This window comes from Dongshaea marina (genome assembly GCF_003072645.1).
In the GTDB taxonomy this organism is placed as follows: domain Bacteria; phylum Pseudomonadota; class Gammaproteobacteria; order Enterobacterales; family Aeromonadaceae; genus Dongshaea; species Dongshaea marina.
The window spans coordinates 2,261,228-2,318,898 of record NZ_CP028897.1; the positions used below are offsets into that span (position 1 = coordinate 2,261,228).

At 49.2% G+C, this 57,671-nt stretch carries 49 protein-coding genes and 2 pseudogenes (2 of these 51 running past the window's edge); 33 read left to right on the plus strand and 18 right to left on the minus strand.

The annotated features are described in order from the left end of the window. Positions 1-1,159 carry the 3' portion of a protein adenylyltransferase SelO gene (locus tag DB847_RS10850; RefSeq protein WP_108652956.1) on the plus strand. The gene continues 458 nt to the left of window position 1, outside the view, so 1,159 of the gene's 1,617 nt are visible here — the last part of the coding sequence; its start codon lies beyond the left edge, outside the window; the stop codon is at positions 1,157-1,159. A 65-nt stretch (positions 1,160-1,224) separates the two neighbouring features. Here the strand turns inward: DB847_RS10850 and DB847_RS10855 are convergent, their stop codons facing one another. Next, positions 1,225-2,091, minus strand: a complete 867-nt coding sequence (locus DB847_RS10855) for a LysR family transcriptional regulator (RefSeq protein WP_108650695.1) — start codon at positions 2,089-2,091, stop codon at positions 1,225-1,227. A gap of 352 nt (positions 2,092-2,443) precedes the next feature. On the opposite strand from DB847_RS10855, the gene DB847_RS10860 reads away from it, so the two are divergent. The 4 genes from DB847_RS10860 (at position 2,444) to DB847_RS10875 (ending at position 7,236) form a co-directional block, all read left to right on the plus strand. Beyond that, positions 2,444-3,604, plus strand: a complete 1,161-nt coding sequence (locus DB847_RS10860; RefSeq protein WP_159084534.1) for an LbtU family siderophore porin — start codon at positions 2,444-2,446, stop codon at positions 3,602-3,604. 198 nt (positions 3,605-3,802) lie between these two features. Further along, on the plus strand, positions 3,803-5,059 hold the full coding sequence (locus DB847_RS10865; protein WP_159084535.1) for an MFS transporter: 1,257 nt from the start codon (positions 3,803-3,805) through the stop codon (positions 5,057-5,059). Next, positions 5,031-6,236, plus strand: a complete 1,206-nt coding sequence (locus DB847_RS10870) for an MFS transporter (RefSeq protein WP_159084536.1) — start codon at positions 5,031-5,033, stop codon at positions 6,234-6,236. The genes DB847_RS10865 and DB847_RS10870 overlap by 29 nt, the downstream gene beginning before the upstream one ends. 124 nt (positions 6,237-6,360) lie before the next feature. Beyond that, the gene (locus tag DB847_RS10875) at positions 6,361-7,236 is read left to right on the plus strand and encodes an NlpC/P60 family protein (RefSeq protein WP_159084537.1); all 876 of its coding nucleotides are present in this window, start codon (positions 6,361-6,363) and stop codon (positions 7,234-7,236) included. Between the two features lie 42 nt (positions 7,237-7,278). Here DB847_RS10875 and DB847_RS10880 read toward each other — a convergent pair whose 3' ends face one another. Beyond that, positions 7,279-8,001: an alpha/beta hydrolase gene (locus DB847_RS10880; RefSeq protein ID WP_108650700.1), complete on the minus strand. Its 723-nt coding sequence runs from the start codon at positions 7,999-8,001 to the stop codon at positions 7,279-7,281. Between the two features lie 580 nt (positions 8,002-8,581). On the opposite strand from DB847_RS10880, the gene DB847_RS10885 reads away from it, so the two are divergent. After that, on the plus strand, positions 8,582-9,013 hold the full coding sequence (locus DB847_RS10885; protein WP_108650701.1) for a hypothetical protein: 432 nt from the start codon (positions 8,582-8,584) through the stop codon (positions 9,011-9,013). Positions 9,014-9,074: 61 nt separating this feature from the next. On the opposite strand, the gene asnB is transcribed toward DB847_RS10885, so the two are convergent. Both asnB and DB847_RS10895 read right to left on the minus strand, forming a co-directional pair. Then, positions 9,075-10,745 carry an asparagine synthase B gene (gene asnB, locus DB847_RS10890; protein ID WP_108650702.1) on the minus strand — a complete coding sequence of 557 codons (1,671 nt, stop codon included), beginning with the start codon at positions 10,743-10,745 and terminating at the stop codon, positions 9,075-9,077. Between the two features lie 165 nt (positions 10,746-10,910). Next, a complete protein-coding gene (locus DB847_RS10895) occupies positions 10,911-11,660 on the minus strand; it encodes an HAD-IIA family hydrolase (protein ID WP_108652957.1) in 750 nt (249 codons plus the stop codon). A gap of 260 nt (positions 11,661-11,920) precedes the next feature. On the opposite strand from DB847_RS10895, the gene DB847_RS10900 reads away from it, so the two are divergent. After that, complete coding sequence (locus DB847_RS10900) at positions 11,921-12,478, plus strand: SH3 domain-containing protein (protein WP_108650703.1); 558 nt, start codon at positions 11,921-11,923, stop codon at positions 12,476-12,478. A 211-nt stretch (positions 12,479-12,689) separates the two neighbouring features. On the opposite strand, the gene DB847_RS10905 is transcribed toward DB847_RS10900, so the two are convergent. After that, positions 12,690-13,097 (minus strand): hypothetical protein, encoded by a 408-nt coding sequence (locus tag DB847_RS10905; protein WP_159084538.1) that lies wholly within the window; start codon positions 13,095-13,097, stop codon positions 12,690-12,692. A 292-nt stretch (positions 13,098-13,389) separates the two neighbouring features. Here DB847_RS10905 and DB847_RS10910 point away from each other — a divergent pair, with 292 nt between their 5' ends. The 7 genes from DB847_RS10910 to DB847_RS10940 all read left to right on the plus strand — a co-directional run bounded on the left by DB847_RS10910 (position 13,390) and on the right by DB847_RS10940 (position 18,595). Further along, complete coding sequence (locus DB847_RS10910) at positions 13,390-13,800, plus strand: hypothetical protein (protein WP_159084539.1); 411 nt, start codon at positions 13,390-13,392, stop codon at positions 13,798-13,800. Continuing rightward, entirely contained in the window at positions 13,793-14,167 is a 375-nt protein-coding gene (locus DB847_RS10915; protein WP_108650706.1) for a hypothetical protein, read from the plus strand. The genes DB847_RS10910 and DB847_RS10915 overlap by 8 nt, the downstream gene beginning before the upstream one ends. 231 nt (positions 14,168-14,398) lie before the next feature. Further along, positions 14,399-14,995, plus strand: a complete 597-nt coding sequence (locus DB847_RS10920; RefSeq protein ID WP_108650707.1) for a DNA-3-methyladenine glycosylase I — start codon at positions 14,399-14,401, stop codon at positions 14,993-14,995. Positions 14,996-15,187: 192 nt separating this feature from the next. Then, complete coding sequence (locus DB847_RS10925) at positions 15,188-15,406, plus strand: hypothetical protein (RefSeq protein WP_108650708.1); 219 nt, start codon at positions 15,188-15,190, stop codon at positions 15,404-15,406. A 58-nt stretch (positions 15,407-15,464) separates the two neighbouring features. Further along, the gene (locus DB847_RS10930) at positions 15,465-17,399 is read left to right on the plus strand and encodes an ATP-dependent DNA helicase (RefSeq protein ID WP_234418556.1); all 1,935 of its coding nucleotides are present in this window, start codon (positions 15,465-15,467) and stop codon (positions 17,397-17,399) included. Further along, positions 17,386-18,093, plus strand: a complete 708-nt coding sequence (tsaB, locus tag DB847_RS10935; RefSeq protein WP_199911805.1) for a tRNA (adenosine(37)-N6)-threonylcarbamoyltransferase complex dimerization subunit type 1 TsaB — start codon at positions 17,386-17,388, stop codon at positions 18,091-18,093. Before DB847_RS10930 ends, tsaB begins: the two co-directional genes overlap by 14 nt. A 61-nt stretch (positions 18,094-18,154) precedes the next feature. Continuing rightward, entirely contained in the window at positions 18,155-18,595 is a 441-nt protein-coding gene (locus tag DB847_RS10940) for a lysozyme inhibitor LprI family protein (protein WP_108650711.1), read from the plus strand. A gap of 11 nt (positions 18,596-18,606) precedes the next feature. Here the strand turns inward: DB847_RS10940 and DB847_RS10945 are convergent, their stop codons facing one another. From DB847_RS10945 to DB847_RS10955, 3 genes are all read right to left on the minus strand, one after another. Then, the gene (locus DB847_RS10945) at positions 18,607-19,095 is read right to left on the minus strand and encodes an NYN domain-containing protein (RefSeq protein ID WP_108650712.1); all 489 of its coding nucleotides are present in this window, start codon (positions 19,093-19,095) and stop codon (positions 18,607-18,609) included. 151 nt (positions 19,096-19,246) lie between these two features. After that, complete coding sequence (locus tag DB847_RS10950; RefSeq protein ID WP_108650713.1) at positions 19,247-20,038, minus strand: MBL fold metallo-hydrolase; 792 nt, start codon at positions 20,036-20,038, stop codon at positions 19,247-19,249. Between the two features lie 96 nt (positions 20,039-20,134). Continuing rightward, on the minus strand, positions 20,135-21,157 hold the full coding sequence (locus DB847_RS10955; protein WP_108650714.1) for a bile acid:sodium symporter family protein: 1,023 nt from the start codon (positions 21,155-21,157) through the stop codon (positions 20,135-20,137). Between the two features lie 80 nt (positions 21,158-21,237). On the opposite strand from DB847_RS10955, the gene DB847_RS10960 reads away from it, so the two are divergent. Then, entirely contained in the window at positions 21,238-22,020 is a 783-nt protein-coding gene (locus DB847_RS10960; RefSeq protein WP_108650715.1) for an AraC family transcriptional regulator, read from the plus strand. Positions 22,021-22,065: 45 nt separating this feature from the next. Here DB847_RS10960 and metB read toward each other — a convergent pair whose 3' ends face one another. Both metB and DB847_RS10970 read right to left on the minus strand, forming a co-directional pair. Continuing rightward, positions 22,066-23,280: a cystathionine gamma-synthase gene (metB, locus tag DB847_RS10965; protein WP_108650716.1), complete on the minus strand. Its 1,215-nt coding sequence runs from the start codon at positions 23,278-23,280 to the stop codon at positions 22,066-22,068. 95 nt (positions 23,281-23,375) lie between these two features. After that, on the minus strand, positions 23,376-24,368 hold the full coding sequence (locus DB847_RS10970; protein ID WP_108650717.1) for a LysR family transcriptional regulator: 993 nt from the start codon (positions 24,366-24,368) through the stop codon (positions 23,376-23,378). Between the two features lie 153 nt (positions 24,369-24,521). Between DB847_RS10970 and DB847_RS10975 the strand changes: the two genes are divergently transcribed. The 7 genes from DB847_RS10975 to DB847_RS11005 all read left to right on the plus strand — a co-directional run bounded on the left by DB847_RS10975 (position 24,522) and on the right by DB847_RS11005 (position 37,585). Beyond that, positions 24,522-25,031 (plus strand): cupin domain-containing protein, encoded by a 510-nt coding sequence (locus tag DB847_RS10975; protein WP_108650718.1) that lies wholly within the window; start codon positions 24,522-24,524, stop codon positions 25,029-25,031. A gap of 989 nt (positions 25,032-26,020) precedes the next feature. Beyond that, positions 26,021-26,521, plus strand: coding sequence for a carbohydrate-binding protein (locus DB847_RS10980; protein WP_159084540.1), 501 nt, complete (start codon positions 26,021-26,023; stop codon positions 26,519-26,521). Positions 26,522-26,560: 39 nt separating this feature from the next. Then, complete coding sequence (locus DB847_RS10985; protein ID WP_108650532.1) at positions 26,561-27,985, plus strand: IS4 family transposase; 1,425 nt, start codon at positions 26,561-26,563, stop codon at positions 27,983-27,985. A 99-nt stretch (positions 27,986-28,084) separates the two neighbouring features. Further along, positions 28,085-30,070: a PKD domain-containing protein gene (locus DB847_RS10990; RefSeq protein WP_108650720.1), complete on the plus strand. Its 1,986-nt coding sequence runs from the start codon at positions 28,085-28,087 to the stop codon at positions 30,068-30,070. Positions 30,071-30,706: 636 nt separating this feature from the next. Then, positions 30,707-33,205 carry a PKD domain-containing protein gene (locus DB847_RS10995; protein WP_108650721.1) on the plus strand — a complete coding sequence of 833 codons (2,499 nt, stop codon included), beginning with the start codon at positions 30,707-30,709 and terminating at the stop codon, positions 33,203-33,205. Between the two features lie 456 nt (positions 33,206-33,661). Beyond that, positions 33,662-36,211, plus strand: coding sequence for a hypothetical protein (locus DB847_RS11000; protein WP_108650722.1), 2,550 nt, complete (start codon positions 33,662-33,664; stop codon positions 36,209-36,211). 423 nt (positions 36,212-36,634) lie between these two features. Further along, positions 36,635-37,585, plus strand: coding sequence for a glycoside hydrolase family 18 protein (locus DB847_RS11005; protein WP_159084541.1), 951 nt, complete (start codon positions 36,635-36,637; stop codon positions 37,583-37,585). Positions 37,586-37,662: 77 nt separating this feature from the next. On the opposite strand, the gene DB847_RS11010 is transcribed toward DB847_RS11005, so the two are convergent. Further along, a complete protein-coding gene (locus tag DB847_RS11010) occupies positions 37,663-38,319 on the minus strand; it encodes a thiopurine S-methyltransferase (protein WP_108650724.1) in 657 nt (218 codons plus the stop codon). A 270-nt stretch (positions 38,320-38,589) separates the two neighbouring features. Between DB847_RS11010 and pflB the strand changes: the two genes are divergently transcribed. Beyond that, complete coding sequence (pflB, locus tag DB847_RS11015) at positions 38,590-40,875, plus strand: formate C-acetyltransferase (protein ID WP_108652958.1); 2,286 nt, start codon at positions 38,590-38,592, stop codon at positions 40,873-40,875. 134 nt (positions 40,876-41,009) lie between these two features. On the opposite strand, the gene DB847_RS11020 is transcribed toward pflB, so the two are convergent. Beyond that, positions 41,010-42,404, minus strand: a complete 1,395-nt coding sequence (locus DB847_RS11020; RefSeq protein ID WP_108650725.1) for a KAP family P-loop NTPase fold protein — start codon at positions 42,402-42,404, stop codon at positions 41,010-41,012. Positions 42,405-43,222: 818 nt separating this feature from the next. Here DB847_RS11020 and DB847_RS11025 point away from each other — a divergent pair. Then, a pseudogene (locus DB847_RS11025) lies at positions 43,223-43,366 on the plus strand (glycine radical domain-containing protein); the annotation flags it as partial. Positions 43,367-43,430: 64 nt separating this feature from the next. On the opposite strand, the gene DB847_RS11030 reads toward DB847_RS11025, so the two are convergent. The 4 genes from DB847_RS11030 to DB847_RS11045 all read right to left on the minus strand — a co-directional run bounded on the left by DB847_RS11030 (position 43,431) and on the right by DB847_RS11045 (position 47,221). Next, positions 43,431-43,976, minus strand: coding sequence for a hypothetical protein (locus DB847_RS11030; protein ID WP_108650726.1), 546 nt, complete (start codon positions 43,974-43,976; stop codon positions 43,431-43,433). A 196-nt stretch (positions 43,977-44,172) separates the two neighbouring features. Beyond that, the gene (gene fur, locus DB847_RS11035; protein WP_456073087.1) at positions 44,173-44,631 is read right to left on the minus strand and encodes a ferric iron uptake transcriptional regulator; all 459 of its coding nucleotides are present in this window, start codon (positions 44,629-44,631) and stop codon (positions 44,173-44,175) included. 126 nt (positions 44,632-44,757) lie between these two features. Continuing rightward, on the minus strand, positions 44,758-46,197 hold the full coding sequence (gene pyk / locus DB847_RS11040; protein WP_108650728.1) for a pyruvate kinase: 1,440 nt from the start codon (positions 46,195-46,197) through the stop codon (positions 44,758-44,760). Positions 46,198-46,369: 172 nt separating this feature from the next. After that, a complete protein-coding gene (locus DB847_RS11045; protein ID WP_108650729.1) occupies positions 46,370-47,221 on the minus strand; it encodes a MurR/RpiR family transcriptional regulator in 852 nt (283 codons plus the stop codon). Positions 47,222-47,588: 367 nt separating this feature from the next. Between DB847_RS11045 and DB847_RS11050 the strand changes: the two are divergent. Then, positions 47,589-48,556: pseudogene (locus DB847_RS11050) on the plus strand (glucokinase). A 62-nt stretch (positions 48,557-48,618) separates the two neighbouring features. Here DB847_RS11050 and DB847_RS11055 read toward each other — a convergent pair. Continuing rightward, a complete protein-coding gene (locus tag DB847_RS11055) occupies positions 48,619-49,110 on the minus strand; it encodes a MarR family winged helix-turn-helix transcriptional regulator (RefSeq protein WP_234418557.1) in 492 nt (163 codons plus the stop codon). 281 nt (positions 49,111-49,391) lie between these two features. Between DB847_RS11055 and DB847_RS11060 the strand changes: the two genes are divergently transcribed. From DB847_RS11060 to cadA, 5 genes are all read left to right on the plus strand, one after another. Next, on the plus strand, positions 49,392-50,645 hold the full coding sequence (locus DB847_RS11060) for an amidohydrolase (RefSeq protein ID WP_159084542.1): 1,254 nt from the start codon (positions 49,392-49,394) through the stop codon (positions 50,643-50,645). Positions 50,646-50,994: 349 nt separating this feature from the next. Beyond that, on the plus strand, positions 50,995-51,192 hold the full coding sequence (locus DB847_RS25555) for a hypothetical protein (RefSeq protein WP_234418558.1): 198 nt from the start codon (positions 50,995-50,997) through the stop codon (positions 51,190-51,192). Continuing rightward, complete coding sequence (locus DB847_RS25560) at positions 51,141-51,476, plus strand: hypothetical protein (protein WP_234418559.1); 336 nt, start codon at positions 51,141-51,143, stop codon at positions 51,474-51,476. Before DB847_RS25555 ends, DB847_RS25560 begins: the two co-directional genes overlap by 52 nt. 8 nt (positions 51,477-51,484) lie before the next feature. Beyond that, positions 51,485-52,069 carry an amino acid permease gene (locus DB847_RS25565; protein ID WP_234418560.1) on the plus strand — a complete coding sequence of 195 codons (585 nt, stop codon included), beginning with the start codon at positions 51,485-51,487 and terminating at the stop codon, positions 52,067-52,069. A gap of 73 nt (positions 52,070-52,142) precedes the next feature. Then, positions 52,143-54,278 (plus strand): lysine decarboxylase, encoded by a 2,136-nt coding sequence (gene cadA, locus DB847_RS11070; RefSeq protein ID WP_108650732.1) that lies wholly within the window; start codon positions 52,143-52,145, stop codon positions 54,276-54,278. A gap of 53 nt (positions 54,279-54,331) precedes the next feature. Here cadA and DB847_RS11075 read toward each other — a convergent pair whose 3' ends face one another. Beyond that, a complete protein-coding gene (locus tag DB847_RS11075) occupies positions 54,332-55,741 on the minus strand; it encodes a tetratricopeptide repeat protein (RefSeq protein WP_108650733.1) in 1,410 nt (469 codons plus the stop codon). A gap of 130 nt (positions 55,742-55,871) precedes the next feature. On the opposite strand from DB847_RS11075, the gene DB847_RS11080 reads away from it, so the two are divergent. The 3 genes from DB847_RS11080 to DB847_RS11090 form a co-directional block, all read left to right on the plus strand. Beyond that, positions 55,872-56,495, plus strand: a complete 624-nt coding sequence (locus tag DB847_RS11080; protein ID WP_108650734.1) for a type 1 periplasmic-binding domain-containing protein — start codon at positions 55,872-55,874, stop codon at positions 56,493-56,495. An 8-nt stretch (positions 56,496-56,503) separates the two neighbouring features. After that, the gene (locus tag DB847_RS11085) at positions 56,504-57,037 is read left to right on the plus strand and encodes a substrate-binding domain-containing protein (RefSeq protein ID WP_108650735.1); all 534 of its coding nucleotides are present in this window, start codon (positions 56,504-56,506) and stop codon (positions 57,035-57,037) included. A gap of 74 nt (positions 57,038-57,111) precedes the next feature. Then, positions 57,112-57,671, plus strand: partial view of an ABC transporter substrate-binding protein gene (locus tag DB847_RS11090; RefSeq protein ID WP_159084544.1) — the 5' portion only. Its footprint extends 277 nt past the window's final position; only the first 560 of its 837 coding nucleotides appear in the window; the start codon lies at positions 57,112-57,114; the stop codon falls past the right edge of the window.

The following is a 57,671-nucleotide window of genomic DNA, read 5'->3' on the forward strand; positions in this document are numbered from 1 at the left end:
CCTGCGCGAGTATTTATGCAGCGAGGCGATGCATAACCTGGGAGTACCAACGACCCGGGCCCTGAGTTTAATACTGACCGGGGAGCAGGTGGTTAGAGACATCTTGTATGACGGGCATCCCAGACCCGAGCCTGGCGCGGTTGTATGCAGGGTCGCGCCCTCTTTTTTGCGTCTCGGGCACTTTGAGATTTTTACCGCCCGCGATGATACTCTGTCGCTCCGCCAGCTTGCCGATTACAGCATTCGTCACCACTTCCCGGATCTGGGCACACCAGGCCCGGAGGCTTATAGCGCCCTGTTTGAAACAGTTTGTCGAAGAACGGCCGAGCTGATGGTTGAATGGCAGCGAGTCGGGTTTGTCCATGGCGTGATGAATACAGATAATCTTTCGCTACTCGGGATGACCATAGATTATGGTCCTTATGGCTGGATGGAGGCTTATGATCCGGACTGGACTCCCAATACGACGGATGCAGGCAGCAGACGCTATGCTTACGGCAATCAGCCCGGAGTTGCCTTATGGAATTTGGTTCGATTTGCCGAGTCACTCCTTCCCCTGGTTGGCGAAGCGGCGCCCCTGGAGCAGGCGTTGCAGGATTATCAGCGCTCTTATATTCAAAAAGAGCAGCAGATGAAAGGTCGTAAGCTGGGACTGGAGTCCGTGGATCCTCAAAGCGATGCGCAACTCATCGGGCAGCTGGAGGAGTTGATGCAAGATTGTCGGGCCGACATGACGTTATTTTTTCGCTCCTTATCCGGGATCCGGGCGTGCTCCCGGCCTCAGGAGCAAGATAGGCTTGAGGCATTTAATCTTGTGGCGAACTCTCTCTACGATAGTGAGCAATTAAAACCGGCAACCCGGGAAGCTTTAACGGATTGGCTTGGTCGATATCAGCAGCGCCTGAGTCAACAAGCGAGATCGGATCAGGCGAGGGCCGGGAAAATGAACCGGGTCAACCCCGTTTATGTCTTAAGGAATGCATTGGTCCAGTTAGCGATAGAGGATGCCGAGCGGGGGGAATATCAAAAAATTTATGAGCTGCAGAGAATGCTTAAATCTCCCTATGAGGAGCGATCCGAATTCGCCCATCTGGCACAAAAAAGTCCCGAGTGGGCGAAGGAGAAAATAGGTTGCTCGATGCTTTCCTGCAGCTCATGAGTGACTTTGTCCTTGGTTGATAAGTATCAGATGAGTTACTTTTGTCCGTTTGAGCTCATTTGCTCTTATCCCCTTTCAATTAGCTTTACGAGCTCATCAATAAACTCATCAATATTACTATTTTTATTTGATACGAGCTTCATGATACTGACCGAAAGAGCCTTATGTTCTCCTGCAATAGGCATACAACTGAATTTCTTGTCTAGTGCTTCACTCTGTGCATAGATCATGATCCCTTTACCAGCTTCGACAAAGCGGGTGATGTTATCGTAGTTAGAGACTGCAATGATATTAAAGTCTTTTTCCGGAAACTCTTTTATATGGCTCTTAAATAATGAATTAAATAAACCACCATTTTCATAAGCAGTATAAATATTGATAGTTTGTTGGTTGAGGATTGACTTATCGGCGTAGTAGACTTTTATTTCCCTGGATTTTATATGTCGACAATCAACTTTTTTAGGGGGATTGAAATCGTCTGGAGTATGAGTGATGATACAGTCGATTTCATTAGTCTCAAGCTTAAATATTAGCTCCCTTATATCTTGGTCAATAATCTGGACTCTATATTTTTCAAAAACATCAAACTCGTCCTTCAAATATAGCTTAATCACAGATAAGGTAATGCCAAGTTTTATTCTATCCTCTTTTGATGTGAGTTGTTCAAAATATTCCTTAATATTTTGCTGCTGGATTAGGCAATGTTTCTCCAGGGCTTCTCCATCTTCTGTCAGGGCAACACCATAATCAGTTCTGTAATAGAGCTTAAGACCGAGTCGACTCTCAAGAGCAGCTAGATGATTACTAATGTTTGAAGGAACTGTATTTATTTTTTCTGCGGCGACAGTAATACTTTTGTATTGAGAGACCATGAGAAAAGCCATCAGCTGTTTGGATAGCATGGTTTTGAGAAGAGATTGAAAGCTAATCATAAAAAATACCACTTTAATTTATACAACTAGTAAGTTTAGCACATTGCGCTTAACTTGAAAAAACTGATATGAAAATATTTATTTTTTGAGCGTTATGATGTCCTAACTAGTGAATTTTCATTGGATGAGGAATCAGCGGTAGGAAGATTTCGACGTTCCAATAGATATTGAGAATAAATAACCATAAACGAACTACAAGTGTCTAGTGGTTACATTAAAAATAAATCCTGTTCAAGAAAAATGAAAACTGTTGTTTTTGATTGAAACTATCCAACTCAAATGATTGAATGAGAATCATTCTCAGCTCCACTCTCGGAGCACTCTGCTGTTTGGATATTATAGGTTATTTCAAATGAGTCCTTTTATTCGAGTCGCTGTTGCGGCTAGCCTGTGTAGTATTTCTATTGCTGCTTTTTCATCTTCAGATTTGCCCCTTTACCCCCAGGTCGGCAATGGTGTAAAGCCTGGGATGAAGGGAAGTTACTCCTACTCTGATCCTGAGCTCTGCTCTAATGGTCTGGTTCACGGATGCCATTTTTCCGGAAACCTCATCTATCTTTCAAACTATAGTCAGCATTCGGGTTCAAGCCGCTGGACACATGATCAGCAGATCCCGAACGTAAAGCTATTCACCCGCCTGGATCTTGTCAAAGGCGTTCAACTGCACGCCCTGGTTAAATATAACAGGGTTCCGTCACCCGTCATGCACCAGCTCGATCTTGCCGAAGCCTATCTGGAGAAAGACTTTACGGATCACCGAACGAATATCATCCTGGGGAAGAGATGGTTACCATTTGGGGACTATAGTTCAGAGCTTTACCTGAGTTCACTCCCAAAGAAGCTCGGGCATACCGATCAAACAGGACTATCGATGCGCTTCAACCAGGGGGGCTGGTCCCAGGAGATCTATAGCTTCCGTCAGGACACCAGATACATTAATGCCGGTTCACCCCTGGGCTATGGTGCAAATCTTGAGTTTAAAAATTCGCAGATCCGAACAGGAATTGGCTATATCAATGCATTAAATGAAGCGAGCCTGATGCAATACAATTTAGGCACCTCCGGATTTTATCATCACCCAATCTCCTCAGATGTACCGGCGATGGCTGCCTATGCCAATTTTAAGCTTGGGCAGTATTACCTTAATAGCAGTGCGGTGAGTGCAATAGAATCATTTGATTCTCAAGATCTCAGCTTCAATGGAAGAGGAGCGAAACCCGGGGCACTCTCGATTGAGGGCGGCTATCACTTTTCCCTGTTTGGCAATCATGCCGCATTGATTGCTCGTAGTGAGATGACACAGCAGATGCTCTCTTTGAGAGTGCCAAAAGATATCTATACCCTCGGGCTTAACTATCAATTAAACCACAGGGTTTTACTACAGCTTGCAGTCTCAAGAAGCTACCTGTATGGGGTGGGAGATACAGCAAGTCAGCCTGCAATATCCAGGAGCATTATGGGAACCGGGGGCTATGCAGATAATGCACTACTGGCGGTGACCATCAAGTTGTAAGTCGCTGCCTCAGTGGTTAAAAATCTTTAGAACAAGTGTTTTAGTTTATCAATGTGAATAAACAGGCCCCCATGGGTTTTGTGGATAAATAATTTTTAAAAAATCCTGGATTAGCTTTGGACCTTATTCACCGATTTTGTAATTGTAAGTTCCCCGTGTATGCACGGGGGAATCAGCTCAATAGATGTCAGGTGTTTTATGTTTACACTAAAAGATCAATTTAAATTAAGCTTAAGTACCCTAATTGAGTGGTATGATGCAATGCTGTATATTGCTCTGATACCTTACTTAATGCATCACCTGCTTCCTAATTCGGATGCGTCCCAAAAAAAATTGATCATTATTTTTCTTGGTTTTGCTGCGGGGAACCTGGTTCGCCCGGTCGGAGCGCTTCTATTTGGTTTATGGGGTGATAAATGGAGTAAGAAAAGCAGCTACAATGCTTCCATTATGCTGATGTGCCTGATGACCGCACTCATAGGCATTATTCCTGACTATCAAACTATCGGAGTTTATGCCCCTATACTATTGATTGGAATTCGCCTCATACAGGGGCTGTGTTGTGGCGCTCAGTTCAGCACACTGCTATCAATAAACGATCAGTATCGAATATCTGAAAACCGAGGGGTAGGTTTTATTAATGGCTTGTGTGAGTCCATTTCATTACTGGGGCACACGTTTGCATTGTTGGCGGCCTATCTGGTTTCCACTCTTTCTGTCACGCCGGGATTTAGTGGCCAGGGTTGGCGAATACCTTTTATTTTCTCCATTTTCCTTGCGATCTGGCACTGGCAATGGGGGCGAAAGATTGAACTTCCGGAGGATGCCTGTGATAACTACTCCCTGCTCAACTCGTTTTCAATACTGCTCAAAAATCAGAGCGGACTATTATTAAGGAACATCATCCTATCTGTTTGTATGGCGAGTATATTTAGTGTGGTGGTTTTTTATAGTGTTCCATATATGACATTTAGCTTACATATAAGCTATGGAAATGCCACCCTGATTGGAGGGGTTATATTATGGATAAATATTATTACCACACCCTTATTTGGCTATCTTTCCGATCGATACAGTCGAAATAAACAGCTTCTGCTAAGCTCTGCCATCATCATTGTATTATCTATCATGGCGATGATGTTTAGTGATAACACGAATGGTTTGATAAGTATATTTATGCTCCTTGCATTCGTGACGGCTATGATACGAGGGGCAACGCTTCCACTTTTTGCAAAGGAATTTCATAAAAAGTGCAAATGTATTGGAACGAACTTTAGTTATACGATTGGAATAACAATCGCTTCTTTTATCCCATCGCTATTAGCATGCTTCAGTCATAAATCAATTCTGGCTCTGGCTGTGATCATGGTAGGGGTTGCTTGTCTACTGCTAGTGACTAGCTGTTTCATCTATGAGGGTAATTCGCATGAGTGCATTTACAATGAGTCAGTTTAACTCAAAAATCAGATACATCATCTATTGCTATGCTTGTTTTGCCTGGATGTGCGCAACAGTGACAATGCCATTGATCGTCCCTCTGAGTCATCAGTTCGCGATCCCGTCACATGTGCTTCATTTTACCATATCTGTTATGTTATTTTTCTTTGCCGTATCCCAGTTTGTGGGGGGAGCACTGTCAGATAGCTTTGGCAGAAAAAAAGTGCTGCTGGTATTCTTACTTCTTAACCTGATTGGGTTAGTGGCCTCATCCATTGCAACCAGGGCAGATATTTTTATCCTGGGGCAGGCGCTGACAGGCCTGGGGGGAGGGGTTCTGGCTGTTCTAACCCGGGCAATAGCTGTTGATTCATTCGATGAGCAGTCTCTGGGTAAGATATTTACGACGAATGCGATGTTGATTTTCATTGCTCCTATTATCTCCTCCCAGCTCGGAATGCATTTCTATACGGTTTCCAGAGTAACGGATGTATATTTTGTTTTTTCCGTTATATCGCTTGTTCTGTTTATTATCAGTGTAATGTTTCTTCCTGAAACACTAAATGACGGTGAAAAGAAGCGCTTCAACCTGAATTCAGTGGTAAGAAATTATTTCAATATTTTAAACAATAAAAAATTCCTTTGTTATTGGGTATCTTTTAGTATCGCAACTGGCCTGGTAATAGGTGGGGTTTTTACCATATTATCCAGGGTGTATATTGGGACGTTTGGGATAAGCCCAGATAAATATTCAATCGTAGTCTTCGGCTGTTCGATCTTTATACTTATTGGTATTTTTTTGACCAGGAGAATCATCTCCCCTGAAGTAAGAGCTAGAATTAAGATATTAAAGTCACTTCTTTGTTTTGGTTTTTTATCCATACTGGTGTTCTTAGTTTCCTTAATCATGGACCAGGTTAATATCTATACCACCTCAGTTACTTTAATATTACTGGCCATATTTTGCGGAATGCTATGTCCTTTTGCTAATTATTTTGCCATGAACTCACTGAATGAAAGTAAGGGCAGTGGGTCTGCCTTGATCTCTATATCAGGCAGCTTAGCTTCAGCGATTGTTTCATTGATTGTTGGCGTTAGCTTATTCTCACCTATTGATTTATTAATGATTGCTTCTTTTTTTGGGGTATCGACTATTCTCTTTCTCAGAACGAGAAGATGCATTGTAGAGCAATAAATTATCTCCCTGAGAGTATAAATTATTGAATATCCGTATGACTTGCAAAATCATCTTGATTAGGTGGTTTTGCTTTTTTATTTGTATGAATCATAAAAATAACTGCAAGATATGGAGCTAAGTCGTGAAGAGAATTGCTGTTTTATTATTTATGTTTACATCCCATGCCATGGCCGCGGCATTTGTTAATGTTCCCGTCTTAAATATCTATGCAAAGCGTTCCCGGGTCAGCATGCTGGGCTCCCAGGCTATCTACGGAGAGCGCCTCAGGGTGATACGTTTTGATCACGCCTGGACCCTGGTTCAAACCAAAGACCACTACCGGGGCTGGATCTATGGCAAGGTCCTGGCGTGGAAAAAAAACGACGGGGGAAAGGCGGCCAGAGTGATGACTGTCCACAGGATGAATAACCTGTATCGCTCCCCCGATACGGCGGCAAGCTCGCCTCTGCAGGTGCTTCCGTTTGGGGTAAGCATGCCGGTGATCTACCACTCTCACAGGCATCAGGGACGCTGGTTAGAGGTCAGGCTGGTCACGGGTGAGAAAGGGTGGATCCAGCAGGGGGATATAAGGGCCGATAACAAGCCCCTCACACTGGCAGCTATGTTGAATCTGAGCTGGCAATTTCTCGGGGTACCCTACACCTGGGGAGGTAAATCAAGTTTTGGCTACGACTGCTCTGGATTTATTCAGCAGCTGTTTGGCCTGATGGATATCCAGTTGCCTCGCCACTCCTCGGCTCAGGCTCACTGGAAAGGCTTTATTTCGGTGAGGCGTAACCGCCTAAAAGCGGGAGATCTGTTGTTTTTCGGAGTTGGTCAAAAAATTTCCCATGTGGGTCTTTATCTCGGTCGCATCAATAATCACCGGATGTTTATTGATGCGACCGTATCGGATAACTACGGACGAAATGCTCCCCTGGTGCAACTCAGTGATCTGGATTCACCTTTTTGGAGTCGGTTATTTATTGAGGCAAGACGTCTGAAGCAAGGAAGATAAATGGTTTATTCAAGTGGTAACCCGGGGTTACCACTTGTGATGTTAGTGATCTTTGAGGATATTGGCCAGCTGCTGTGGCATATCAATCATCACATCATGGCCGCAGGGTAAGCTATGGCAGCTCCAGTTGGGATCTTTCTGAAACTGCTGATAACGATGGGTGTGCGGGTTGTTTGAGTAACCTTCGGCATAGACAAAGGTTCTTTTTCCAATGGTCTGCCAGGCGCCTGTGAGATGGAGCTTCTCGGTGAAAGTAGCGATCGGCTGAGGAACCAGCAGGCTGTTAACCCATTCTCGTTTTCTCGGGTCAATATCGAAATAGGCTGAATCGGGGGATGGGATCTTAAATCCTCCACCTTTGACTTTGGCGTTTTTCAAGAACGACTCTTTTTTTGCCTCTTTCATAAAATCCATCAGGCACATATTAGAAATTTGTTCACCTCCCTCTTCGGGAACCATGGCATCCACATAGATCAGGGCTTTAATCTTATCGGGAAGCAGATCGGCGATGGCGGTGATGACAAGCCCGCTATAGCTGTGACCGACCAGGATCACATCCTCAAGCTCTTCAAAGCGAAAGAGTCCGAGGATATCCTGGATATGGGTGCTGAGGTTGATGTCAGCATTGAGCTCATAAGCTCGATCTCCAAGCCCGGACAGGGTTGGGGTATAGACAATATTTCCTTCATCTCTGAGAGTTTTTGCAGTTTCTTTCCAGCTCCAGGCTCCGTGCCATGCGGCATGAACCAATACATAAGTAGACATAGTTACAGCTCCTGTTTTTAATCCTGTGATGAGTTTTCTGAGTCGGTCCAGCTAGCCTATTCATAGGTAGTGAACTCACTTAAGCTCTGAGTTCAGGCTAGCAGCCCATTGGGAACATGTAAATGGGAATGATTATCATTTAAAGAGAATGGTCCATTCATCATGTGTGGAGTTAGGGTGGCAGAGAAGAAGACTCATAAGAAGATATATCTTGATATTTGATTAGATAAATATAAGGGTTTTAGTAGCTTACAGAACCGCTGAATCTGAGTTAGATTCATATGGTATTAATTATCATAACCTTTTGAAAAATATGTATTATTTAATTTTTTTTACTTTCTTATTCCGATTGCTTCACAGGGAGCGGATTCTGAATACACTTAATGGTGTATGGGCATCTTTTCTGAGTTGGGTGAGTCGCAAAGTCTGCACTATATAAACTCAGTTTAATTTCTCTTGATATGGAGCGGCAGCTGGCTCTCATGGGCCAGCCTGTTTCGTTATCAACTGGAGAGGATGCGCTAGTGATGATCCTGCATGAGTCCAATAATAATAGATGCAATAGATAGGAGCAGTCGTGATGCGAACTGTTGTTTTGATAACTCTGTTGGGGGGCGTTTTGACCATGTTATCGGCCTGCTCGTCAGCGCCGCCCGACACCCATGAGCAGCTGGGGCAATTTACAGTTGCTTCCTCTTTTGATATCCGCAACCTTGAATATGATAAAACCGACAGTAGCTCCCACCATGTGAGTGGTAAGAGTTGCTACAAGGTCGATCCTGAGACATTAGCCCATGTTGAGGGACCTCAGGATAACCTGCTGCAAAGAGCGATGGATCGCGCCATTCGCAATGGGCAAAACCTGGGAATTGATGGTGATCTTCTGGTGAATGTGAGGATTGAGAAACAAACCCGATATAAGGAGAGTGGATTAATTTTCACCAGTAGAGAGCGCTTTGAGTGCATAGTCGTCAGTGGCGATCTGGTCAAAGTGAAGACGGATCACCCCTAAGCTTTGTGAGGTGACTTTATAACAGCCACCGCAAAGGGGTTTGCAGTGGCTGTTACTCATGTTAACTGTAGGATTTTTCATGGATCCCGCAGGCTGCACGGCCTGAGGGGTCGGGATTGTTTTTAAAGGACTCATCCCACTTCAGTGCCGTCTCGGTCGAGCAGGCGACAGAATCTGCATAGGGCACGCAAGCCGCAGCCGTTGCATGGGGGAAGTGCTGAGTAAAGATCTCACGGTAAAGGTAAGCCTCTTTACTCTTCGGCGGGTGGAAAGGAAAACGGGTACCCGCCATCTGTAACATCTTGTCACTGACTATCTCTTCGGCATGCTCTTTGAGCGCATTGATCCAGCCATAGCCGACACCATCAGAGAACTGCTCTTTTTGGCGCCACAGTACAGACTCCGGCAGATATTGTGAGAAGGCCTCACGCAGTAACTGTTTCTCAATGCGCCCGTTGCCACACATCTTGTCTTGTGGGTTCAAAGACATGGCGGTGTCAATGAACTGCTTATCGAGGAAGGGGACCCGGGCTTCAACTCCCCAGGAGGCCATCGACTTATTGGCTCTCAGGCAGTCATAGAGATGGAGCTGAGAGAGCTTTCGAACTGTCTCTTCATGGAACTCTTTAGCATCCGGTGCCTTGTGGAAATAGAGGTAGCCCCCAAATATCTCATCGGCACCCTCACCTGAGAGCACCATTTTAACTCCCATCGCCCGGATCTTACGGGCCATCAGGTACATGGGGGTGGAGGCTCGGATCGTGGTGACATCAAAGGTTTCGAGATGGTAAATCACATCACTCAGGGCATCGAGACCCTCCTGAATGCTAAAGTGAAGCTCATGGTGGACGGTCCCGATATGATCGGCCACCTGGCGGGCAGCCTTGAGATCCGGAGCACCCTCCAAACCAATGGCAAAGGAGTGAAGACGAGGCCACCAGGCCGCGACTTTTTCATCTTCTTCGATGCGCCGCTCCGAGTATTTCTTGGCGATTGCCGCAATGATGGAGGAGTCCAGTCCTCCCGAGAGTAGTACCCCGTAGGGGACATCGCTCATCAACTGGGAGCGCACCGCCTGCTCCAGACTTTCGCGCAGCAGGTGGGGGACACAGCCAGGCGCTTTCTCGACCCGATCATAGGACTGCCAGTCCGGGTGGTAATAGCGAACCGGGTGCTCATGGGCCGGAGTCAGGTAGTGGCCGGGAGGAAACTCACTAATGGTTTCACAGATGGGGGTCAGGGCCTTCATCTCGGAGGCGATACACAGGTGACCGTATTCATCATAGCCGGTATAGAGGGGGATGATCCCCATGTGATCGCGGGCGATCAGGTAACTCTGATTGACCGCATCATAAAGGACAAAAGCGAAGATCCCACTGAGCCGCTCCACACACTGCTCCCCCTGCTCGCGATACAGAGCCAGGATCACTTCACAATCGGACTGGGTCTGGAACGGATAGTTTTTGGTGAGTTGCGACTCCAGGTGGCGATGATTATAGATCTCTCCATTCACCGCGAGCACCTGATCGTGATCCGGACTGTAGAGGGGTTGGGCACCATTTTCGACATCGACGATCGCCAGCCGTTCATGGGCCAGAATCGCTTCGTCACTGCAGTAGATCCCGGACCAGTCCGGCCCGCGGTGGCGCAGTCGCTTGGACATATCGAGCGCCCGCTTTCGCAGCTTATCGGCATCGATACTCAGATCGAGAATCGCAAAGATTGAACACATATTACCTCTCCCTGGAAGTGACCTTAGAAATTGTTAACATCCAATATTTAAGCAAAAATCGGTGGCGAGGCTTAATCAGGTTCTGTCGGTGAAGGGGGCTGGCAATCCCCCCTGAGGGTGACAGGAGACTTCAGCTTGCCGATTTAGTTGTTGAAAAATCAATAGTTACAGGATATCGATTAACGCCACGCTTTCAAAGACATGATTGGGACGAAACGGCATCAACTCAATATCCTGCTCCTTACTGACCCCGGATAACACCAGCACTGTCTCCAACCCGGCCTGAAACCCTGACAGGATATCGGTTCTGAGATTATCGCCTATGATGATGGCATCATCTGAGTGGGCCCCCATGTGATTGAGGGCTGCCCTGAGCATCCAGGCACTGGGCTTACCGATATAAAAAGGTTTTTTGCCGGTCATCCGCTCGATGGGGGCACACAGTGCGCCGCAGGCCGGATGCATTTGGGGCCCAGCGACATCTGGGTTGGTTGCGATAAAGCGAGCACCCTGTGAAATAAACAGAGCTCCCTGCTGGATCATGTTCCAGTTGTAATTACGGGTTTCCCCAACCACCACAAAATCCGGGTCGATCTCGGTCAGGGTAAACCCGGCATTATAAAGCTCATGGGGCAGGGCGCCGCCGCCAATGACATAGGCTTTTTTACCATCCTGGCGTTTGAGAAAGTCAGCGGTGGCCATCGCCGAAGTGTAGAAGCAACTTTCCGGTACTTCAATTCCGGCCGACTCGAAGCGCGCCTGCAGATCTTTTGGGGTTTGCACCGGGTAATTGGTGAGAAATAGCAGGTTGGCTCCCTGCTCAAGCAGGCGGTGAACGAAGCGCTCGGCACCTTCAATCAGTTTATTGTTGTGCAATATAACACCATCAATATCGCAGATGATGTTTTTTGGCATGCTCATCGGCATTACTCCTTTTGCCAAACCGTCTCTATGCCTGTGTATCATCTCCGGCAATTCCCGGCGATGCAAGAGTCATTTGTCTATCTTAAGCGCTCGAATGACCACCTCGGGTGATTCAGGCTGGGTTTATTTTGTCTGAGATATTGTGGCTTGAGGCTCCGTTGACCTATAGAGCCTGACAATGAGCCTGTTATCGGTTTCTATTTCGGTTTTGTATTCATCACTCAAGGCATTATTCAGTAAGGAGGGATTCTATGAATCGCTATAAACTTGCATTCACCACAATTGCGGCACTCTCATTGGTAAGTGCGTTCGCCTGGGCTGGCACGGATCAGATCAAGCTTTATGAAAAACCATCGGCATCTTCTCATGTGATTGAGTCGCTGCATCCTGATGCGCCACTGGTTTCCATTTTTCAGAAGGCAGACTGGGTCAAGGTAGGTGATCCGAGCAATGGCAACACCGGCTGGATTAAACTCGATAGCCAGCCTCAGAAAAATGATCAGTCAACGAAAACCATCAAGACCAAAAATGGCACCAGGACCTTTACCAAGGGGGTCGTACAGACACCCCAGGGGCCGATGCACTATGAAATTGTTCAATACCAGGGCAAGCCGGTCTCAGGTCAATCACAAGCTAAGCTGTTTAAAACATTGCAGGCAGAGCAGCTGAAGATGAATGACATCTTTGCCAACTCCTGGACCGATATGGACAAGATGCAGACCAACATGGTCAAGTATATGGCTCAGCAGCAAAAGCAGATGAACCAACTGGTTAAGGAGTTCAATCAGCCCGCGAAAGCCTCATCATAAGCTGCAGCATTGGTCTAAGCGGTGATCTGAGTGTCATGATCGCCGCTTGTTGATACTTATCTTCTGCTCTTGCTCCATTGCCTGGTGCTAACGTGCGCAGAAGCTGGCCTGAAGGAGGTTGGTCAGCACAAAATTTGAGCACTGGTTGTGAACCAGAGGGGAATGGGAGTTCCTGTATCTGATCCATCTCCGAAGTGATAGGGGGAGGTTGTTATGTTTCTCTTGCTTTCATCACTGTCGCTTTACACCAGGCCGAAGCTTCTTCGTGGGACTTGAAAAAGCCATACTCAACGTCAGACGAATGTTGATTCTCGGACATCAAATTTCCCAGCATCACTTTATCGATCACTGTTGCCTCGCAAACTAATCCATGATGGGATAAATGCACTCTTGCCTCTTCAAATATGGCCCAGGATTCAGGGGTACAAAGCTCCCAGTTTCGACTATCAACAATGATGCCCCAAGGCTTGCCTGCGAACAGTGATGCCTCTCGTTTCACGGTCTCAGCTAACATCATGGCCGTTACCTCATTCCATGCGCCATAACCAGTAAAAGAGATGAAGTATTCAGATCTCTCGTAATCAAAACTTCCATGTGGTTTTTTACCCTCTGTCCCCATAGTCAGGTCCACCGCCGATAGAGTATGCCGACGGTATAAGGTTAGCCAGAAATAGAAGAAGATCCCAGTGGCTACAGGACTTATGCTTTACCCAGACTTGAACTGCCAAAAGTTCGATTGAGTATCTGGGGGAGAACTGGGTTTTGTCGTCTTTCCCACTGAGCTCAAGTGTCGGTGCCATGCCCGGGGGTAACCTTTGCGCCCATCGCAGATATCAGGATCATCTTCGGTTTACTTCTCATACTTGTTAGTCATACTTAAAATATTCTCATTCGCATTAAATTAAATCATTGTGGATAAGCAACACGGTTCATCGAGCCTTAGGGTCTGTGAGGGGATCTTAGTTCAGGTAGCGCAGGGGGCCTGGAACCTGCCTATGGCCGAGGAGTACGCAGCAGAGGCAAAGCAATTAATCATTGAAGAACTGCCGCCACAATGGGTTCTGCTTGTTGATCTCAGGCAGTGGGACTATTGCCCTCCCGAAGTCTGGGAATATTTCAATGGTGTGTATGAGTGGTATGCCGATCACGGCATGATCGCCGAAGGGATCGTCAGCACCCGGAAAATGATTAACCACTTTGTCACTCAGTTGGATAAATACCGGCCTATCCCTTGTGGCCAGTTTTTTTCAGAAGATTACGAAGAGGTGCGTCAATGGTGTCGCGATCAGCTTAACAGCTACAAGAGGTCGAGCAATGGCTAATCAGGGTAAAACTCAGGTACTACTTACGTTTGTGGCTTCCCCCGACAAGGTAGATCGGCTTAACACGCTGTTAAAGCTACACGGCGAATGGATCAAAAAGACGCACCACAGGGAAGGCCCTAAGGCTCTGCTGTCCTATGAGCTTTCCAGCGGCCCGGAGCTATCTAACCCTCTCGACGCGGCATCTGAGCCCACTGGGAATACGCGCTATGTGCTCAATGAAATTTACGAAACCCCGGAGGGGATTGAGGATCATTGGAAACAGGCGATGGAGAGCTTCCCCGAGGTGATGGATCTTGTTGGCTTGGTGTCTACCTGTTCCCCGCAAACTCTCCATGCCGGAGAGATCAAGCACTCGCTGTGGTAATGGCAGTCAAAGGGGAGGTTCATTTCTTCCCCTTGCCCGAGCCAGTTGTAGAAGCGGACCAACAAGGGGCGGTAATAGGAAGATATCACTTTGTGATAGCTGAGCATCTTGTATAGGGCCTCGGTTATTATCGCTCAACCTCTGATCAGAGCCATATGCTATTGCTAACCTCTTCGATGGCCATGAAGATCTGGTTTATCATACGGATGAACAACCGATGAGGGTCTATCTATGCTTTCTGCTGTTTTATGTGATGACGGTAAGCACCGTTGCAAATGGTCACTTTCTGCCCCTGAGTTTGTGGATTATCACGATCAGGAGTGGGGATTCCCTGAGGATGACGATTACCGACTCTACGAGAAAGTTTGTCTCGAGAGTTTTCAGTCTGGGCTTAGCTGGCGAACGATCTTAAACAAGCGTGAGAATTTCCGGTCTGCTTTCCATAATTTCGACTTTAACAAGATCGCCCGATTTGATGAGTCCGACATCGAGCGGCTGATGTTGGATGAGGGAATCGTGCGTAACCGCAAGAAGATCGAGGCGGTGATTAACAACGCAAAGCGCGCTCAGGAGATGGTGAAGGAAGAGGGGTCTCTCGCTGCATTCTTTTGGCAGTTTGAGCCTACAGACCCGAACCGGGCCATAGCCTCGACCTCTCCCGAATCGATCGCAATGGCAAAGGCCCTTAAAAAGAGAGGATGGAAGTTTGTTGGCCCAACCACGGCTTATGCCTTCATGCAAGCCATGGGCATTGTCAACGACCACAACCAGGACTGTGTGTACTGGGAAAAGGTCGAAGCTGCCAGAAAGGCGTTCAAACGTCCCTAGAATTTGTGGCTTCCCATGGACTTCTGAGATTGGCAGATCAAGTTGGGGGGACCGAAAAAGAGTGCTGCCACATACCACATATAGATAGGTTGAAGTGGTGCGGGCCCAAGCTCGCGGCTTTTCAGCCTAACCCTTTACTTATGCTTCGTCCGGTTTGGTCGATACTTAAGATAGAAGTAGAGAGGTGATGCTATGCCAAACCAAGATATGCTCATTCCGATAATGCCCCGGCCGCCAGCCAAGCCTGGTAGCGGTGAGATCAAAAGAGAAGTCAATAAGATCAATAAAAAGCAGAAGATCAAAGAGGGCGAAGCCAGTGCCGGAACTCAGAAGCACCGTCCGGAGCAGCAGAGCGTCGAGACGCCCAAAGAGGATAAACAGGATAAGGGGGGCATTGACACTTACGCCTGAGTCTTTTCAATTGTGAGCGCTCAGGTATAATCTTGGCTTTTCATGGTTGGGGCCGGCTTTGGTCAGTTCACTCTTTGCTTCTGACGGGCCTTTGGCTCGTAACATCTCAAAATTTTCACCTCGTAAGCAGCAGACCCAGATGGCTGAAGCGGTTGCCAAGGCGATCGAGCAGCAGCAATGCCTGTTGGTTGAAGCTGGCACCGGGACAGGGAAAACCTTTGGTTACCTGGTGCCCCTGCTTAAATCCGGCAAAAAAGTGGTGATCAGTACCGGCTCCAAGGCTCTGCAGGAGCAGCTTTTTTTAAGGGATCTTCCGGCGATCACCAAAGCCCTTGAGATCTCGGAGCCAACGGCCCTGCTTAAGGGGCGCTCCAATTATCTCTGCCTTGAGCGTCTTGGACGCTTTGCGATGCAGGGGGAGTTTCAGACCCGTGAGCAGGCTGCCGAGATCACCCGGGTGAAACGTTGGTCTCAACACAGCAAAGATGGGGATGTGAGCGGGATCCCCGAGCTTCGGGAAAACTCCGATATCCTGCCATTTATCACCAGCACCAATGATAACTGCCTGGGGCGAGAGTGCAGCCATTACGAGAGTTGTTATCTGGTTAAAGCCAGACGCAAGGCAATGGAGGCACAGCTGGTGGTGATCAACCACCACCTGTTTTTTGCCGATATATCGGTTAAAGATACGGGCTTTGGTGAGTTGCTCCCGGATGCGGGTGTTTATCTGTTTGATGAGGCGCATCAGCTCCCGGAGATTGCCACCCAGTATTTTGGCAAAGCCCTTTCCAGTCGTCAGGTATTTGAGCTGTGTAAAGAGATCACCATCGCTTATCGCACCGAGGCCCAGGATAGCAAGCAACTTGGAAAGGCTGCCACCCACCTTGAGAACGCAACTCGTGATATGCGACTGGCCTTTGGGCGGGATAACAACCGGGGTGAATGGTTTGAGCTGCTCGCCAGCGGCAGCCTCCAGGGCCCCATCACGCGCTGGCACGATGCCTTTAACCTTTGTTATGAGCTTCTCAAGCTTCAGCTCGGACGAGGTGAGGTGCTGGATCGCTGCTTCGAGCGGGTAGTCGAGTTTCGCACTCTACTCGATCAGCTCGATGGTCAGCGCCAACCCGGCTACTGCTGCTGGTACGAGAGCCATGGCCAGAACTTTTCGCTGAATATCACGCCACTTTCGATCGCCGAGCGCTTTTCCCAGGAGATCGAAAAAGAGAATGTCAGCTGGATCTTCACCTCGGCGACCCTCACGGTGGATGAGCGTTTTGATCTCTTTACCCGGGAGATGGGGATAGAAACTTACCAGCAGCTGATCCTGGGAAGTCCCTTCGATTATCAGAATCAGTCGTTGATGCTGCTACCCCGCTACCTGCCGCCGGCTAATCAATATGGGCGGGGCAAACTACTGGTCAAGCAGATGTTGCCCCTGTTTGAGACTGTGCGTGGCGGGATCTTCTTTTTGTGTACCAGCCATCAGCTGATGCAGGAGGTGGCCGGGGTGTTGCGTGATACCTGTTCACGCAATGTTTTGCTACAGGGTGAGGAGAGTAAACAGCGGCTGCTCAAACAGTTTACCGAGGACGGGAAGGCGATTTTGGTGGCAACCGCCTCTTTTTGGGAGGGAGTTGACGTTCAGGGGGAGGCCCTGAGCTGTGTGGTGATCGACAAGCTGCCCTTTAGCTCCCCGGATGACCCCCTGATGAAAGCCCGGGTTGATGATTGTCGAATGGCAGGGGGCGATCCTTTTGCCGAGCTGCAACTACCCAAGGCGGTGATCGCTCTAAAGCAGGGAGCCGGGCGGCTGATCCGTGATGGCAGTGACACCGGAGTGCTGGTACTCTGTGATCCCCGGCTGGTGAGCCGTAATTACGGACAGCTATTTCTTAAGAGCCTTCCTCCCATGCCAAGGACTCGGGAGCGGAGTAAGGCACAAGATTTTTTTCATTCACTAGATAAAGCAACAAGAGAGTTTGAGCATGAGTAAAATTCTGGCAATCGATACAGCAACCGAGGCATGTTCCGCCGCCCTAATGGTGGGAGAGCAGGTTTTAACGCGCTGTGAGGTCGCACCCCGGGTTCATGCTCAGCGGATCCTACCCCTGGTGCAGTCTTTGCTGGATGAGGCGGGCCTATCTCTGGGGGAGCTCGATGCTCTGACCTTTGGGCGTGGACCGGGTAGTTTTACCGGGGTGCGCATCGGTATCGGAGTAGCCCAGGGCCTGGCATTTGGCGCCGAACTTCCGCTGCTCCCTGTCTCTAATCTAGCGGCTCTGGCCCAGGGGATGCACAGGATCTGTGGTGCCGACAGGGTGATGACTGCCATCGATGCCCGGATGAGTGAGATCTACTGGGGACGTTACGAACTTGATGCTCAGGGCTTAATGCGCTCGCTGGAGGAAGAGCTGGTGGTTCCGCCTCAGCTTATTCATGAGCGCCTCCCTGAGCAGGGCAAGGAGTGGCAGCTGGCTGGCACAGGTTGGGAGGCTTACCCAGAGCTGATGCAGACCCTGACCGGTCATTCACTTGAGGGCGAGTATTTGAGACTTCCTGAGGCGCAGGATCTATTGCCACTGGCTGTGGATGCGCTGGCCCGGGGAGAAACTGTGTCTGCCGCAGAAGCAACCCCGGTTTACCTGCGTGACAAGGTCACCTGGAAAAAGCTTCCGGGACGGGAGTAATTAAAGATTGAGTTGATGGAATTGTGGTGTGGCACGGCCGCACCCTGACAGGGAGCTGGTAATGAAATACGCGGTGTCATTTGTTTTTCTGCTTTTAATGATCTCCTTCAGGCTATGGGCGGCAGAGAATTGCAATGATGCTGCAAATACCCTGGCGATTAACCAGTGTATGGCGAAACAGAGTCAACAGGCGGAACGCCTGTTGGATAAGTATTTCGAAGCGAGCCTTAAGCGCTGCCGGGAGAATGATAAGCTTAGTCTAGCGACTTCCAAGGAGAAAAGCGCTGCCAAGGGACTGCAACAGGCGCAGTCCCAGTGGTTGAGCTATCGCAAGGCCCAATGTAGCGCCGTTTATCAGTACTGGGCCGATGGCAGCATTCGCAACGCCATGTATCTTCAATGCATGCTGGATCTGACTCGCCAGCGTACTCACTATCTGTGGCAGACCTACCTGACCTATATGGACTCGACTCCGCCCGCTCTCCCGGATCCAAAGTCGTAACTTTGTAGAGACTAACAGCTTGGGGGGCCGAGCAGAAGTTCACCCTCGATCGGGATAAAGCGACTTGCCGAATCGATGAGGGATTTAGCGGTGAGCTGCGGGACGCCGTAAACCTCAACATCTACTCCGAATTTATCCCGCAGCTTATCTGCCAGCAGTGAAAAATCCCCATCACCCGAGACCAGCACCACCAGATCAACCTCAGGCGCATACTCAATGCCATCCAGGGTGATTCCTACATCCCAATCCCCTTTGGCGGAGCCATCGGCCCTTTGAATAAAGGGCTTGAGCTTGACCTCAAAGCCAATGGCCCTGAGGATATTCTGAAACTGGCGCTGTTTTTCATCCCCCCTGTCCACGGCGTAGGCCATCGCCCTGACTATCTCACGATCCTTGGTTGCCTCGGCCCAGAATCGGTTGTAGTCGAAGTTTTGTTGATACGCCTGGCGCGTGGTGTAGTAGACGTTTTGCACATCGACCAGCAGTAGAGCTTTTTGCATTGAACCAACCTTTGCATCTGATCTGAGCGCGCTCAACGGGTGAGGATTGAGTTTTGGCTCTTCGCAACCCGGGTCCGCTCTTTGGGGGAGACATTACTGTAAAAAAGGGCCTGAGTCACTGAGTAATGACAGTCTCTTGGTGACCTTTCTATCAAAGCTCTAGCACCTCGCCATCTTCGGGGATCAGTACCTTGTCCATAAGATCTTGTGTCTCAAGTAAGCGCCGTAGTGTGTGGCGATCGATTGGGCAATGATTCAGGGCCTCCATGTGATTAGCGATGACGCGGCCCGGAGAAAGGCGGATGAAATCCAGAACTTCCTCTTTGGGCATTAACAGAGGTTGGCCCAGATCCATCTGTGCTTGCCCTGCGGCAACTACAGTGATCTTCGGTTTTAACTCATTGAGTGCTCGTTTCACATCTTCGGTCAGTACAGTATCACCGCTTATATAGAGGGAGGGCTCATCGGGCAGCTCAAGGTAGAAGCCGCAGCCATTAGCCATCAAGCGGTGAATCCAGCCATGACCATGTTTTGCAGGAATCGCTGTTATCTTGCCTCCAAGAAAATCCTGGGGCTGCCAATTTTCCAGACCACACATCACTGTTATGCCATATTTTTCCAGATAAACTTTATCTTTGCTTGGAGCTATGACGGGGATCTGGTGTTGGATTAAAAAACGTTCTCCATCTGCATCCAGATGATCACTATGCTGCAAGGGTTTAAATCCAAAACATCGGCTGTGGGTCACCAGGGCATGGGTCACTTTCCCGAGTATCTCCTGGCTATTATCAGGTAGTTCAACCAGTGGATTTCGCTTGAGTTTAAAGCGCATCACCGAAAATGGCGGGAGCGAGCCCATGGCTCCAAGCATGGGATCAACCAGTATGAAAGAGTTGCCTGATTCAATGACAAAGGTTGCACTGCGCAGATGGTGTATTTTCATCTCATCCTCTTTCGATTGTGCATACTCCTTTGGCAAGGATAGATAAAACCCAAGGGTATTGCGCCATAGAGTCTATGTAAGGATCTCTTGTACTATCTATCCAGAGATCAGAGCATTTTTGTCCATTCCAGAGCTGTTGCTGTCTTTGATTGTTGAGTGAGCTGCATAGCGATTCGCCAGGGTCGCGCAGTAGAAGATCTGTAGCTGGTGGTAGAGCATGATGGGGAGCAGGATCATTCCCAACATCGGGATGGCACCGAAGATCACCTTGGCCATCGGTACTCCCTGGGTCAGACTCTTCTTGGTTCCGCAAAATACAGCGGCGACCTCATCTGCCCGGCTGAAGCCTAGTCGACGGGTGAGCCAGATGAGAAGGTGTACCACAATACCCAGCAGACCGGCGCAGCTTAGAATTGCCAGCAGTAGGGTGCTGATTGAAAAGCCGTGCCAGATCCCTTCAACCACAGAGTTGCTAAAGGCGTTAAATACGATTAGCAGCACCACACACTTATCGACAGGGTTAATGATCACCCGATATTTTTCAATCAGTTGCAGCAACAGCGGACGCAGCAGCTGACCTGCCAACATCGGTAGCAATAGAATTCTGCCAATCGATTCTATGGTGTTTAAGAGATCAATAGAGTTACCCCGGGTCCCCAGCAGCAGCTGAACCAGCAGCGGGGTGAGCAACACTCCGAGAAAGCTTGAAAGGGATGCATTAAAGATGGCTGCGGGGACGTTACCCCGGCCAACGCTGGTCATGGCAACCGAGGAGGAGACCGCGCTTGGAAGCACCATCAGGTAGCAAAACCCCATCGCCAGGGCGGCTGGCATATAGGCTCTAAATCCGTGGCTCAGCACCAGCCATAGCAGTGGATAGAGGATAAAGGTGGCTCCCTGGACTGTCAGGTGTAAGCGCCATCCACTGAGCTCTTTAAGGATCACCTTAGGGCACAAGCTGATCCCATGTAGGAAAAAGATCAGGGCAATGCCAAATTGAGTCACAATCTCCAGATGTAATATGCCGCCGGACTTCCCAAAACCCGGGAGCAGAGTTGCCAGAATGATCGCCGTGAGCATGCCGAGTAAAAACCATTGTTTAACAAGAAAATGGCGCATGAAGAGTTCCTGGTGTTGCCGATGAGTCTGCACTAGATTACTCTCGGTGGAATTTCCTGCTATCGCCAACTGGATAATAAATGTCGAATAGAAGACAACTTCGCCCGGTTCCGGATCTCAACCAGCTACCACGGCCGGTGTTTGCCAGAATTGCCAGCTGGGACCACCAGGGCACCGAAACCCGCTGGCATCATCATGCCTGGGGACAGTGGGTATACGCCATCGAGGGAGTTTTGGAGGTTCATACCCGGCGGGCTCGCTATTTTGCCCCGCCACAGTTTGCGGTCTGGATCCCCCAGGGGGAGGCGCATCAGATCATCTCAGGTAGTGCAGCCAAGATGCGCAGCCTGTATATAGAGACGGATCGGCTTCCCGGCACGCGTTGGTCTTTCCCGTGTGTGTGTGAAGTTTCACCCCTGGTCAGGGAATTAGTTATGACCTTTTGTGAGTTCCCGGCTGAATACCCGCTGGATAGTCCACACAGTCGGCTGGTTCAGGTTCTGCTGGATGCGATTTCCGAGCTTCCTCTGGCTGCCAACTCTTTGCCATTGCCATTCGATAAACGGCTGCTGTTGATCTGTGAGAAGTTGCAGGCAAGGGTCAATCTGTCTGTGAACATGGAGCAGCTTGGCTCTGAGGTCGGGCTCTCGGGACGCAGCGTCAGCCGGCTGTTCAAATCACAAACAGGGTTGAGCTTTCAGCAGTGGCGGCAGCGGCTTCGGTTGCTGCATGGAGTATCCCTTCTGGAAAAGGGGGAATCGATCACCAATATCGCATTGGCTTGTGGTTACGACTCCCTCTCTGCCTTTGTAGCCGCTTTTAAAAAACAGTTTGGCAGAAGTCCTGGCCAGTATTTTGGCTAGGGGAAGGGCTAGGGAGGGAGTGTGAAGACTCCCTCCGGGGCAAGATTATAGGCTGTTTTCCAGGCTGGGCTCTTTTGCCTGGATACTCTGATTGTGGACCACCTTCTCAAAAGCTTGTTGTAAATCTGCCTGCAGATCCTCAGCAGACTCGATTCCCACCGAGATCCTCAGAAGATTCTCGGTGATCCCGGCGGTCTTTTGATCTTCCGGAGCCACGGCGGCATGGGTCATGGTTGCCGGATGGCAGATGAGACTCTCGACGCCACCCAAAGATTCAGCCAGGGAGAATAACCTGAGTTCGCGGCTAAACTGGGCGACCGCCTCCACACCGCCCTTGATTTTAAATGAGATGATTGCGCCAAACCCGGTTTGCTGTTTGTTGGCGATCTCATAGGTGGGGTGACTTGGCAGGCCTGGGTAGTAAACAGATTCAACCTGGGGATGCTGCTCAAGGTATTCGGCGAGGCATAGGGCATTTTGGTTGTGGCGTTCGATACGTACATCCAGGGTGCGTAATCCCCGCAGGGTAAACAGGCTGTCAAAGGGAGCGCCGGTGATCCCGAGCGTGTTAGCCCACCACTTGAGATCTTCAACCAGCTCCGGGGTTTTCCCGATAACGGCTCCACCGACCACATCGCTGTGCCCATTGATATATTTAGTGGTGGAGTGCACCACTATATCTGCTCCAAGGGCCAGTGGCTGTTGGGATATGGGCGACAGGAAGGTGTTGTCCACCACCACAGTGGCTCCCTTTTCATGGGCTAGCGCACTGACTTTGGCTACATCGATAACCCGCAGCAGGGGGTTACTTGGTGTCTCAATCCATACTATTTCGGGATGACGATTGAGGGCCTCGGTCAGCGCGGCTTCATCGCTTTGATCGACAAAGTCGACGGTGATCACCCCCTTTTCTGAGAGTGACTTAAACAACCTGAAACAGCCACCATAACAATCGTGAGGCGCGAGAAGTCGTCCGCCGGATTTCAGAAGCTGGATTACCAGCAAGGCCGCTGACATGCCGCTGGAAGTGATCACTGCACCTGCGCCTCCCTCGAGTTTGGCAAGGGCATCGGCGAGTAACTCTCGGGTTGGGTTGCCAGAGCGGGTGTAGTCATACTGCCTGGGCTCATTGAAATCGTGAAAGCTAAAGTTGCTGGAAAGATACAGTGGAGGGGTGATGGCACCATGCTGGGTATCGGTCTCTATTCCTGCGCGAACGGCTTGGGTCTGGGAGGAGATGTCTGGGTTATGTGTGCTCATCAATGGCTCCTTATGATGCTAGCGGTGGTTGTTTATAGGCGTCTAGATGTCTATTAATAGCGAGTATAAGGCTGGCCTGTCAAGTTAGTTTTTGCTCAATGAGCTCTTGGGAGTTCCATCAGCTTTAGCTTGGCTGGGAGTGGTTTTTTGAACCCCTCTATGAGTTTGAGATGGCTTATTGGGCGCTTATGGCAGAAGAAAAGAGCGGATCCGTGCGCTCTGCTGCTGAAAAAATGCGATGAAGAGTTGAGATTTTTGCGGAAGCAGTTTCCTGTCCGGGTACAGGAGATACAGAGGGCGATTACGGGGGGATAACTAGACAGCAAGGCTTTGAGTTGACCTTTTTGCAGTGCTTGTTTTACCAGGTAAACAGGCAGAAAGGCAGCTCCAACCCCCAGAATAGCCATCTCCCGGATGCTGATCAGATCATCTTGGGTTACCTGACTTTTGTCCGGGAGCTGATGGGAGCCCAGATCATAGTAGGGTGAGTGGGATTGAGCCTCATCACTGAAATTATTCAAAAATGGCCAACCTTTGAGCTCGTCGATACTCTCAATCTCACCTAAGCGTGCGCAAAGAGTGGGAGAGGCAACCAGCTGATAATGAAGCTTTCCGAGTGAAATGGCGATCTGGTTTGAGTCTTCGAGTGGTCCAACCCGAAATGCAAAATCAAGTTCATTCTCCAGCAGGTGCTGGTTCTGATCCGATGTATAGAGCCTTATCTGAATACCCGGATATTTTTGGTGAAATTCGGCCAGTAACGGGGTTAATAGTTGCTGGGCGAGGGCCCGGGGGGCACTCAGCTGCAGAGTGCCTGTCGGAACATCACGCATCTCGCAGGCAAGAGTCTTGATCTCCTGCAGGGTTTCGCTAATCAGTGAGGCCCTGGGTAGGATCTTTTCACCAAGCTCCGTCAGGGAGAGGGTCCGGGTGGTTCGATTGAGCAGTTTGCCACCGAGCTCCTGTTCAAGCTGCTGAATTTTCCTGCTGAGCGTGGTGCCTGGGATCCTCAGCTCACGAGAGGCTTTAGCAAAACTTCCATACTCTGCCACCAGGGCAAAGAGCTGTAGCGCGTAGGCGTGTTCCATTGTCGATCCTTATTATCCCGTATTTGGGATAGTGTGTGCATATATGAGCAATTGTCAATTTTTATGGGTGTGAATAAACTTGCTTGCAACGTTAAACAATGTCGCCGGATCACAGACTGATCCCGGTTGAATTAAAGTCAGGAGAAGTAGCAGATGAATAAAGTTGTAGAAACAGCTATCGACGAGAAGGGAAGATCTTATCTGGTTTCCGAAGAGCTTCAGGAAGGCTGGGCTCTACCCGGGCATACTATTACCGATCTTTTTTCCGCGGTTACTGAGCCAAAGATGGATGACTCGGTTTCGGCGTTGACCGACAAAAATTTTAATCTCAACCCGGGAGAGATAAGGTTTATTCGTAGTGATATTGAGCCAACTCGTGAAGTGTTTGAGAGCTTAGCTCGGGAGGAGCGCCCTGAGAATATGGATGAGCTTTTTTACCATTCTACAACTACCATCGACTACTTTGTGGTGACCCGGGGGGAGCTCACTTTGCTGGTCGGGAATAGCAAAGTAAAGCTCAAGCAGGGAGATGCAATCATTCAGCGCGGAGCAGCCCATGCCTGGCACAACTATGGTCAGAGTACAGCCTCTATCATGGGTGTGATGGTTGGGGTTGAACCTCCCGCGCAATTTCCAAGGATTGATACAGTTCAGCCTGATTAAGCATCTGGGGCGGGGAGGCTCCCGGTGTGTTCCTGAAACCAGGAGATCTGTTTCCTGTCTTTGTAGCACCTGGATTACCCAATGCTCCCTTAACTTCTCTGTGATTGGTTTTTTGCCAGTTGATTGCTATCAACTCAATAGGTTAATCCTCACCAGGTTGTGTTTCACATCTGTTGTTGATGACTGATTTCACCTCTCACCAACAGGGTGCGTATTCGTCCATGGAGCCTCTGCTGCCAAATCCCTGCGACACAAGGTTGGTGATCTTGAAATCAGTACACCTTTGTATGAGCAAGGGATCTGAGACATAACCTCCTTACGAGTATCCAGGAAAGTTCCTGAGTATCAGACCCGCTATTAAAAACTGCTACTGTGGGTTTCTTGTATCAGCGTACCGGGGCCTATCATTTATTATTCATCAACACGAGCTGGTTAAGTATCAAATTTAATCACATTAAGGTTAATTAAGGTTATTTAAGCTTACTGAATTTTTAAATTTAGCATGTTATTAGTAATTGAATCGTCTGCTTTTCATTCGCCTGTCTCCCTTTTGCGACAAGTTTATATTTGATTTGCGACCAGATTTGTCATAATTGTTTCTATTAGTTTTTATGAGTGTTCATCCATGATGGATAGTGATATGAATGCTATGTAAAACAATCAGTTATACCGATTTGAGTTTTTTGGTTTTTTGCTCGTTCAATAATTTATTAATAATTCACAGGCTATTGGAAAGATGCAGGGATTTATTATGAATAGAGTTCATCTGTGTCATATATTTGTCATGTTTTACTCTACGTCATTTTGTGTCCTTATAAAAATCGTCAGTTATTGATTTATTATGGTTTTGTCAGAATAATAAAACTTAATTCGAATGGTGAATTTAATGACAGACTGTTGCACAGTATCTCCCACTGTTTGAATAACCCCAGAGTTCGTCAAAAATCGACGTTTATTAAATGTATTTCAATGTGAAAGGAAGCATTCAAATGCGCTCTTTATTATTACCTGCTCTCATTAGTGCGGCCTGTGCCATGGCTCCGGTTATGTCTCAAGCTCAGATGCAGTTACAAATGCATCCACAAGCGGCTCAAACACAGGCTACGGATACCGATTCTCAGCTCCCGGCTGCATTCAGCGGATCAACAAGCTATACATCAGGTGATCAGGTGAGTCTCGATTCCCTGAGCTATGAGGCTCAGGACAATGTAGCTGCTCATACTTTTGTTCCGGGTCAGCCTTCACCCTGGGTGCCTTATGCGAAAGCTCCCGAGTGGGATCAAGGTAAAGCGTATTCACAGGGCGACAAGGTGCAGCTCGATGGAGTGGAATACCAGGCGGTTTGGTGGAGCCAGGGCAAAGACCCTTCTGATCCGGCGAATCAGCAGCCGACTGATCCGTCTAAGCTCAATGGTCAGCCATGGTTGCTGCTTGGACCCTGTCTCTTCTACACATCTCAAGAGCAGGGGAACTTTCTGAGCATAGAGTGATCTGATCATCGTATAATCCCGTTTCAAGGTACTCATACGATGCAGATTTCTCCCCATGATCCCCAACGCTGGGCCCAGCACATCTTTGGTTCGGCACAGCTTGGAGACGTGCGGCGTACAGCCCGGTTAGTCACACTCGCCAGCCATTGTGGTAGACATGTGGGGAAATCTTTGGCCGCTTCCTGTGAGGGTGACGATGCCCTGCTTGAAGGCAGCTATCGCTTTATCCGTAATCCAAAGGTCGAACCAATGAAAATACGTCAGGCTGGTTTTGAAAGGACAGTTGAGATAGCCCAGGATATTCCCGAACTCCTGGCTCTGGAGGACACCTCTTCATTAAGTTACAAGCACCAAGCCGCTTCGAAGCTGGGGAAATTAGGAAAGAAGGAGGATAAATCAAGAGGATTCTGGGTGCATTCCCAGTTACTACTCAATGCCCGAACGCAGCAAACGATAGGGTTGGTTCATCAGGAGTGGTGGTTGCGGCCGGATAACCCTGAGGATGCAGACGAGAAAGAGAGTGGTAAGTGGCCCGATGCGTCAGCCCTTTGCCGACACAGGATGGGAGCGCTGATGTCCCGGGTGATCACCGTTTGTGATCGAGAAGCAGATATCTTTGACTATCTCAAGGATAAGAAGGAGCACCAAGAAAGATTTATCGTGCGGGCAAAGCATATGCGCAAAGTGGAAGAGTCCGGACTCCCTTTAGATGAACATCTGCGCTCCCAAGCTTCCCTGGGCGGATATGAGCTTCATATCCCTCAAAAAGGGATGGTAGATAAGCATGGGAAACGGAAGAATCGGCCGACTCGCAAGGCGAGGCTACAAGTCTTTAGCAGCTCATTGACCCTCACTCAGGGGGGCAGAACTCTCACCCTCAACGCAGTACTGGCTGAAGAGCTGGGTCAGCCTAATGGTGCAGAGCCGATCCGCTGGCTTCTGCTGACCAGCGAGCCAGTTTCAACTCTGGAAGAGGCCCTGAAAGTTATCCAGAGCTACACGGCCAGATGGCGAGTGGAGGATTTCCACAAAGCCTGGAAATCCGGTGCAGGTGTAGAAGAGCTAAGAATGGGGTCGGTAGACAATCTGGAGCGAATGGCGTCGATACTTGGCTTTTCAGCGGTTCGGCTGATGCAGTTGCGGGAGAGTTTTACCTTGCCACTCAGCCTGAAGAAGCTGGGCCTGATTAAAGAGGCGAAGGAGGTCAGTCAGATAAGTGCGTCACGAGTGCTTACCGGAGAAGAGATTAAGCTCTTGATCTTGCTGCGCAATAAGAAGCAAACGTTCGAACCGAGTTTGGAGTGGGCTTACCAGGAGATTGCAAAGCTGGGAGGGTTCAATGATACCAAACGAAGCGGGATCGCAGGCTGGGATACTCTCTGGGAAGGTTGGAATCGACTTCAGGATTATCTTCGAGGATTTATGGTTGCCAGAGAGGCTATGACTTCAGGCTTGGAGATCTGATCAAGAGACAGGCTTGGACCTGCACACAATTATACCCAAGAGCAGCTCGATAATGCCCCAGAACTTGATCCTGCGAAAAGTTATTCTGGGGATGCCCTGGTGAAATATCAGGGCCAGAACTATATGTCGCTGCAGCAGGTTCAGGGCGTGCTGCCGGGTGATAACAACCCTTGGAAAATGTATATCGCCTGGGGCAATGTGAGTGAGCAGGTGGGGCAGCCGAAGAATCCATGGCCGACTCATGTATTCAGCCCCTATGTGGATTTTACCGCTAATGCTATGCCTGACTTCGCTGATTTGGCAAAGAATCATGGCGTTACTCACGTAACGACTGCTTTCCTGGTGGCAGGAAAAGCGGGCTCCTGTATGCCGAGCTGGGGAGGGTATCACAATGTGAATGATTACCCTGATGGCTACAAACAGATCAAAGCGATACGCGATGCTGGTGGCGATGTGATGGTATCCTTCGGTGGTGCGAGTGGTTTGCCTTTGGCAACAGAGTGTACTGACGTGAGTACACTGGCCGATGATTATGTGCAGGTTGTGAAGAACCTGAACCTCAATGCGATTGATTTTGATATCGAGGGTCAGGCCGTTGCTCTTCCCTCATCCTATGACAGGCGAAACCAGGCGCTGGCACAGGCTCAGCAAGTATGGAAGTCTGAAAACAAGGAGGTGAAAATCTGGTTTACGCTGCCGGTACTCCCGACGGGTCTGACCGCAGATGGCCTGAATGTACTCAAGAGCGCTAAGAAATATGGTGTTGATCTGACGGGGATTAATGTCATGACCATGGACTACGGCGGGAATGCCTGCCCGGCTTCCACAGGAGAGCAGGGTAATGTTCAGGGACAGTGCAGCGTCGATGCAATCAATGCCCTGTTTACCCAGGTCAAAGATATTTTTGGCCAGGGTAAGAGTGATGAGCAGATTTGGGCAATGCTGGGAACTACACCGATGATCGGTGTGAACGATGTGAATGAAGAGGTCTTTTATCCGTCAGATGCCCAGCTGGTCATGGATCAGGCCCAGCAAAAGGAACTGGGCATGATAGGCATGTGGTCGGTGAACCGGGATCAACCCGGTGAGATCGGCAATGCATCTCCCTATGCCAGCGGCTTGACTGCCGAGCAGGCACCGGCAGGGGCATTTGCAAAAATCTTTGCAGATCACACAGATACCGGGCCTATGGCTAACGCCGGGCAGGATCAGTGGTTGATAGGGCCTGCCACAGTAACATTGGATGGTTCGGCTTCAAGTGATAGCACTGGCACAATTACCAGTTATAACTGGAGTCAGCCTCAGGGACAGAGCGTGCAGTTAACCGGAGCTGATACCGCACACCCAAGTTTCCAGGTGGGCCAGGAGAATCATTCTTATACCTTTACATTGACGGTGAAGGATGACCAGGGAGAATCTGCCATGGATAATGTCCAGGTTACGGTAAGCGATCACATGGTACCGCCGACGGTCACCATTGCGCAGGTTGATCCGGTAAAAGCCACAGAGCCGGTAAGTGTTTCAGCACAGGCGGTCGATCCGACCCATGGGCAGCTGAGTTACCAGTGGACTGTCCCCAGTGGTTTTGTAGTGACCGGGGGTCAAAATAGTTCATCCTTGCAGATGACTGCACCGAATATTGATAAAGAGACTGTGTATGATGTCTCGGTCAATGTGACTTCAACCAGTGGTGAGAGCGCCAAGGCATCAACCCAGATTGATGTGAAGCCTCAGCCGAGTTGTGACCCCTATGATCCCGCAGCAGATCCATCAAAGCATCCAGAAGTTGTGGTATGGAACTCATCCAGTGTCTATAAGGTTCCAAATACAAAGGTGAGTTATCACAATCTATTCTGGATCAATAAATGGGAAGCGTCCCCAGGCCAGGAGCCTGGCAATAATGATGTATGGCAACTGGTGAGTAATGTCATCATGCCGTGGAATGCAGCTAGCAGCTATAGTACCGGTACCCTGGTGAGCTATAAAGGCCATAAGTGGGAGGCATCTTATTGGGCGAATGCTTATGATGAGCCGGGAGTTGCGCTAATGTGGGTGGATCAAGGCCCGCTCACCTGTTCAAACTAGAGCATTTTCCGGATAAATAGGTGCACTCTCATAAGAGCTGCTTCGACTTTGAACGCTGACACGCAAGTCACATCCATGTTGCTCTGCTGCTGCATCCTTGCTGCAGAAGGTCAGCTTAGCAAAACTCAAAGCTGCACTTGAATTTTAAGGGGCGAATAGCGCCCCTGATTAAACCAAAAATGCTCTAGCTTTTGAGTGTAATAAACGTATCTACTGCCTATTGATATGTGAAAGCAAAGCCACCTGCCTCGAGGTGGCTTTTTTGATCCCAGAGATCACTCCAGGCATTTTCTGAATAACAGCCAGCTTACTATGTGTAGGAGTCTGGCGTCCTCAGCTCTGGTTCAGAATAATTCCTAATGATATTAGCGATAAATCATAGGATATATCTCTCCCTTTCTGATTATCCATCCTTTGCTGTCTATTCATAATCGAATGAAATATAAGAAAAAATCATATTTTGTCTGTGTTTTGCGACACCCCCTCGCCAAAGGTGGGCGACAGAAATCATCGTTCAGCTTCTTTACAATTTCCACATAATTTATATCGAAAATTAAATGTCCTCGCCTGGAGGTTTTCCTCTTTCGGCGCGGGAGCTATATACCCGATGTGCTTAACTCACATCTAAGGATTATCATGCGCAAACTATTGTTATCTTCGCTGGTTGGTGTCGCTTGTGCAGCAATGCCCCTGATGACTCAGGCTCAACCCCTGTTGAGCAAGGATGGAGCTACGGGAATTCAGCATGTAAGTAGTATGAAGAGTTCTTTGCCAGAGTCTTTTAATGGTGATCAAAGCTACTCTTCAGGAAGTAAAGTGAGCTTGAACTCGCTAAGCTATCAGGCTCAGGAGCCTGTTCCTGCGCATAGTTTTGTCCCTGGGCAAGCATCCCCATGGGTGCTGTATGTTCCGACTCCTCAGTGGGATAGCAGTGCTGTATATTCTAAGGGGGATAAGGTTGAGCTCAGTGGTCAGGAATATGAGGCGCTATTCTGGACTCAGGGCGATGATCCTACTAACCCTGAAAACCAAAACCCTCAACAGAATAACGGAAGGCCCTGGTTGCCGTTAGGACCTGCTAAAAACTATACCCAGCAGCAGTTGGATAACGCCCCTGAATTAAACACCACAGATACCTATCAGTCAGACACCCTGGTTAAGTATAAAGGGGCAAACTATATCTCTGAGCAGACAGTTCATGCCGTTCTTCCCGGCGATGCGAACCCCTGGAAGATCTATATTGAGTGGGGAGATACCAAACAACAGGTCGGGGTTCCTAAAAACGCCTGGCCGGAGCATGTGTTTAGTCCTTATGTTGATTTCAGCCTGGGCTCTTTACCCAACTTTTCTCAGCTCGCGACTCAGGGGATCAGCCATGTAACGACGGCCTTTATCGTTGCTAAATCAGCGGATGTTTGTATGCCAACCTGGGGTACTTACTATAACGTCAACGATTACAGTTCGGGCTACGCACAGATCAAGGCTCTGCGTGATGCCGGAGGGGATGTCATGGTCTCTCTTGGGGGGCAAATGAATAACCCTCTGGCGGCTGCGTGTAAAGATGTAAACGATCTGGCGAATACCTATATTGGAATTGTCGATAATCTTAACCTCAAAGCTCTGGATTTTGATATCGAAGGATCATGGGTTGCTGATACGGCATCTTATGAGCGTCGAAACCAGGCTCTGGCCCAGGCTCAGAAGGTATGGAAAGCAGAAAATAAAGATATCAAGGTGTGGTTTACCCTGCCAGTTCTCCCAACGGGTCTGACGCTTGATGGATTGAATGTCCTTAAAAGTGCCAAGGCCCATGGGGTTGAGTTGGCTGGTATCAATGTAATGACTATGGATTATGGTGAGTGGGCTTGTCCTGCATCCGCTGGTGAAGGTGCTAATATTCAGGGGCAGTGCGGTGTTGATGCAATAAATGCGCTATTTACTCAGGTGAAAGGCATCTATGGCCAGGGCAAAAGCGATGACCAGATCTGGGCGATGCTTGGAACCACCCCAATGATTGGCGTAAATGACACTTCAGGGGAAGTCTTCTATCAATCTGATGCCAACCTGGTTTTATCTCATGCGCAGCAAAAAGATCTTGGGATGATAGGCATGTGGTCCGTTGCCCGTGACAAACCCGGGGCGATCGGCCAGGCGTCTCCAACGGCAAGTGGATTGTCTGAAGAGCAGGCTCCCGAAGGGGCATTCGCAAAGATCTTCTCTGTGTTCACTCCCGATCAGCCAATCGTTCAGGGGCCGGTTGCCAATGCAGGTCCAGATCAGAAAGTGGTCGGCCCGGCAACAGTCACCCTGGATGGATCAGGGTCGACGGATGATGAGGGGACGATTACCAGTTATCACTGGAGTCAGCCTCAGGGGCAAAACGTTCAGTTAACCGGAGTGGATAAAGCCCGGGCTAGTTTCCAGGTTGGACAAGTAAATGCCTCTTATTCCTTTACCCTGACTGTGAGTGACGGCCAAAAAACGGCCTCCGATGAGGTACATGTGACGGTTAGCGATCATATTCAACCTCCGACAGTAACCATTGCTGATGTTGCACCGGTCACGTCGGGCGATCCGCTGACTATTGTTGCTCAGGCCAGTGATCCCGAAGATGGGACTCTTTCCTATCAATGGAGTGTACCCAATGAATTTACCATTATCAGTGGGCAGAATAGCTCATCCCTTGAGCTGACGGCTCCGAATGTGGATAAGGAAACAGTCTATAGGGTTTCGGTTCATGTTGATTCATCAACGGGTGAGAGTGCCGATGCCTCGACCCAGATTGACGTAAAGCCAAACTCTAGTTGTAACCCAAGCGATCCTGATGCGGCTAAATATCCAAAATGGGATGCGAACGCAATCTATAAAGATCCAAACACCAAGGTTCAATACAATCACCTGGTTTGGAAAAATAGCTGGTATGCGAATCCAGGCCAGGAGCCGGGTCATGATAGTGTATGGCAGCTGGTGAGTAATGTGATCCCGCCATGGAACTCAGGTACCAGTTATAATGAAGGGGCGCAGGTTAGTTATGACGGACACCAGTGGAAAGCATCCTACTGGGCGGGGCCTCAGGATCAGCCGGGCGTTGCCCCAATGTGGTCCGATCAAGGCCCTATGGATTGTTCTAACTAATTGTTGAATGTAATAAACGTATCGATCGCCTATTGATATGTGAAAGCCAAGCCACCTTGTGTCGAGGTGGCTTTTTTGATCCTGGGGATCAATTGAAACGCTTGCTGAGTTTCTGCCGGTTTATTTTGTGAGGGAGTTCGGCATATTCAGCTCCAATTCAGAATAATTCCTTAAGGTATTAGTGATAAATCATTGGGGGGTTCCATTCTTTCCTGCCCAAAACCCTTCACTGCCGCTTCATTAACTAACTGAAAAATAAATAATATTTAAGTTTGTCTGTGTTTTGCGACACGGCCCCCCCTTAAATGTACGACAAGTTTGATCGCATATTCTCTTTACAATTTATACATAATTTACGTTGCGAATTAAATCATTTCTAATCAGGCCTGCCGAATAGAGACGGGCCCTTAGTATTTCTGTTTTATGCGGTTAATTACCTGACATTTAAGGATTATCATGCGCAAACTATTGTTATCCTCATTGATTAGCACTGCTTGTGCTCTACCATTTTCGGCGGCCCATGCGGATACCACTAAGACCCTAACTTTGACTCCTGCTACTGATTGCAGTGAATACTATTGTACCTATTCTGCTAAGGTTACCGATCCCAGCCCTTTGTGGAACTATACATTAACCTTGGATAATCCGGTTTTGCCACAGGGTGAAACCATTAATAATGATCCCTGGACCGACTCAGATATGGTAAAAGTTGGTGTTAATTCGGCTCAGCCAAATAAGAGCTGGAAACCGTTAACTGTCCAGGTTGTTTTCAATGGGTCTACACCTCAACCCGATCCGGGCCCTGCTCCGGGACCGACTCCAACCCCAACTCCGGCATCAGGCGATAACTCTTTTACAATCGATCTGTCTGATCTTAACCTGAGCGGTGATTTGAGCCAGGCGAAAGTGATCATTGTTCCTCAGGATGCAGCCGGAAATCCGCTAAAAAATCAGGCAGGCGAGCCTATCGTGTTTAATACCACGGCGGATCAAGTCAGTGGTACCTCCTATCTGTGCGCCGATTGGAATCAGCACACTCTAAAATTGCAACAAACGACAGACTCCTGTACTGATTTGCAGTGGTTTAATGAGATCAGTGGCCAGCCCGCTTCTGTCAGTGTCAGGATGCTCAACCTAACTGATGACAAGGGGCAAACGACGGTTTCCCTCTATGGTCAGAGCAAAGGGGAGATGGGGAGTACCTTTAAGCTGGCGCCGGAAGGAGAGGTCACTCAGGTAAGCTTTACCGCGAGTGATCAGTCAAGCTCGCCCTCTGCATCCAATACAGAATTTTATAATCTGGAATACACGGATAAGTCGACACAAGTTTCCTTAGACTTTCCACTCGCTTTGACGCTGGCTCCAACCCAGATGCTGAATATCTCAGTACCGTCCACTTCAGTGGGCGAATACCAGCTCATTGATGGCGTTTCAGTGACAGGTTTTAAGGATGCATCGATCAGTGATCCAGTGATCAATGCACAACACATCCAGGCACGGACGATCACTATTACCGACCATCAGGTTCCGGAGCAGGTGAATCTGAAAAATGGCTGGCCGGAAGATCGAGTTGCGATGGGATCGGTAACCGATTTTTCAAATAATGATCTACTGATGAAGCGCTCGAACGTGGATGCTGTATTTAAATATGCCGACAATGATGGAGCCGGTGATAGAACAGCAGACCCGAAACAGACATGGTCAGCAGGCCATGAGGGCAGCACTGCGACGGCCAGAACGGTTGAGTTGACCCAACAGCTGAGTAAGGCATATGGACATCCGGTTGTCCCCGTACTGGTGGAGTACACGGTGCAATCTTCCGGGGGGGCGACCTCAGGCACAGAAGATTTGACGAATGATCTCTATTTGAGAAACCATTATGAAAACCTGTTGCTGATGGCTCGTTATCTTGAAAATCATCCGGATCCAAACTTTAAAGATAGCTATGGAACTCTTGTACTGAACCCAGACTTCCTCGGGGAAGTATTTAAGGATGATGCGTATATCAATGTGAAACCTAATGTCAGGGCTCAGCTGGAAGCTGCCATCAAAGACTTATATCAGTCGCAGATGATCACTGATGCTGAGTATCAGAAGTATATGCAACTTCCCGAGCAGTCTGAGATACCCAATACCCTGACCGGATTCGTAAAGTCAACAAACTGGCTGTTAAACCAGGTGGCACCTCATGTTGCTTTTGGCTGGAGTTTGAATATCTGGGCTGGCGACGATGCGGGACATAACTGGGTGCACGGTGCCTATAACGATCCGGCAGCGGTACAGCGTCATGTCAATAACCAGGGGGGTGAGCAATGCCAGATCGATCAACCCGGGATAAACCTCAATTGTGGTGAAGTACCCTTCCTGGAGTCGGTTGGTGCTTACAATAATGAAAACCCTATATTTAACCCCACCTTTGTAGCGTTTGATAAATATGAGCGTGATACATTACTCAGTACCGGGGGAGTGAATAATCCGTATCTCTATAATGCCAATGACTGGAGTGTCTATGTGCAATATGTTGGTGAAGTGAGCAAAGGATTGCATGATATGCCAGTAATGCTGTTCCAGATCCCAGGTGGTCACATGACAGGAAAAAATCAGCAGGCCAGTGGAAATGAAGGGGCTACGGCGGTGGATTATTTCCTTGGTAATCCATCGATGGCAAATCATAAACTCGAAGATATTATTGACACTAATGTGCCATATCAGAGTGGGTTGGGTGTAGCAGTGACAACGGATTATAAATTTCCTGTGGCGAATGCGACCTATATGGATTATCTGTCAGCATCACCGAAAGTGATCAGTTCCGATAACTATCAGGCAACTAAAAATGGTTATTATGACTGGGGGCAAAATCACATGAATGATCTGCGCCGAGCTAATGTATTCTCAGTTCTGTGGGGCGGAGGCAGCACCATCAGTATTGCTGGCCCGGGTGCCAACGACGATGGAGGATATCTGAATCAGCAAATCGGGAACTACCTCAATCAGTTAAATCAGTAAGCACTCTTATGCTAAGCCTGAGCCACCTCCAGTTGAGGTGGCTCATTACTGTGTATCTCCAATCTCTATCCATATAGATTATATAAAGGGACTATCGTAATCCTCGTTATATCTCTGGATATAAAAATTATTAATACCGGCACGAGTTTAGACAAAGGGGAAATTCCGAATATCTTGACCGACAACAATTATAAATTGATATATCTGCTACAGGGAGGTGAATAATTAAGGATACATTTTGAGTTAATTTTGGTTTTGGCTTTTGATAGTTGTTTAAATATAGGATTATTTTTAATGGAATTTATATCAAAGATGAGCAAGCAAAGCTTGGCTCTATCATCATGCTTACTTTTATCATCTGCTCTGTTTTCGCCTCACGGATTTAGCCAAGAGAATAGCTCTGTAGTGGACTCCGGCGTTATTATGAGCAAACAGGCCCAGAGCTGGCCCGAGCATGCCTTGGTTGGCTATGTGGATATCTCTGCCGTCGGAGCACTGGCAGAGATAAAACCCGAGACCGTGAAGCAGTATGATGTGATCACTTTTGCTTTTGTGAGTAATAATGCAACACTCGACGCAACTCAGTTAGATAATATTAATCGAATCAAGGGGTATGAGAAGCCGGGTACCATCAACCTGATAAGCCTGGGTGGCTGGGGTGGTCAATCGATCGACAGCATTAATAAAGACGGATTGATCAAGCTGGTTAATCAGCATGGTTTTGACGGGTTGGATCTGGATATAGAACAAGTCACGTCGGGTTTTAGTGCCCAAAGAGAGCAGGACAATATCTCGGATCTGGTCGATGAGCTGCACGCTCAGGGTAAATTCGTGACCATTGCCCCGGCTGTGACTCATCTCAACCCTATCGGTTTCAACTTACCGGCGACCTCGATTGATGTCAGTGACTGGACCAGGAATATTCCATTTGATGCGGTGATTGCTCAGGCCTATAACGGTTTCCCTGAAGAGATGTATCCATCAATTATCGGTAAGCTGTATCAGAATATCGAATCGGCCAAAATCGTAAACCAGCACTCCAGAGTGATTGTGGGTCTGCCGACTTATGGTGGTACCCAACATAATGTGAAAGTTAATGGAACGACCTGGGGTTCTTACAATGTATGGCTCGGCGAGTGTAACCTGGCAAAAACCGGTCAGGAGATTGTCGGGGAGGTTAATAGCTTCAACGATTCAACTCAGTTCGGTGGACTCTCAATATGGTCTCTTGGGACGGATGATGGTGCCGATCTCTATGTTGGCTCCGCATCCTGGCAGACCATAGGCAAGCCTGATCCCTTCTGTCCATCTGTCGACTCGGCAAGCGCTAAGGGCTACTTTAGCTCTGATGTTGCCCCAAAAATCTATAAGTAACTAAGTTAGCAATTGTGAGAATTAAGCCTCCGTCACTACGGAGGCTTTTTTGATCCTGGATCAGTGAGAGGACAAGGCTATAAACGCTCCAGAAGATACACATTCTCGTAAAGGTAATCGACGCCATTTTTGACAAACTTAGGGTTTGAGGAAAGGGCATCTTCACTGGATAACAGCTGTATTCGAAAGAAAGGGGTTACATATTCCTCAAGCCAGTGTGAGGAAGTCGCAAAGGGAGGTCCCGCCAGTTGTTGCTGGGGGTAATCCAGGGTAATTAGCAGGCCACGGCTCCCCTGAGGAAGAAGCCTTGCCAGATGCTCCATGTACTTAAGGCGCGCTTGCTCCGGCCAGGCGATGAGAGCTGCACGATCATAAAAGCCGTTTATTGTGGCAGTCTGCTCTGGCTGAATATCAAAGAAGTCACCCTGAAGGATGGCCAGGTTTTGCGCCTGGTAACTTTGGATCTTTCCATGAGAGCTAATCACGGGAGTTAGCCCGGCCTCGTCAAAAAAATCTTTGGCGGCGATCGCACTGAGCTCAGAGCCGATGATCTGTGCATGTTTTTCTGTCAGAAAGTGCAGATCCAGGGTCTTGCCACACAGGGGCACCAATATATTGGCATCCGGGCCAAGCTCCAGGTGGGACCAAAATTCCCGAAGCAGGGGATTGATCTCCTCTAAGTGAAAACCGATCTTCTGGGTTTCCCAGCGATCATGCCAAAATGCTTCATGCATGCCATTTTCCTTATTAATTGCGCCAGTTTGGGTTTGCTGATGCTACCCCGAGCCTTGATCTAAGGCAATCATGACTCGGCCGATTTCTCATGGGGTCAATATGAGTCATGCAATTATTGCATTAAATATCTGTAAACTATTCATTATACGCATGAGTCGATTAACCCTACACTGTGTGCAGCTAAAGATGACTGGTTAACTCCCATTTCAAGCGATTCGCGATTCCAGGGAGAGCCAGAGTTGATGATCAAAACCAGTGAGGTAACTGTAATGACTCAGCGTAAAGAGGTGGATTTACAAGAGTGGGAAGGTTTTACGGCAGGTGACTGGCAAACCAGGGTTAATGTCCGTGACTTTATTCAGAAAAACTACACGCCTTATGAAGGGGATGAAAGCTTCCTGGCCGGAGCCAGCGAGGCAACCACCCGCTTGTGGCAACAGGTGATGGAGGGGATCCGCGAGGAGAACCGTACCCATGCGCCCATCGATTTTGATACCGATCTTCCTTCAACCATTACCTCACATGATGCCGGTTATATCGACCAGGATCTTGAAACCATCGTGGGTCTGCAAACCGAAAAGCCACTGAAGCGGGCGATCATCGCTAATGGTGGGATCCGTATGGTGGAGTCCTCCTGTAAAGTCTATGGTCGTGAGCTGGACCCCCAGGTGAAGAAGATCTTCACCGAGTATCGCAAGACCCATAATCAGGGGGTGTTCGATGTCTACACCCGGGATATTATCAACTGCCGTAAGAGTGGGGTGCTGACTGGTTTGCCCGATGCTTATGGCCGGGGTCGGATCATCGGTGATTATCGGCGGATCGCCTTGTATGGGATCGATTTTCTGATGCAGGATAAGGCCGAGCAGCATAAGTCTCTGGAAGCCAGGCTATCCTCGGGTGAGGAGTTGGAAGCAACCATTCGCCTGCGTGAAGAGATCTTTGATCAGTACCGGGCACTGGAGCAGATCAAAGAGATGGCAGCAAAATATGGCTGTGATATCTCTAAGCCTGCTCAGACCGCCCAGCAAGCGGTGCAGTGGACCTATTTTGGTTATCTGGCGGCGGTTAAATCACAAAATGGCGCGGCGATGTCGTTTGGCCGTACCGCGACCTTCATCGATATCTATATTGAGCGTGATCTGAAAAAGGGTCTCATTACCGAGTCGCAGGCTCAGGAGCTTATCGATCACATGGTGATGAAGCTACGGATGGTTCGCTACCTGCGTACCCCGGATTATGATCAGCTGTTCTCCGGCGATCCCATCTGGGCAACCGAGGCCCTGGCCGGGATGGGAGTTGATGGTCGGACTCTGGTGAGTAAGACCACCTTCCGCTACCTCAATACTATGTATACCATGGGACCATCTCCTGAGCCGAATCTGACCGTGCTCTGGTCGGAGGCACTGCCTGAGAACTTTAAGAAGTATTGTGCAAAAGTTTCAATCGATACCTCATCGATTCAGTATGAAAATGACGATCTGATGCGTAATGACTTCAACAATGATGATTATGCGATCGCTTGCTGTGTCTCGCCGATGATCCTGGGTAAGCAGATGCAGTTCTTTGGAGCCAGGGCGAATCTCGCCAAGGGATTGCTGTATGCGATCAATGGTGGGGTGGATGAGAAGCTCAAGCTACAGATCGCGCCTAAAGCCGACAAGATCAGCTCCGAAACCCTGGATTACAGCGAGGTGAGAGCGAACTTTGATAAGGTGATGGATTGGCTTGCCGAGCAGTATGTGACGGCGTTGAACTGCATCCACTATATGCATGACAAGTACAGCTACGAAGCCTCCCTGATGGCACTGCATGACCGGGATGTTGAACGCACCATGGCCTGTGGTATTGCCGGACTCTCGATTGCTGCAGATTCACTGTCGGCAATCAAGTATGCCCGAGTGATGCCGGTTCGTGATGCAGAGGGGATCGCTATCGATTTTGAGACTGAGGGTGATTTCCCTAAGTTTGGTAATAATGATGAGCGGGTGGATGCCATTGCCTGTGAGCTGGTGGAGTGCTTCATGGAGAAGATCAAAAAGCACCCAACCTATCGCAATGCCAGACCGACTCAGTCGATCCTGACCATCACCTCCAACGTGGTGTATGGCAAAAAGACCGGCACCACTCCCGATGGCCGTGAAGCGGGAGCTCCTTTTGCGCCCGGTGCCAACCCAATGCATGGCCGGGATGAGAAGGGGGCAGTGGCCTCATTGACTTCGGTCTCCAAGCTGCCCTTTGCCTCGGCACAAGATGGGATCTCTTACACCTTCTCTATTGTTCCGGGAGCCCTGGGTAAGGATAGTGAGGCTCAAAAACTCAATCTGGCGGGTTTGATGGATGGCTACTTCCATCATGAGCAGGACAAGGTTGAGGGTGGCCAGCATCTGAACGTCAACGTGATGAATCGCGAGATGCTGCTCGATGCGATGGAGCACCCCGAGAGCTATCCTCAGCTGACGATTCGGGTATCCGGTTATGCGGTGCGCTTTAACTCGCTGACCAAGGAGCAGCAGCAGGATGTGATCACCCGGACCTTTACCTCAAGCCTGTAAGTCTGGACCTGTTCTGATAAACAAAAAAAGCTTCCCCAGGGAAGCTTTTTTATTTTAACTTAAGTCTTGTCTCACAAATTTTAATTAAAGGAGGTCACACTCTGTGCCCTGCGCTATCAAAAATAGAGTTGATGCTACCCATTTAACTGGATATTAAAGTTTGAAGAAAACTCAATCACCTTAACCAAGTCATGAAGTTTTACTCTTTCTCCTTGATTCTGAAGCCTTATAATCTCCTTAATAACGGCAGTGTATCGATGCCTTTCAGGGGTTGATTCTCTAGTGGATTCGAGCTTTGTTTGATAATGGGTGCTTGCTGCGAACAGATTATTTCCATTTCTTTCTTTGGAGCATGCAATCTTTGCTTCTAAAGATATTAAAAGTGCTGGTTCTGCAATTTTTATATCACCTGAAATATGACGTATCATATCTTCTATTGATAGCCTTTCGCATATAAAGTCTTGATACATATTGGGTTCTTTCGTCTTTAGCACAATTAAGAAGATGAATAGGGTGTTGTCAATCATGGTTACTCGTTGCATGTTTGCAACCATATGCACAATTGAAATGCAATACTCCATCTCTCTCAATGTTAATTCATAAGAATCTGATAAAAACCTGAACACATCAAAAAGCTCACGAATATCGCGGTTGTTTATATCCAGTTCATATCTATTAAACAGCACATTTGCATATGTATCTCTTCGTGGTGCTGGAAGTATGTAGTCAAAATTGATGAACCTTCTCAAGTATCCATTAGTATTGAAGTCATTGCCATATACCGCTCTGATTGAATGTCCCAGCTGCTCTTTATCAATGCTCAACACGAAAACTACATTTTCTACACTGAAAATATGTTTTATTCGCTCCAAAATCTCAATTGCAAATTTTGGATTGCATCTATCTAACTCATCAACAAAGATGACCAATGGCTTATCTTTGTTCAGCGTGCTAACCAATTCAGTAAGGGACTTCTTGAAGTTATCAATGGTTTGCTTTGATTCTCCATAACCTTCAATCATGCTCTTTGCAATGGATTCAGATAAAGTGGCTGTAATGGACTCATATTTCTTTGCATCAGCATGACCTTCCAGCATGTGGCTAACATCAAAAATGCCATAGCTTAACATCTTAACAGCTGCTGGAAGTGTTGCTTTCAGAGCTTTCTTACCAAACTTTGTAACCTTGTCTATACCTTTCTTTATCTTACTATCATCAGCATGGTTAATCTTCGATATCTCACCAGTAAGCTCACCAATGAGCGCGACAAGAGCATTCTCTGCATAATCGGTTTCCCATGCGCTGAAATATATAGACGGAATTTCTATTCCTGTTGATTTGAGATATGCATCCCACATCTTAACGAAGGTCGTTTTCCCATTTCCCCAGCTACTATCAATGGACAGAACCAATGGGGTGTCCGCAGTTTTTATGAATTGAGTGAGGAACTTTATGGTTTCTTCTCTATCGAGTGAATCATGTTGGAAGGGATTTCCTTCGGGTATGTCTATCTTATTGCACTTTATCATTTGTATACTCTGTTATTATTGGTTATCTTCTGCTGACAACCTTACCATCGCAATCAACATAGCTCCACAGTAGAAGCGAATCTTCGATAATTCAATAGGTAGCAGTGTCTCATCGCTGCTGATTGTTGACCCTAAGACGACAAATACACTGTACCCTGATTTGTTCGTAGGGACATTCACAGGTTGAGTTTATTTACTCCCAACAGAGTATGAGCACACTTATATGATTGCTGGAGTTGAACATACAACATGAGAAGATCATAGCGATATCGTTGGCCAGAATGTTCCTCATCAAAGGAAATGACTTGATGGTGAATTACACTCTAGCATCTTAAACCAGTTCGAAACCACCGTAGATATAATGGCAACTTCGCTACATTCCTTCCAGATGCACGAAGAGCTGCTGATGCTTCTAAGCATGATTGGGCAATGGTTTACGACGAAAGCATGTCCCAATGATGATTGATAAGTTTCCTCTAAGGTAAGTTGAACGGCCCCGCATTCGCGGGGCTTTTCTTTGGATGTGAGCCAAAACTGAAATTTTTATTTTTTCCCAGAGAAATGAGAGAATTTTATATGGAGTGTTGTTTAGATATTCACCAGATACTGCTAATAATTGATTCGGAGAACCAGATACTGGTGGTATTTTTCAGGGCGAGAATGAATTAGATAAAGTTCTCAAAATGCAGCCATGGGCCAAGCAAATGATGCATATACATAATATGAATCAAATTCATTAAATGAGTATTCGGGGCATACAACACAATCGCTGTGCTTGAATCATAGATAAAGGAATGTTATCAGGATGTCATAGGTGCAAGGTGTTGCTCGATGCGATGGCGCATCCGGAGAACTATCCTCAGCTGACGATTCGGGTCTCAGGTTATGCGGTGCGCTTTAACTCGCTAACCAAGGAGCAGCAGCAGGATGTGATCACCCGGACCTTTACCTCAAGCCTGTAAGCCTGGCTCTGAGCTAAAAAGAAAAAAGCTTCCTTCGGGAAGCTTTTTTTGTGCCTGGCTTGCGCTATTTGCCTGCTGGCCGAACCAGAGTGTAGGTGACGGCTGGCAGGCCCAGATCGGGGGCGGCGGCAGCCTTAAGAACCAGGGTCTTATCACTCAGGGAGGCGATGGTTAGTTTAGAGCTGATAAAGGGAGAGCTGGCATTTTCCGGGAAGATCAGCTGCTCATCCTTGATGGTAAAGGGCAGGCTGGCACTACTGCTACTGAAGGAGGCGATCGTCAGCTGTGAACGATCGCTCTTGGTCACCGTATTGCTGTGAGTTCCCGTGGTCGATACCCAGTAACTTCCCTCAACTTTAAAGTTCTTGGCACTGCTCCCGGCTAAACTTTCGACATACTGATCCAGCAGCTGCCCATCATAGCCATAGTGGGAGCCAATAGCTCTGGCAACGTCCGAGGAGGAGGGCTGCTGAGTGCTTAACTGCCACTTCCCCTGGATGCGGTCAAAGGTGCTTAAAGAGTGGTGACGATACACAAAGAAGGCGGTAATCAGGACAATAATAAATACGATGGCGATGGCTGCATTACGGGCCATGACTCGATTCGACATTTAACTCTCCATATCGCGACGCCGAAACAGGGCGATAAAAATTGACTCTGTGTTGTTAGTCTCTGCCCGGCACGGAAGGTTCCGTAAAAAGTGTAGCAAACTCTATAAAGAGGGGTGTTTGCTTGCGAATTGAGCAGTTGAGGAGAGTTAGGGGAGCAGGGTGAGCACTGACGTGAGACTCACCCGGGAAAATGACTCAGGCGTCACCCTCATGATTACACTTGCCGTCGGGGCAGGTGCCGTAGAGATAGAGGCTGTGATTGGTCAGTTTGATATTGTAGCGGCGGGCAATCTCTTGCTGACGCTCTTCAATGACAGAGTCTGAAAACTCGATGACCTTACCACAGTCGAGGCAAACCAGGTGATCATGGTGCTCCTGAGTGCTGAGCTCAAAGACCGACTTACCACCTTCAAAGTGATGGCGGGTGACAATTCCGGCATCATCAAACTGGTTTAACACCCGGTAGACGGTGGCCAGGCCGATCTCCTCTCCCTGATCGATGAGTCGCTTGTATAGCTCTTCAGCACTGATGTGCTGACAGTTGGGTTGTTTAAGGATCTCGAGCATCTTAATTCTGGGTAAGGTAACTTTGAGACCTGCTCGTTTGAGTGCCTGGTTGTTGTTATCTGACATCGTTGCTGAAGCGATTTCCATCTGGTGAAACTTCAGAGATCTTAACACTTAGTGACGATGAACTCATCCCCTTTTACTCAAGGGGTATTTTGCCTATAAAAAAGCCCGCCGGGGAGGCGGGCTCTGGAAGATATTGAACGCTAAGAATTATTCAACGGTCAGGATCTTGATAGAGTTGGTGCTGCCTACGGTTTCGAACTTGTTACCATAGGTGATCAGAACCAGGTCGCCCTCTTTGACATAGCCGTCGTTTTTCAGAGTGCTCAGTGCTTCACGGCAGATGCTCAGCAGTGACTGATCTGTGTCTGGATCAAAGTACACTGGAGTTACACCACGGTACAGGTTGGTCCAGTTCAGCGCCTGCTGGTGACGAGACATGGAGAAGATTGGCAGACCCGAGCTCAGACGAGACATCAGACGAGGAGTCAGGCCAGATTCGGTCAGGGTCACAATCGCCTTCACGCCCTGCATGTGGTTTGCAGCATACATGGTTGACATGGCTACAGTCTCTTCAACAGAGTTGAAGGTGTAGTTCATGCGGTGGTTAGAGACGTTCACACTTGGGTGACGCTCTGCGCCCAGACAGACGTTAGACATGGCGGTCACGGTCTCGATTGGGAAGTCACCGGCCGCAGTTTCAGCAGAAAGCATCACCGCATCGGTACCATCCAGGACGGCGTTCGCAACATCCATAACTTCTGCACGAGTCGGCAGAGGTGCACTGATCATCGACTCCATCATCTGAGTCGCAGTGATCACCACGCGGTTCAGACGACGGGCGGTACGGATCAGCTTCTTCTGAACACCAACCAGCTCTGGATCGCCGATCTCAACACCCAGGTCACCACGAGCAACCATCACCACGTCGGAGGCCAGGATCACATCTTCCATCGCTTCATCGGTAGAAACTGCTTCAGCACGCTCAACCTTAGCAACCAGCTTGGCATTGCTGCCCGCTTCACGAACCAGCTCACGCGCATAACGCATGTCATCGCCATTACGTGGGAAGGAAACTGCGATGTAGTCACAAGCAATCTTTGCTGCGGTGACGATGTCGGCCTTATCTTTGTCGGTCAGGGCAGGAGCGGTCAGACCACCACCTTGCTTGTTGATACCCTTGTTGTTAGACAGAGGTCCGGCAACAGTGACTTCGGTGTAAACGCGAGTGCCATCGATGGTTTCAACGCGCAGCTGAACACGACCATCATCCAGCAGCAGAATATCGCCCGGAGTGACGTCATTTGGCAGCTCTTTATAGTCGATGCCAACCTGGTTTTGATCGCCTTCGCCCTTGCCTAAAGCAGCATCCAGGGTGAATTTGTCACCAACGGCCAGGTGGATCTTTCCATCTTTAAAAGTGGAGACACGGATTTTTGGTCCCTGCAGATCGCCGAGGATTGCAACATGCTTACCCAGTTTCTTGGAGATCTCACGTACGTCATTGGCACGCTTGATGTGATCTTCTGGGGTCCCGTGGGAGAAGTTCATACGCACCATGTTTGCGCCGGCCTTGATGATTCCCTCAAGGTTGTTGTCGCGATCGGTGGCTGGACCCAGGGTGGTCACAATCTTGGTTCTTCTAATCATGAATTGCTCCAAAGTTTAGATATCGTAATAACAAATCACTAAAACTGAAATAAAATTTCTTTTTTTGTTGCAGATTCACTTCTACAACATGCAATTCTGTAGCTAATTTTCAATTCTACACCAACGTTTCTAAGATGTGTAGGACTCATCTTATTCTGTTTGTAATAGAGTATTACAGATGTGTTGGCTGATACCGAGACTCCTTCAGGCCGTCTTTGACCCGGCGGAGATTCTCGCGAAAACGCAGTCCGCGCCGCAGGGTAAAACCGGTCGCCAGTACATCGATCAGCGCCAGCTGGGCAATCCGGGAGGCCATCGGCATATAGACATCGGTATCTTCGGGAACATCCATCGCCAATACAAGGTTACAGACCTTAGCTAATGGAGAATCTTTCGCTGTGATACCGATCACAGTTGCATCATTTTCTCGCGCCAGTTCGGCAATTTCGACCAGGGCCTTGGTACGGCCTGTGTGAGAGATGAGCACCACCACATGATCGGCGTCGGTGTTGATGCAGCTCATGCGCATCATCACGATATCGTCAAAGCAGGAAACCGGTACATTAAAGCGAAAAAATTTGTTCTGGGCATCGTGAGCGACCGAGGCGGAGGCGCCGAGTCCAAAAAAGGAGATGTGCTTGGCCTGGGTCAGAATATCCACCGCACGGTTGATCGCATTCGGATCCAGGCTATTTTTAGCTACGTCCAGGCAGGCGATAGTCGACTCAAAGATCTTTGCGGTATAGGCCTCGGCACTGTCGCTTTCATCCACGTTACGATTCACATAGGGGGTACCGTGAGCAAGGCTCTGGGCAAGGTGAAGCTTAAAGTCGGGAAACCCCTTAGTATCCAGGCGGCGACAAAATCGATTGACGGTTGGCTCACTGACATCAGCCTGGCGGGCAAGGGTCGCGATGCTGGAATGGATAGCCGTTTTAGGTGAGGCAAGAATCGCTTCCGCAACCTTGCGTTCCGATTTACTGAAAGACTCAAGAAATTTGGTGATTTTTTCCAACATATTCATGTTAACTGCACCTGACGAAAGCTTATCTGAAAAACGATATTTATCATTGAAACCTAAGGCATAACACGCCAAGGACTATACTTGAAAGGATTATTTAGCGGCAGCGACAGATGAATAAAACATGACATATGTCTAAAATTTTCTTTCATTTTGCATTTAATCCCATCATTTTCAGGATACACCTTTCAAATGAAATAAAATTACAAACAACCAAAAAGGTGATCTGGCGCACATTTTTAGGTTTCAAGCGAAACGCTAGTGTTACCGAGGGTAACAAGGCATGGTGTCGCTCAGCGCCCGGAGCTACAATCTTGGCCAGCTTTATTTCGATATTCACTGTATGGAATCGTAAAGGAGAATCCATTCCATGGAACAGCAAATTCTGGTTGGGGATATTGGCGGGACCAATGTACGTTTGGCTCTCAGTGGTCGTGAAACTGGAGCTCTGTCAGAGATCCGAACTTATCTGTGTGCTGACTACCCAACACCTGCCGCCGTGCTTCAGGCCTATGGTGAAGCGGTTGGCGGGCTGCCAAAAGAAGCTTGCCTGGCCATCGCCTGCCCGGTTCAGGGTGATCATATCAGTATGACCAACCACACCTGGGAGTTTTCGGTGGAGCAGACCCGCCAGATCCTGGGTTTGGAAAAGCTGAACTTCATCAATGATTACACGGCGCTTTCCATGTCGGTTCCGGTATTGGGAGACGATGATAAGGTACAGCTAAGCAGTAAGGGTGAGGCTCAGCCCCATGGCCCGATCGCTATCTACGGCCCGGGAACTGGGTTGGGAGTTGCACACCTGGTGTGGAGTGGCGATAAGTGGTTAAGTATTCCGGGCGAGGGCGGACACTCAGATTTTGCGCCGCACAGTGAGCTTCAGGATAAGGTTCTTAAACAGCTGCGTAAACGCTTTGGCCATGTATCTCATGAGCGCATTCTTTCCGGCCCGGGCCTGGCGAATGTGTATGAAGCACTGTGCATGATTGAGGGCGTCGAAGCTGAAGTGCTCAAGCCTTCTCAGATCACAGAGCTGGGCCTGAGTGATCGCTGCCCCATCTGTAAGCGGACCCTGGAGATCTTCTGTGCGGTACTGGGAAGCTTTGGTGGAAACCTGGCGCTGTCGATGGGACTTTTGGTGGCGTTTATATTGCAGGCGGCATTGTTCCGCGCTTTATCGACTTTGTTGAGAAGAGCCCGTTCCGAGAGTTCTTTGATAGTAAAGGACGCTTCAACGATTACCTGTCCGCGATCCCAACCTATGCGATCACGGCAGAGCATCCGGGGCTGATGGGGGCTTCGGCCTGGATGCGTCAGCAGCTGGGTTATAAGATCTAATCACGGCTCCTCTACGGTCCTGCAGCCCTGAGCTGCAGGACTGCATCTTCACTCTCTGCGCTTTATTTTTTCATCGTTTCGGGCCCACGGCTTAGAGCTTCGATTTTATCCGGATCTGCCATTTCTGCTGAATCTAATCCTGTAGCGATTTTGCTGCAGAGCTGACTGAATAACTCTCTTTCCTCCTCTGTGAGAGGATCCAGGAACCTCAGCCACAGCTGTTGATTGACAGCGATTTGCTCTTTGAGAAGAGGTGCCTTGGGATCGCTTAATGAGAGTAGTTGAGATCGCCTGTCATCTGGATCCTGAATTTTGGTGATGAGCCCTAGCTTGGCAAGTCGGCTCAGTGAGCGGGTCAGGCTCTGCTGTTCACAGCAGCATCTGTGGGCGAGCTGGCGTTTACTGATAGCGCGGTTTGCATCAGACATCTCAATCAAAATCATCCGGTCCACCAGGGTGAGTTTATGCTCCCGGGCTGAGAGCTGCTCGCGGCAGCGGTTGATGCCGGAGGTGATGGTTCGCCAGTTGTGGGAAAGTTTCAGGTAGTCGGTCATCTGCACCATGGGTTATCAGGGTTTTCGGCCAGCCTATCACAAGCCGACCGCAACTTCAGGGGCGACAGGTTTAAACCTGAAGGAATAACGATCCTGAATCTGACGCTCAAAAGAGGATAGACAAGTCATTGCCGTGCCGATAGACTGAAAACATATGACGCAGTGCGTCATATGTGGCGATATAACAATGACACAGATCTCAGGCATCATGCTCAAACTTTTCATCAGCGATGCCAGCTGCTCAGTGTTCATGTATGTCAGTAACCAGCTTAGGAAAAACTATGGAACAGTCAGTCGAATTTATCGAAAACACCCTGGTGGATTTTTATAAAGATCTTCATCAGCATCCCGAGCTCTCGGGACAGGAGAGTCGAACCTCGGCCAGGATCGCGAGGGCCATGGAACAATTGGATTTTGAAGTGACTCGTCAGGTGGGTGGGCATGGCGTGGTTTCTCTTGTGAGAAATGGTGAGGGACCCGTGGTGCTGCTACGGGCGGATATGGATGCGCTGCCGATGAAGGAGCAGACCGGACTTACCTATCAATCCAGAGCAACAGCCGATGGAAGTGGCAGGACACAGGTGACAGATGTTGCTCATATGTGTGGCCATGATCTTCATTGCAGCTGGTTGCTGGGAGCCGCCCATTCACTCATGTGTCAAAAAGAGTCCTGGCAGGGAACCCTGATGCTGGTCGCTCAACCTTCTGAAGAGCTTGGAATCGGGGCTCGCGGGATGTTGCAAGACGGTCTTTATCAGCGCTTTGCCAGGCCGGATTATATCTTGGGGCAACACAGCTGGCATCTGCCTGTGGGGACCATTGGCCACTGTGAAGGTCCTATGATGAGTGGAGCCACTCACCTAAAGGTGATCCTCCATGGTAAAGGGGGACATGGCTCCCAGCCTGAGCTGACAGTTGATCCGATTGTGCTGGCGGCCCATATTATCGTGCGCCTCCAGGGTATTATCTCCCGGGAGATCCCGCCACAGCAGCAGGCGGTGTTGACGGTTGGTTATCTGCATGCAGGTAGCAAGGCGAATATCATCCCGGATTCAGCGGAGTTCGCAGTGGATATTCGAGCTTATGATGATGGGATCAAGCAGCAGATTTGTGATGCGGTGCGACGAATCGTCCGGGCGGAGTGTGAGGCGAGTCGCACCCCCAGGGAGCCGGAATTTGAGGAGATGGTGAATCTTCCTGTGACCCGAAATACTCCGGGTCTACATAGCTTTGTTAAAGCCGCGCATCATCAGACATTTGGAGCTGAGCCGGTCAGAGATATCGAGCGGGTCACCGGCAGTGAAGATTTTGGTTACTACGGTGGTTTCACCCAGCAGCCCATTCCGAGCCTGTTCTGGTTTACCGGGATTGCCGGGCAGGCTCAGCTCGATCCGGATACCGGTTTGGGACGTTATGGCCCCCATAACCCGGGGTACGCCCCCGCCGAGAGCGATCTGCTGCAGGTTCTCCATCAGGGTTCACTGGCTATGAGCAGCGGCGCACTCGCCCTGCTGCAGCAGCACCCTTCGCTATGACTTTCAGATGGCGTCTGTGGCTATAGTATCGAATGGCTGGTGACTCACTGTCCAATCACCGAACTCTCTTCTAGGCTTTAACTCGTGGATCATAGTTAAAGGGATTTAATATGAATTCTGCGAAGAAGATAGGACTCATCGCCTGTACCGGTGTGGTTGCGGGAAATATGATGGGAAGTGGTATCGCCCTGTTACCGGCTAATCTGGCTTCGATCGGTTCGGTGGCAATTTTTGGCTGGATCATTGCTCTGGTTGGAGCAATCTCGCTGGCCTATGTTTACTCGCGGCTGGCCACAAGGAACCCCCAGGAGGGGGGCCGATCGCCTATGCCGGAGAGGTCTCGCCCATTTTGGGTCATCAGACCGGTATCCTCTATTATCACGCGAACTGGATCGGTAATCTGGCGATCGGGATCACCGCAGTCTCTTATCTGTCGGTGTTTTTTCCTGAGCTTAACAACCCGGTTGCAGCCGGGATCGCGACGATTGTAATTGTGTGGATTTTTACCTTCATCAACCTGATGGGGGCTCCTGGGTCAGTCGCCTGACGACCCTGGGCCTATTTCTGATCCTGATCCCGGTGATCTGCACCGCGGTTCTTGGTTGGGGCTGGTTTGATGCAGCGATCTACCGGGCGAATTGGAATGGAAGCGGCGGCACCGATATGCATGCCATCAGCAGTAGCATTATCTTCTGTATGTGGGCTTTTATCGGGATCGAGTCTGCTGCCGTGAGTACCGGATTGGTTAATAACCCTAAGCGGACCGTACCTCTGGCAACTATGGGGGGACGATACTGGCCGGCGTCGTCTATATTCTGGCGACTCAGGTGATCGCCGGAATGTTTCCCAATGCCCAGATGGCGGCATCGGGGGCTCCCTTTTCTATGAGTGCGACCACTATGTTTGGCTCCTGGGCTGCACCTGTGGTATCTGCCTTTACTGCGTTTGCCTGTTTGACCTCACTGGGCTCCTGGATGATGCTGGTGGGACAGGCCGGAGCCAGGGCTGCTCATGATGGAAACTTCCCCAAGGTGTACGGCGAGATAGACAGCAAGGGCGTTCCTAAAAAAGGATTGCTGCTCGCCTCTGTCAAGATGACGATCCTGATGGTGATCATCACTATGGTGAGCTCCGGGGGAGGAGGGCATGCCGCCGATCTGTTCGGGATCCTGACCAGCATCGCGGTGCTGCTGACCATGCTGCCCTATTTTTATTCGGCGCTGTGCCTTATTAAGATGGAGGGGGCAACCACTCGCAGCGTGTTGGCCCTGATCGCCTGTGTCTTCGCCTCGCTGTTTTGTCTGTATGCGCTGGCCACAGCAAACCAGCACGATCTGGCCGGAACCATAGTGGTCAGCCTGATTATTATGATGTTCTACTCCTATAAGGTGGGACGTAAACAAGGTAACAGTGCGCAATCATAAAAATGAAGCCTGATCAGTAGACAGGCTTTTGACACCAAGTTCGGTCGCTTTTGTAAGTGAAAAGGAGTTTATTATGAATATTATTGCCATCATGGAACACTTGGAGCCCTATTTTAAGGAGGAACCCCTCAACCAGCTCCACGATACCCTGACGGAGATGGACTACCATGTGGTTTACCCGAGTGATCGCAATGATCTGCTGAAGCTGATTGAGAACAATGCCAGGATCGCTGGTGTGATCTTCGACTGGGATAACTATGGCCTGGATCTGTGCCGTGATGTGGGGGTTCTCAACGAGAAACTTCCTCTGTTCGCTTTTGCCAATTTAAGCTCAGCATTAGACATCGATCTTAGTGATCTGCGGCTGAATGTGAGCTTTTTTGAATATGCACTGGGAATGGCTGAAGATATAGCGCAAAAGATTGATCAGGCGGTTCTTGAGTATGTTGATGCCATTCTTCCCCCTTTGACCAAGGCGCTTTTCAAGTATGCCCATGAGGGGAAGTATACCTTCTGTACCCCCGGACACATGGGGGGAACCGCTTACCTTAAGAGTCCGGCTGGCAGTCTTTTTTATGATTTCTACGGCGCCAATACCATGCGCTCGGATATCTCAATCTCGGTTTCTGAGCTTGGGTCACTGCTGGATCATAGTGGCCCCCATAAAGAGGCGGAGGAGTATATTGCTCATACCTTTAACTCAGACCGTAGCTATATAGTGACCAACGGAACATCTACCGCCAATAAGATTGTTGGCATGTACTCCTGTCCAGCCGGCTCAACGGTTCTGATCGATCGCAACTGCCATAAGTCACTGACCCATCTGATGATGATGAGCAATGTGATCCCCATCTATTTCAGACCCACCCGCAATGCCTACGGGATCCTGGGAGGGATACCCCACAGTGAGTTCACCAAAGAGGTGATCCAAAAAAGAGTATCTGAGACCAAGGATGCCAGTTGGCCCTGTCATGCGGTGATCACCAACTCAACCTATGATGGCTTGTTATATAACACCGACAGTATTAAGAAAACCCTGGATGTGGCATCGATTCATTTCGATTCTGCCTGGGTTCCCTATACCAACTTCCACCCCATCTATAAGGGGCGTTGTGGGATGAGTGGCGAGCGGGTAGAGGGCAAGGTGTTTTATGAGACCCAGTCGACTCACAAGCTGTTGGCGGCATTTTCCCAGGCATCGATGATCCATGTGAAGGGGGAGATCCATGAAGAGACCTTCAATGAAGCCTACATGATGCATACCTCAACCTCGCCTCATTATGGCATCGTGGCCTCCACAGAAACGGCGGCCGCCATGATGAAGGGAAATGCCGGGCGGCGTCTCATCTCCGACTCGGTGGAGCGGGCGATTCGTTTCAGAAAAGAGATCAAGAAGCTTGAGGCTGAGTCAGATAGCTGGTTCTTTGATGTCTGGCAGCCGGATGATATCGATGAGTTGGCTTGCTGGAACCTGGATCCAAAAGCTAAATGGCATGGATTCAAGGCGATGGACCAGGATCACATGTATCTGGATCCGATTAAGGTGACCCTGCTGACTCCTGGTCTCGACAAGGATGGCAAGCTGCAACCAACGGGGATCCCGGCCTCCATTGTTGCCAAGTACCTGGATCAGCATGGGATCATTGTGGAGAAGACCGGTCCCTATAATCTACTATTCCTGTTTAGTATCGGAATCGATAAAACCAAGGCACTGAGCCTGCTGCGCGGATTAACTGAGTTTAAGCGGGCTTATGATCTGAACCTCAGGATCAAAAACATGTTGCCAAGCCTGTATGCCGAGAACCCTGAGTTCTATGAAAATATGCGAGTCCAGGAACTGGCGCAGGGGATCCATAAGCTGGTGTGTCAGCATGATCTACCGAAGCTGATGTTCAGCGCCTTTGAAGTGTTGCCTGAGATGGTGATGACGCCTCATGCGGCGTTCCAGGAGGAGCTTAAGGGCAATGTTGAAGAGTGCTATATGGATGAGATGGTCGGTAAGATCAATGCCAATATGATCCTGCCTTATCCTCCGGGAGTCCCTCTGGTGATGCCCGGTGAGATGATCACAGAAAAAAGCCGTCCGGTATTGGATTTCCTGGAGATGCTGTGTGAGATCGGTGCTCACTATCCGGGATTTGAGACCGATATCCATGGAGCCTATGCTCAATCCAATGGTCGCTATAGCGTGAAGGTGATTAAAAAATAGAGAAATTGTTTGGTTAAGAGACGGAGCCAGGCGCTCCGTCTTTTTTGGGGAGCCTAACTACACTCCGCAGAGAAGCTGCTGGTATCTGAAACTCCCAGCTTGAACGCAAGGGCCTTGGCAGTATTGAGCTCTTCGGCAGCCAGTTGCCTGCCTACCAGGGTAAGATTTTTGGAAGCCTCCTGACTACCACGCTGTGCTGCATTGGCGTACCAGGCATAGGCAAGCTTAAAGTCGATGGGGACGCCCAGACCCAAGGCATAGGCTTCACCCATTTTCAGCTGTGCGGGGAGATAGCCCTGCATCGCGGATTGGCGATACCAGTGCAGAGCCTGGAGTGGTTTACTGTCCGCAAACAAGCTGCCGAGCTGATATTGGGCGAGGGGATTTCCCTGCTGAGCGGATTTTGTATACCAGTGACGGGCCTTGAGCGGATTTCGAGGAAGTAGCTTGCCCTGCTGATAGAGAATGGCGAGCTGATACTGTGCTGCGGCATCGCCTGAGTTCGCAGCCTTCTGGTACCACCTGAGGGCTTTAGAGAGGTGATCTTTTTGGGCTGAGTGTTTTAACAGGAGTTGTCCCAGCATGCACTGGGCGAAGCTCTCTCCCTGCCGGGCCGCTTGCTGATACCAGAAGACAGCCTTCCCTGAATCGATTGGTACTCCCATGCCATTGGCATAGATAAAGCCAAGGTTGTGTTGGGCATTGATATCTCCCTGGCCGGCCGCTTTCTGATACCAGAGTATCGCCTTGCTAAAGTTACGCTCAACTCCCAGCCCCTTGTTATACATCAGCCCAAGGTTAAATTGAGCGTCTCTATCCCACTGCCTGGCGGCTTGCTCATACCATTTCGCCGCGGCTTGATGATCGCTGTGAGTTCTGCCGGAGCGATAGAGGGCTGCGAGTTTGGTTTGGGCCCGGGCCGAGCCCCACTGGGCTGCCCGTTCAAACCAGTGGCGCGCCTTTTTGCTATCGCGGGGGGTGCCGAGGCCCTTGGCAAACATGATGCCCAGGTTATACATGGCGCGATCGTATCCCCAGCCTGCAGACTTTTCAAACCACTGCAATGCTTTGGCGTCGTCTTGGATGACACCCTTACCCTGGAGATAGAACAGGCCGAGGTTAAGTTGCGCCAGCGGTTGATTTTTAAGGGCTGCCACTTGATACCAGTGTGCGGCAAGTTGATAGTTTTGCGGGTAACCGCGCCCGTTCTCATACATCAGCCCCAGCGCATACTCGGCGTTTGCTGATTGCTGCTGCGCGGCCTTGTGATACCAGTAAAAGGCCTGCTGGCTATCCTGAGCGACTCCCTTGCCCAGATCATAGGCGACGGCTCTTTGATACTGGGTATCTTGATCCCCCAGCCAGGCCCGGATGAGTTGTTTAGGATCGTGTTGCTGATAGAGCCAGAATCCGGCACCACACAGCAGCAACAGCAGCACACAAAGAAGTAATCGCATGATCATAAGAGTAGCTAAGTATGGGGCGACTATAAGTGACTCATCTGGGTTAGACAAGCGCCAGAGCTGAAGGGACGGAGCCAAAAGAGCTGAGCTATAGTATAGAGAGTTTGAAGAGCCGGTGAAGGAAGCTCCTGTGGATCGCTTGTCTTTTAGCTGTTATCCATTACTTTGCAAGCCGCTACGGATCTTAAAGCGGGCGCTGCTTCCGCTGGCTCTGACTCTTGGGATCCTCGCTTGTGCCACGGCACAGCCTCTAAGAGTAACGCTTTTGAATCCAGATCCTCCCGGTGATCCCTTCTGGGATCTGCTGGTCTCATTCATGCAGGCATCTGCTGATGACCTCGGCGTACAGCTAAAAATAATCAACTCTGAGCCCGGAAATCGATTCAAGAGCCTGCAGCTTGCCCGCCAGGAGCTTTCCGCTGTGGATAAACCCGATTATTTTGTCACACTGTTGCTCAACCGGGTTGCTCCCCTGATGATTGAGGAGGCCGAAAAAAGAGGGGTTAAGTTTTTCTCAGTCAATTCAGATCTTTCCCGGGACGAGAGAAAAAAGCTGGGTGAACCCAGGGAGCGTTACAAAAGCTGGATCGGCAAGATGTCTCCTGATGACAGCTATGCCGGGTATCTGTTAGGAAAGAAGTTAATCGAGAAAGCCCGCGAGAAAAATCTTACCGATAAACAGCATCAGATCCAGATCATCGCGATTGCGGGGGAAGGGGGACTTCGGTTTCCGATGACAGGCTCGGCGGATTAAGACGTGCAGTGAGCGAATTCCCGGATGTCCGGTTACAACAGGTTGCTTATACCGACTGGAGTCAGCAGATGTCGAGGCAGAAGGCTGCGGGATTGCTGCTTCGCTACCCTGAAACAACCATTGTTTGGGCAGCAAGTGACTTCATATCGCTTGGGGCCATCGACGCAATTGAGCAGCTGGGCAAGAGTCCGGGGATAGATATTCTGACCGGTGGTATCGACTGGACCGACAGAGGTCTGCAATCGGTTTACGAGAAGAGGATGACAGTCACAGTTGGAGGGCATTTCATGGAGGGTGCCTGGGCGCTGATCTTACTCCATGATTACCATCATGGGATCGATTTTTCTGATTCCCATGGGGTTTGGCTCAAGACAAAAATGGAAGCGTTAACTTCAGACAATGTTCACCCTTATCTGCAGCAGTTTGGTACCCACAATTGGAATCAGATCGACTTCAAACAGTTCTCAAAGTTTCATAATCCGCAGCTTACCCACTACCGGTTTGGTCTCAGTCATATCCTGAATGGACAGGGGGAGTCATGAGAGCAACATGGACACTAATCAACAGAACATTGCTGGTGGCAACAGTACTCCTGTTCGCAGGATTCACAACTGGCATGACGAGCGCTAAAGAGCCCCTTAAAGTGACTTTTATCTCGCCCGTCGCTCAGGGGGATCCCTTTTGGGATGAACTGGTCTCTGTGATGCAGGCCTCTGCGGCAGATCTTGAGATCCGCCTGAAAGTGTTGCACTCAGATGCAGGGAATCGCCAGCTGCTGGAGCTAGCGCGCCGGGAGATCCGTACCGCAGATAAACCGGATTATTTAGTCAGCCTGCTGCTCAATCGGATCTCTGGTGTGATCATGGAGGAGGCCCGGCTGCAGGGGATCAAGTTTTTCTCTATCAACTCCGATGTGTCTGAGAGCGATACCCAAATCATCGGCGAGCCCAGAGGGCGGTATGCAAACTGGATTGGTAAGATGTATCCCGATGATGAGTATGCGGGTTATATCCTGGCAAAGAGTCTGATTGCCCAGGCCCGGGAAAAGAAGCTTGCAGATCCTAAGGGTGAGCTTGAGATCATCGGGATTACCGGGGGGGTCGGAAACAGGGTGGCGGCAGCCAGGGGGCAGGGGCTACGGCGTGCGGTCGCTGAAACCTCTCATGCCCGATTGAA

What these genes read in the sequence shown, in the direction of transcription:
- DB847_RS10855 (WP_108650695.1), bottom strand. Translation starts at nt 2,091, where the DNA reads ATGATTAGCTTTCAATCTCTTCTCAAAACCATGCTATCCAAACAGCTG.
- DB847_RS10860 (WP_159084534.1), top strand. Translation starts at nt 2,444, where the DNA reads ATGAGTCCTTTTATTCGAGTCGCTGTTGCGGCTAGCCTGTGTAGTATT.
- DB847_RS10865 (WP_159084535.1), top strand. Translation starts at nt 3,803, where the DNA reads ATGTTTACACTAAAAGATCAATTTAAATTAAGCTTAAGTACCCTAATT.
- DB847_RS10870 (WP_159084536.1), top strand. Translation starts at nt 5,031, where the DNA reads ATGAGTGCATTTACAATGAGTCAGTTTAACTCAAAAATCAGATACATC.
- DB847_RS10880 (WP_108650700.1), bottom strand. Translation starts at nt 8,001, where the DNA reads ATGTCTACTTATGTATTGGTTCATGCCGCATGGCACGGAGCCTGGAGC.
- DB847_RS10885 (WP_108650701.1), top strand. Translation starts at nt 8,582, where the DNA reads ATGCGAACTGTTGTTTTGATAACTCTGTTGGGGGGCGTTTTGACCATG.
- asnB (WP_108650702.1), bottom strand. Translation starts at nt 10,745, where the DNA reads ATGTGTTCAATCTTTGCGATTCTCGATCTGAGTATCGATGCCGATAAG.
- DB847_RS10895 (WP_108652957.1), bottom strand. Translation starts at nt 11,660, where the DNA reads ATGCCAAAAAACATCATCTGCGATATTGATGGTGTTATATTGCACAAC.
- DB847_RS10900 (WP_108650703.1), top strand. Translation starts at nt 11,921, where the DNA reads ATGAATCGCTATAAACTTGCATTCACCACAATTGCGGCACTCTCATTG.
- DB847_RS10905 (WP_159084538.1), bottom strand. Translation starts at nt 13,097, where the DNA reads ATGGGGACAGAGGGTAAAAAACCACATGGAAGTTTTGATTACGAGAGA.
- DB847_RS10915 (WP_108650706.1), top strand. Translation starts at nt 13,793, where the DNA reads ATGGCTAATCAGGGTAAAACTCAGGTACTACTTACGTTTGTGGCTTCC.
- DB847_RS10920 (WP_108650707.1), top strand. Translation starts at nt 14,399, where the DNA reads ATGCTTTCTGCTGTTTTATGTGATGACGGTAAGCACCGTTGCAAATGG.
- DB847_RS10925 (WP_108650708.1), top strand. Translation starts at nt 15,188, where the DNA reads ATGCCAAACCAAGATATGCTCATTCCGATAATGCCCCGGCCGCCAGCC.
- DB847_RS10940 (WP_108650711.1), top strand. Translation starts at nt 18,155, where the DNA reads ATGAAATACGCGGTGTCATTTGTTTTTCTGCTTTTAATGATCTCCTTC.
- DB847_RS10945 (WP_108650712.1), bottom strand. Translation starts at nt 19,095, where the DNA reads ATGCAAAAAGCTCTACTGCTGGTCGATGTGCAAAACGTCTACTACACC.
- DB847_RS10950 (WP_108650713.1), bottom strand. Translation starts at nt 20,038, where the DNA reads ATGAAAATACACCATCTGCGCAGTGCAACCTTTGTCATTGAATCAGGC.
- DB847_RS10955 (WP_108650714.1), bottom strand. Translation starts at nt 21,157, where the DNA reads ATGCGCCATTTTCTTGTTAAACAATGGTTTTTACTCGGCATGCTCACG.
- DB847_RS10960 (WP_108650715.1), top strand. Translation starts at nt 21,238, where the DNA reads ATGTCGAATAGAAGACAACTTCGCCCGGTTCCGGATCTCAACCAGCTA.
- metB (WP_108650716.1), bottom strand. Translation starts at nt 23,280, where the DNA reads ATGAGCACACATAACCCAGACATCTCCTCCCAGACCCAAGCCGTTCGC.
- DB847_RS10970 (WP_108650717.1), bottom strand. Translation starts at nt 24,368, where the DNA reads ATGGAACACGCCTACGCGCTACAGCTCTTTGCCCTGGTGGCAGAGTAT.
- DB847_RS10975 (WP_108650718.1), top strand. Translation starts at nt 24,522, where the DNA reads ATGAATAAAGTTGTAGAAACAGCTATCGACGAGAAGGGAAGATCTTAT.
- DB847_RS10980 (WP_159084540.1), top strand. Translation starts at nt 26,021, where the DNA reads ATGCGCTCTTTATTATTACCTGCTCTCATTAGTGCGGCCTGTGCCATG.
- DB847_RS10985 (WP_108650532.1), top strand. Translation starts at nt 26,561, where the DNA reads ATGCAGATTTCTCCCCATGATCCCCAACGCTGGGCCCAGCACATCTTT.
- DB847_RS10995 (WP_108650721.1), top strand. Translation starts at nt 30,707, where the DNA reads ATGCGCAAACTATTGTTATCTTCGCTGGTTGGTGTCGCTTGTGCAGCA.
- DB847_RS11000 (WP_108650722.1), top strand. Translation starts at nt 33,662, where the DNA reads ATGCGCAAACTATTGTTATCCTCATTGATTAGCACTGCTTGTGCTCTA.
- DB847_RS11005 (WP_159084541.1), top strand. Translation starts at nt 36,635, where the DNA reads ATGAGCAAACAGGCCCAGAGCTGGCCCGAGCATGCCTTGGTTGGCTAT.
- DB847_RS11010 (WP_108650724.1), bottom strand. Translation starts at nt 38,319, where the DNA reads ATGCATGAAGCATTTTGGCATGATCGCTGGGAAACCCAGAAGATCGGT.
- pflB (WP_108652958.1), top strand. Translation starts at nt 38,590, where the DNA reads ATGACTCAGCGTAAAGAGGTGGATTTACAAGAGTGGGAAGGTTTTACG.
- DB847_RS11020 (WP_108650725.1), bottom strand. Translation starts at nt 42,404, where the DNA reads ATGATAAAGTGCAATAAGATAGACATACCCGAAGGAAATCCCTTCCAA.
- DB847_RS11030 (WP_108650726.1), bottom strand. Translation starts at nt 43,976, where the DNA reads ATGTCGAATCGAGTCATGGCCCGTAATGCAGCCATCGCCATCGTATTT.
- fur (WP_456073087.1), bottom strand. Translation starts at nt 44,631, where the DNA reads ATGGAAATCGCTTCAGCAACGATGTCAGATAACAACAACCAGGCACTC.
- pyk (WP_108650728.1), bottom strand. Translation starts at nt 46,197, where the DNA reads ATGATTAGAAGAACCAAGATTGTGACCACCCTGGGTCCAGCCACCGAT.
- DB847_RS11045 (WP_108650729.1), bottom strand. Translation starts at nt 47,221, where the DNA reads ATGAATATGTTGGAAAAAATCACCAAATTTCTTGAGTCTTTCAGTAAA.
- DB847_RS11055 (WP_234418557.1), bottom strand. Translation starts at nt 49,110, where the DNA reads ATGACCGACTACCTGAAACTTTCCCACAACTGGCGAACCATCACCTCC.
- DB847_RS11060 (WP_159084542.1), top strand. Translation starts at nt 49,392, where the DNA reads ATGGAACAGTCAGTCGAATTTATCGAAAACACCCTGGTGGATTTTTAT.
- DB847_RS25565 (WP_234418560.1), top strand. Translation starts at nt 51,485, where the DNA reads ATGTTTCCCAATGCCCAGATGGCGGCATCGGGGGCTCCCTTTTCTATG.
- cadA (WP_108650732.1), top strand. Translation starts at nt 52,143, where the DNA reads ATGAATATTATTGCCATCATGGAACACTTGGAGCCCTATTTTAAGGAG.
- DB847_RS11075 (WP_108650733.1), bottom strand. Translation starts at nt 55,741, where the DNA reads ATGATCATGCGATTACTTCTTTGTGTGCTGCTGTTGCTGCTGTGTGGT.